This window comes from Chryseobacterium foetidum (genome assembly GCF_025457425.1).
GTDB lineage: Bacteria > Bacteroidota > Bacteroidia > Flavobacteriales > Weeksellaceae > Chryseobacterium > Chryseobacterium foetidum.
The window spans coordinates 863,601-921,271 of sequence record NZ_JAMXIA010000001.1; the positions used below are offsets into that span (position 1 = coordinate 863,601).

Here is a 57,671-nt window from a genome sequence, read left to right on the forward strand (position 1 = left end):
ACCCTGGCAGGGTTGTGCGGTTTTGCTGGATTTTGCAGATATTTATTTTAGAAACCTTCAAGATTTTTGAAAACCTTGAAGGTTTGAAGGAGATGAAGGGGTTGAAGGTTTCAAGGAGATGAAAAAGTTCTTTTAGCAAAAAAATTGTTTTATGCGTACCCGTCTTTGCGTGAGGGATGTGGCGGGCGGCGACGAAGGAGCCGGTGCGAAGTGAGGTACGAACGGAGTACGGGAGCGAAGCGGACCCCAGAGCAGCCCGACCCGAAGTTTTTGGCGGTGGAATCAGCGGTGGAAAAACGCAGGGGCACGCCCAAATTTCCAGTTAAATCTTCTCTTTTTGTGCACCAATCATCCACGGAACGACGAAATAAAATGCGATCGCGATTGCTGTTGCTGCGATTCCTGTTCCGATCCACAAGATCGTAAAGCCCAGTTTTTCGGCAATTAAAGTTCCCAGATAAGGGGTTACGATGAATGCGATTGAAAACGAGATCCCGTTCAGTCCCATGTAAGCACCTTTGTTGTTTTTTCCTGAACGTAAGGCTGTGATCGTAGACATAAACGGCAACGCCCAAATCTCTCCTACCGACAGCAAAGTCATCGAAATGACAAGCGTGAAGATGCTGTAATCGAAACCGAGCATCGCATACGAGAGTCCGCAAATGAAGGTTCCGAGGAACATGGTTCGGGCCAAGCTTAGATATTTTTCGGCAATCTGAACCAATCCCATTTCGAGCATAACCACGATGAATCCGCTGTACCCTAAGAGATAACCGATATTTTGCTGACTCAAACGCGCTGTATCCTTATAAAATATCGTTAAGGTGCTGAACAACTGGAAGAAACAAATGGCAAAAAGCATACACAAACCACAGTAAATCAAAAATTTACCGTCACGATAAGGCGAGTTTTCTTTTTTAATCTCAACAGCTTCGGTGACTTTTCTGGCTTTTAATTTGGCTAATTTATTGCGTTTCCGGAAGAAAATAATGTATAAAATTCCGGCCGACAGAGCGGCAAGCGCGTTGGTATAAAACAAGAATTCATAGGAAATCGCAGACAAAATTCCGCCCAAAGCGGGACCGATGGAGAAGCCAAGATTGACTGCCATACGGTTGAGTGAAAAGGCTCTTGTAATGTTTTCAGGCTTGGCATATTTTGTAATCGCCACCGAGTTTGCAGGTCGGAAAGCATCACTTACAATGCTCTGCAGTAAAATTATTGCCGCTACGCCGACTTCTGTTTTGAAAAGTGGGATTAAACAAAACAGCGGAACACTTAGCAACAAACTGAAATACTGCACTTTATACTCTCCGATCCTGTCTGTGATAAATCCGCCCAACCAAGAGCCGATTACGGAACCGATTCCGAAAAAGCTCAGGACAATTCCTGTATTTTCTATGCTGAATTTGAGATGTGCCGTCATGTAAACGCCCAAAAACGGGAGCACCATCGAACCGGCACGGTTGATGAGCATAACCAGTGCAAGCATCCAGCTTTCCTGCGAGAGGCCTTTGAAGGAGTTGGTGTATAGGTGGATGAGTTTCATGATGATTGATGATTGATGATTGATGTTGGGTGTTGGGTGTTGGGTGTTGGGTGTTGGGTGTTGGGTGTTGGGTGTTGGGTGTTGGATAGGATTTCATCCTATCCTTTGTTAGATCGTCCTTTTGGGACTGGTTTTTATATTAGTGGATTCTTCTTTTTGTGATAAAGTCAATATTCTTGAATTAATGGCAGTTTAAAAAACAAAAAACAGGACTTAAAAAATTAAGCCCTGTTTCATTTATATGGTATAAATAAATTTTTACTCCGGCTTGTAAGAGTCTTTTAATGTCACGGTTCTGTTGAATACAAAATTTGTATCTGTAGAATCCTGATCTTTCGTAAAATAGCCAATTCTCTGGAACTGAAGTGGTTCGCCCACTGCAACATCCTTTAAACTTGGTTCTCCAAATCCCTGAACGATATTGACAGATTCCGGATTAATGAAATTTAAGAAATCTACATCTTTCTCAGCATCAGGCTGTTCTACTGTAAACAGTTTCTCGTAATTTCTTACTTCCACAGGAATGGCGTGCTTCGCAGACACCCAGTGAATGGTTCCTTTTACTTTTCTTAAACTTTCCTCCGTTCCGCTTCCAGACTTTGATTTCTCATCGTAGGTAGCGTAAATGGTTGTGATTTCTCCGTTTTCGTCCTTCTCTACTCTTTCACCTTTGATGATGTAAGCAGATTTCAAACGGACTTCTCCGCCCAGTTTCAGTCTAAAGAACTTGTTTCCGGCTTCTTCTTTGAAATCTTCACGCTCGATGTACAGTTCTCTGGAGAAAGGAATTTCTCTGGTTCCCGCATTTTCCTGCTCGTTATTGTTTTCTGTCTCAAGCATTTCTTCCTGTCCTTCAGGATAGTTTTCAATGACTAATTTGACAGGGTCAACAACCGCCATTACACGTTTTGCGACCTTGTTCAAATCTTCACGAACGCAGAAATCCAGTAACTGAATTTCAATTAAATTTTCTCTTTTGGCAACACCCACTTTATCAATAAAATTCCTGATGGCATTGGCTGTAAAGCCTTTTCTGCGCATTCCGGAAATGGTAGGCATTCTTGGATCATCCCAACCGTTCACTGCTTTTTCAGAAATCAATCTTTGTAGCTTTCTTTTGGAAGTGATCATATAGGAAACGTTCATTCTTGCAAATTCCCTTTGCTTGTTTTTTACTTTTCCTTCTTCATAAACCTGATCCAAATACCAGTTGTACAATGGTCTGTGGTTTTCAAACTCCAATGAGCACAGCGAGTGCGAAATCTGTTCTAAATAATCAGATTCACCGTGCGCCCAGTCGTACATTGGATAGATTTTCCATGTAGTTCCTGTTCTATGGTGTGGTCTTTTCAAAATTCTGTACATCACAGGATCACGCATGTTCATATTCGGCGAAACCATATCGATTTTTGCACGAAGAGACATGGCACCTTCCTCAAATTCACCGTTTTTCATCTTTTCGAATAAATCTAAAGATTCTTCAGTCGGACGGTTTCTGTATGGAGATTCCACTCCCGGTTCTGTAGGGTTTTTTCTTTGCTCGGTAATCAGTTCAGACGGTTGCTCATCAACGTAAGCTTTTCCTTCTTTAATCAGTTGAACTGCCCAATCGTAAAGCTGCTGGAAGTAATCGGAAGCATACAATTCTTTATCCCATTTGAAACCTAGCCATTCAACGTCTTTTTTGATAGAATCTACGTATTCCTGCTCTTCTTTTTCAGGATTCGTATCGTCGAAACGAAGGTTTACGGGAGCATTGTATTTTTCACCCAGACCAAAGTTGATGCAGATCGCTTTTGTATGACCTACATGCAGATAACCGTTTGGTTCAGGCGGAAAACGGAAACGGATCTCTTCTCTTTTGAGACCGTTTGCCAAATCATCTTCTATAATTTGCTCAATAAAATTGAGTGATTTTTTTTCTTCTTCCATTAAAATTCGCTTTAAAATGTCGTGTTCACCGACAATCTGCAAATTTAGGAAAATTTAAGGTGTAAAAAAAAGATAATTTCCTTCCAAATCATATTGAAATTAAAAATAAATGACGAACTTTAATCTGGAAAAAAAGCGCTCCGAAAACTTTTAAGCTAAATCTTATTTCAACAGATTTAAGTTGTGTACGGTTGATCTTTAGCTGATAACTCAAGATCAAACTGTTAAAATTCGAAACATTAAAACTTCAAAATGTTTTGGAAAATGCCAGAAATTAGAATATTTTAATATCCTGGTCTGATTTCAAATTGTGGCATATATTTTGTTAACTTTGTCATCCCTAATCACAACTATAAATGAAAACGATGAAGAGAAAGTTTACCACCTTTTTAGATTACATTAAAAAAGCAATTTTTGCAGAAGACGTAGTTTAAAATCCTGATTTACTTACCACTGAAATAAAGTTGATCTCCTACAAGTTTGAGATGGCTTTCGAAATTATTTATAAACAGTCCTCCCGTACCCAAACCCTGAGGCATACTATTATTTTTCGTAAAAGTATATTGTGCGATAGCATTTAAGCCAATATTACTTTCTAATGCGGAAGTGATCCACCAGTCAATATTCTGTGCTTCAGCAAGGGAAATCCACTCATCACAGCCAGAAAAACCTCCTACCAATGCGGGTTTAAGAATAATATATTGTGGTTTTATCTTATCCAAAAGTTTCTTCTTTATATTTAAATCAATAATTCCGATTAATTCTTCATCTAAAGCAATTGGCGTGGAAGTTTCAGCACATAATTCAGCCATATCTTCCCAGTTATCAGCTTTGATTGGTTGCTCGATGGAATGAATATTTAAATCTGAAAGTTGTTGTAAGACAATCTTTGCCTCATCTGTGGAAAAACCGCCGTTGGCATCCACACGAAGTTCCAGCTGGTCTTTTGAAAATTTCTTTCGTAATTTCTGAAGAATCTGATGTTCAGAATCCCAGTCGACCCCGATTTTTAATTTAATACAGTGAAAACCCTGATCAAGTTTGTCCTGGATCTGCTCTTCCATGAAGGAAATTTCTCCCATCCAAATCAGACCATTTATCGGAATTGGAATTTTACCTTGAGTAAATTCACTTGGAAAATAAAGATTTCCGCCATGATTTAAATTTAAAACAGCCTGTTCATAACCAAACCAAATCGAAGGAAATCCTTTTAGTTCTTCTTTTAAATAATCAAAATCTTGATTGATATTTTCGCATAGCCACTTTAGTTTTTCTTCATAATCGGGACGGTCATCAAAGCTTAAGCCTCTGAAAACAGCACACTCGCCTACTCCTTTTTTACCATCCTGAAAAACTTCGAGAATGAAGGTCTCTTTTACATGCAAAACGCCTCGGGAAGTTCCTCCCGGGCGTTTAAATTCCAATAGATATTTAAAATATTTTGCTGTCATTTACTTTACGCTGTCAATACGCATAAACTCTTCTGCTTTTTCAACCATATTGATGCTTCCTGCAAAAAAGGGAATTCTCTGGTGTAGTTCTGTTGGCTCCACTTCCAGAATTCTTCTGAACCCGTCGGTAGCCTTTCCACCAGCCTGTTCTGCCAGGAAAGCCATTGGATTACATTCGTATAATAATCTCAGTTTACCGTTTGGAGCCTGACCGTATGATGGATATATATAAATTCCACCTTTCAGCATATTTCTATGGAAATCGGCAACCAATGAACCAATATATCTGGAAGTGTATGGGCGATCGCCTTCTTCCATCTGACAGTATTTCAGGTAATTTTTGACACCCTGAGGAAATTTAATGTAGTTTCCTTCATTGATTGAGTAGATTTTCCCGGTTTCAGGGAATTTCATGTTGGGATGAGAAAGATAGTATGTTCCTAGAGAAGGATCCAGTGTAAATCCGTTCACACCGTTTCCTGTAGTGTATACAATCATCGTTGAAGATCCGTATATCACGTATCCTGCGGCGATCTGATTAACTCCTTTCTGTAGAAAATCTTCCAGCTGAACGGGAGTTCCGGGCTCTGAAACCCTTCTATAAATTGAAAAAATGGTTCCCACAGAAACATTTACATCAATATTTGAAGAACCGTCCAAAGGATCGATTAACACTACATATTTGCTTAAATGTCCGTTCTCACCACATTTGATGTCGATAAAATCGTCATTTTCCTCGGAAGCAATTCCGCAGACAACTTCTCTCTGAGAAAGGGCTGTGATAAAAATATCGTTGGCAATGACATCCAGCTTCTGTTGCTCTTCGCCCTGAATATTCTGATTTCCGGCCGCTCCCGTGATATCTACGATACCAGCTTTATTTACTTCCCTGTTTACGATCTTTGATGCCAGTCTTATAGCACTTAAAAGACGTGAAAACTCACCAGTGGAATACTGAAAATCTTCCTGCTTATCAATTAAAAATTCACCTAACGTCTGTAATGACTGTTCTGACATAATTTTATTTTAAAAACGGTTTTGACAAATATCGTGAAATTTAAACTATTTTTAAAGTAATTGTTAAAGTTTTAATTACAGACTGTAAATCAGAGGTTTAACAAGCGTGTAAAGGTTGTAAATAATAATTTTATTAAAATTTAATTAAATTAAATCACACAAAAACGCCTCTAAGGTATGATTTTGTGCGGTTTAAGGATGTAAAATGGAAATCACACCCCATAGATAAGCCTTTCATATTTCGCTGTAAATTTATAATTTTGGCCTTCGAAAAAAAACCGAATGATTTATATCTAACAATTTTATTCATAACAATTTAATGAAAATTTTCAAGTTTGGTGGTGCATCAGTAAAGGATGCCGAAGGTGTAAAAAATGTATCTGCAGTATTGGGAAGCCAGGGGTTTTCTAAATGTCTGCTGGTAATCTCAGCGATGGGAAAAACTACAAACGAGCTGGAGAAGGTTGTAGAACTTTACTTCAAAAAAGATAACTACCAAGCCGAAATTGAAAAGATAAAACGAAAACACATAGAAATTGCCAACGGGCTTTTTCCTGAAAGTCACGCAGTTTTTGCCGAAATTAATTTGTTTTTTGATGATATAGATTCATTTTTAAGAAGAAACAAATCTCCAAATTATAATTTTGTTTACGATCAGGTGGTGAGTTGTGGGGAAATGATTTCCACTAAGATTGTAAGCGAATACTTAAATGAAATTCAGTTTACCAATCAGTGGCTGGATGCACGTGATTACGTACAGACAGACAATTCTTACCGCGAGGGGATTGTAGACTGGGCAAAAACGGAGGAATTTATATCAAATTTAAATAAAGAAATCTGCTATGTTACCCAAGGTTTCATCGGTTCTGATGAAAACAATTTCACAGTTACTTTGGGAAGAGAAGGTTCAGATTACTCAGCAGCCATTTTCGCCTATTGCCTCAATGCTGATGCGATGACCATCTGGAAAGACGTTCCTGGCGTAATGACGGGAGATCCAAGGAAATTTTCAGACGTAACTCTTCTTTCCAATATTTCTTATGAAGAGGCAATCGAGCTGGCTTACTACGGAGCAAGTGTTATTCACCCTAAAACCCTGCAGCCACTTCAGCAGAAAAATATTCCCTTTTATGTAAAATCCTTCGTAGATCCTGCAAAACCTGGAACTAAAGTTGGGTTTTCAGAAAGCAATCAGAATGAAGAATCCTATATTTTAAAGGAAGATCAGACTCTGCTGAAAATCTCTACAAGAGACTTCTCTTTTATTGCAGAAGATCACATGAGCCAGGTTTTTGCCTTCCTTGCGAAATACAAAATTAAAGTTTCTTTGATGCAGAATTCAGCAATTTCATTAGCTTTATGCCTTGAAGACAAATTTCTGAATGCAGACGAACTGAACAGTGAACTGCAAAAAGAATTTAAAACCGAACTGATAAAAAATGTATCTTTATTTACCGTAAGACATGCCAAAAAAGAAAACATCGATCAGTTTTACCAGCAGAAAAACGTGCTTTTGGAGCAAATCTCTAAAAATACTTTGCAAATGGTAACACAATAAAACTAATTGCGACTAAAACAACATGAGTTTAATTTCGAAAAACGATCTTATTAAAGCTTCCGGACTTGGGCGGCTGGGTTTTCTCAAAAATCCCGTTGCGTCTGCCGTTATGAGTCTTACCAAAATAAATGAAGTCAACACTCTTTATAATAAGCTCAAAGATAAAAAAGATAAAGATTTTTTCGATTCTTTCGTTAAGGAGAGAAATTTAAGCTACATTGTTTTCGAAGAAGATCTCGCCAAAGTACCTAAAACAGGACCTTTCATATTGGTTTCCAATCATCCGCTGGGTGCAATTGACGGTATTTTAATGTGCAAAATTCTGTCGGAAATACGTCCGGATTTTAAAGTAATGGGAAATTTCCTTCTGGAAAAGATTCAGCCCATGGAGCCTTATGTAATTCCTGTAAATCCTTTTGAGAAAAGAAAAGATGCCTACAACAGCGCATCCGGAATGCGCGGAACACTGAAACATCTTGAAAACGGAGGCTGCGTGGGAATTTTTCCTGCAGGCGAAGTTTCAAACAAAAACAATCCTTACGGAGAAATTCTGGATAAAGAATGGGAGGTGCCGGCACTGAAGCTGATCAAAATGGCTAAAGTACCTGTGGTTCCGATGTATTTTCATGCTAAAAACAGCAGAATGTTTTACCAGGTTGCAAAAATGCATCCTAACCTTCAGACCATCATGCTTCCATCTGAAATGATGAAAGATCGGGAAGAACCCATCAGAATCAGAATTGGCAGACCTATCACGGTGAAGGTGATGGATGACAGCGAAAACATCGAGGAACTGGGGGAATTTCTGAGACGGAAAGTCTACATGATGAAGTCTTATTATGAAAAAAGAAAATCGCTTGCACAGGCCATTAATCTTAAAAATTTATCGTTAAAATTTCCTCTTTTAAGAGAAGAAAATATCGTACAGAATATCATTGATGAAACTCCGAAAGAAGATTTGCTGAAAGATATTTCCAAACTCAGGGGAACAGATAAGATGCTTTTCAGCAATGGAAATTATGAAATTTATTTCACGCCTTACGAAGAGATTCCGTCTGTGATGAGAGAGATCGGCAGACAGCGGGAACTCACTTTCCGTGCTGTTGGTGAAGGAAGCAACCTGCCTTTTGACCTTGATGAATATGATAAACATTATCATCATCTTTTTCTGTGGGACAGCGCCGCCGAAAAACTTGCAGGAGCTTACAGAATGGCTCTAGGCAAGGATGTGATGAAAAAATTCGGAATTAAAGGATTTTACACAAGTTCTTTATTTGAATTTGAACAGGACATACATCCCTTTTTCAAAAAAGTAATTGAAATGGGACGTGCTTACATTTGCGAAGAATATCAGCAGAAACCGCTTCCTCTTTTCCTTTTGTGGCGCGGAATTGTGCATGTCTGCCTGAGAAATCCTGATCATAAATTCCTCATGGGCGGCGTAAGTATTTCGAATAAATTTTCAGAATTCTCCAAGTCGTTAATGATTGAATTTATGCGTTCAAATTATTATGATTCCGCTGTAGCTCAATACATTACGCCAAGAAATGAATTTAAAGTAAAACTGAAAGACCGCGACAAACATCTGTTTCTGGATGAAATGGAATCTGATTTAAACAAACTCGACAAAATCATTGATGACCTTGAGCCTGAATTGAGAATGCCCGTTTTAATTAAAAAATACATCAAACAGAACGCAAAAGTGATTGCCTTCAATGTTGATCCTAATTTTAATGATGCGATTGACGGCCTAATGTACATCCGAATCAGCGACCTTCCGGAAAGCACGATAAAACCTGTATTGGAAGAGATGAGCGAGCAAATAAGACGCGAGCAGGAAAATAATCAAACTGAAAATCAATAGGTTTTTAAGATTTATAGAAAAAAGTAGAATTAATATTTGCATCATATACCAAAACTTCCTACTTTTGCATCACTTTAAAACAACGAAGTAAAAAGAATGGTTTCTTAGCTCAGTTGGTAGAGCAATGGATTGAAAATCCATGTGTCCCTGGTTCGATTCCTGGAGAAACCACAAAAAACCGCCTCACCAAAGGCGGTTTTTTCTTCCAGACTTTAAAGTACAAAAACTTCGGTTTCTTAGCTCAGTTGGTAGAGCAATGGATTGAAAATCCATGTGTCCCTGGTTCGATTCCTGGAGAAACCACTTAAACCACTCTTTTATGAAGAGTGGTTTTTTGTTTTTAAGACGTTTGGGATTTTTTAATTATCTTCGCTTGTTCAATTTTTTAAATTAAAAATGAAAAACTTAGTTACGACATTCTTCGTTCTCATATTCTCATTAACATTCGCTCAGGAAGAAGGAATTAAATTTGACCAAAGCTCGTTTAAGGATCTTCTTGCCAAAGCCAAAAAAGAAAAAAAGCTTCTATTTATCGATGCTTACGCTGTTTGGTGCGGTCCGTGCAAAATGATGGACAAAAATGTTTTCACCCAAAAATCGGTTGGAGATTATTTTAACAAAAGCTTCATCAGTTCCAGAATTGATATGGAAAAAGGTGAAGGCAGGGAGATTGCCCAAAAATTCTCTGTACGCTCCTATCCTACTTATCTCTTTCTGAATGGCGATGGCGAAATGGTTTCCCAAAACTATGGTTACATGGAACCAGGTCTTTTCCTGTCGATGGCTCAGGATGTAAATGCTGGAAACTCAAAAGGTGGTTCGCTGAAAGACCGTTTTGCAAAAGGCGAAAGCAGTCCCGAGTTTCTGATGAATATTATGAAACTGAATTCCACATCAGATTTTGATTTTGCAAAAAAAGCTTCTGAAAAGTATTTTGCCAAGAAGAAAGCCGATGAACCTTTAACAAAAGAGGAAGCAGGTTTTTTATTTTTCTTCATTAAATCTTCCAAAGATGCCAACTTTAAATATCTGGTGGATAAAAAATCAGAAATCATTCAGTTTTTGCCGGAAGAAAGTTATAATGAATATAAAAATCAGGTTCTGCTTGCTGACATCATGGAAACTGCAATCGATACTAAAAACAACAGAGTTGATGATGCGAAGTTCATGGCTGCCGCAGAGCCTTTGGTTGGAAAGGAAGTTGCTTCTAAAAAACTGAATCAGATCAAACTAAGCTATTACGAGCAAAATGCCAATTATGCAGAATACGAAAAGACAGCTTTGGAATATTATAAAAATCCAGATCTTTTTGATCAGGCTGAAACACTTAAAGCAGCGTGGATTTTTGCAGAGCAAGTAAAAGACAAAACTTCACTGAAAAAAGCTGCAGAATGGGCAGAGAAATCTGTAATGCGTGGCGAAACCGCTGAAAACACTTACATTTTAGCAAAAATATATTTCATGATGGGCAATAAAAATCTTGCTAAAAGTTTTGCTGAAATGTCTAACAATCTGGCAAAACAAACAGGAAAAGATGCTAATCTGTCTCAAGAATTATTAAATCAAATAAAAAATTAAAAACTTTGAAGAATATTTTACTTGCTATCGTTACATTAGCTTCTGTTACAGGATTAAAGGCTCAACAGAATGATGTAACCGCTACAGAAACTACGTCTCAGAATGAAAATTCAGAAAAAGGATTGAGACTGAAGGCCAATGCTCTTTTTTTACCTGTCGGCATCGTTAATGTTGCAGGAGAATTTCAGTTAAATAAAAAAATAACGTTACAGGGCGATGTTTTAGTTTCTCCATGGAAATCTTTTGCCGGACACGAACTGCAGTATTACTCTGCGTCGGTAGAAGGACGATATTATTTTAAACAGGCTTTTGACGGTTTTTATCTGGGGGCAAATGTAGCTGCATCAAAATTTACTTTTCAAAAATGGAGTTACTGGAATGACAGAATTTATGACAATACTTACAGCAATCCAAATAATACGAGCACAGACGTATTTGTGATGTCTGATCTTTATCAAAAAGGTTATTCAATATTAGTTGGGGTTACGGCTGGGTATCAATTCAGACTTTCAGAAAAATGGTTTATGGATATTTACGGAACTGTTGGAAATTCACAGGATTTCTACAAGGGCTACGAAAGAGGCACCGGTAAAAGATATGACGGAGAAACAGGCTTCAACAGAAGTGCTGAAATTATGCCTTACAGAGGAGGAATTATGATTGCATACAAATTCAAATAATTATGAAACTTTTCGGAAGAAACCACATTATAATCATGGCCATTACTTTTGCCATTCTTTTCGCCATGAATTACATCGGAAACAGCGAGCCCGACAAACTTGAAAGAGCATTGTTAACAGCAGCCTGTGGTATTATTGGCTTGACCATCGGACTGATTATTTACAACAGAGGGAAGAATGACAACAGTCCGCCACAGAATTTTGATTAGCTTAAATGAAATTTATTTCATAAAATATAAAAAAAATCGTCGGAGCCATTGACTCCGACGATTTTTTGTTTTAAATATTAAAAGCTAAATTTAACTGATCATCTAATCTTCATAAAGAACATATTTTGATCTGATTTTCTTAAATTTTTCAAGGTCAGTCTGCCACGAAGCTTTGATTTCTTTTTCAGATTTTCCTGCAATGATTTGCTTTCTCAATGCGTCACTACCAGCTAATTTATCAAAAAATAAATTTTTCAGGAAAAAGTCCTGCTGCGGATTTTTATAGTTTTTATAAGCTTTTAAATGCCATTCAAGATTCAGTTCTCTTAAATCATTTTTGTAGTTTGAAAGATCTTCTCCGTAACATAATTGTCCGTTTAGGAAAGGATCTTTTGCCCCGCTCGTAGGTTTGGGAGTAAACTGATAAGGCAGATTTTTTGTCCACGGAGAACCATAGATTTGGAAAGGCAATGCCGTTCCGCGTCCCACAGAAACCTGAGTTCCTTCAAAAAAACAAAGACTTGGATACAGGTTGATCGATTTATCGTTGGGTAAATTTGGAGATGGTTTATCTGAAATCGAATATCTCTTTTTCTTGTGATAATTCTGCATTTTTACTAAAGAATATTTTGCCTGAACCCCATTTTTAAGCCACTTCTCACCGTTTACCATTTGACCGTATTCGCCAATCGTTAAACCATATACTACAGGAACTTCGTGCATTCCTACAAAACTTTCCCATTTCTTTTTCAAAACCGGACCGTCCACGTAGCCATCGTGCGGATTGGGTCTGTCGAGAACGATTACTTCAACGTTATTTTCAGCGCAGGCTTCCATTACATAAGTTAAAGATGAGATATAGGTATAAAATCTCACTCCAACATCCTGAATATCAAAAAGAACAATATCAACACCTCTCAATTGTTCTGGTTTGGGCTTTTTGTTTGGTCCGTAAAGTGAGGTGATGGCAATTCCTGTTTTCACATCCACACCGTTTTTCACCTTTTCTCCGGCATCGGCCTCGCCTCTGAAACCATGTTCAGGAGCAAAGATTGATTTAATTTTAATATTATTTTTAACCAGAAAATCAACCAGATGGGTTTTATCTTTCAGTAAACCGGTTTGATTGGTCACTATCACAATGTTTTTGTCTTTTAACATCGGCAGATACAGTTCCGGCTGGTCTGCACCTGTTTTGAATGAGTTCTGATCTTTGCTTTGTGCAAAACTGTGACTGAATGTTCCTAAAAAAATTAGGCACATAAGAAGTAAATCTTTAATTTTGAAATCTAAATTCATAAGCTTGAAGTTTCCTTTATATTTCTCAAGAAAAATAGCGTTTTCCAAAGATAATAAAAATAACCTGTCACGGGTGATTATCGTTATCGGAAGACTCTCAGTAGCGATTGGAATTATCGTATCGCTGATCACCATTTCTACGGGATATGGTTCCAAGAAAGCAATTAAAGAGAGACTTGCCGATTTCAACGGGCATCTTAATGTAAAATCTACCCGTTCAAACTCTTCTTACAATACCTCTATACTGGATAATAATGGTTTAAATACTACAAAAATTACAGAAATTCCTTCGGTGGCCGGTGTGCAGAAATATGCGACTGTAACGGGAATTATGCGTACAGAAAAAGATTTTGCAGGTATTATTTTTAAAGGTGTCGGTAAGGATTTCGACAGCCTGAGATTTAAAAAATTTCTGTTGGAAGGTACTGCTCCAAAAGTAACAGAAAAAGGTTATTACAACGGAGTTACTATTTCACAAAAACTTGCCGCCGACCTTCATCTGAAACTTCATGACAGCATTGTCACTATCTTTTCAAAAGCTGATCAGCAGCCCATCTACAGAAACTTCGAAGTGGTTGGGATCTATAAAACCGACATCAAGATGATTGATGATCAAATGGTTTTGGGCGGAATCAATCACGTGAGAAAAATTCAGGATATGAAGCCTGATGAGATCGGTGGACTTGATATTTTCTTTAAAAATGTAAACGACATCGATAAACCTCATCCTGACATCGAAAAATTTATCGGTTATAAAAATTTCATAGAAACAGCAACGGAAAAATATCCGCAAATCACCGACTGGATCAGTATTTTTGATGTCAACATTGCTCTGATTATCGTTATCATGCTCATTGTGGTCATCATCAATATCATTATGGTTCTTTTAATTTTGATTATTGAAAGAACAAATTCCATAGGTTTGCTTAAGACTTTGGGTGCAACCAATTCACAGATCAGAGCTACTTTTATCAATTATACATTAATCATTATGGTTCCCGGATTGGTTTTGGGAAATGCCATCGGACTTACGTTGCTTTTAATTCAACGTTTTTTCGGAATTATTAAACTGAATCCTGCAAACTATTACGTAAGCACAGTTCCGGTGGATCTTGATCCTTTGGCAATTATTTCGATTTCGGTTGGGATTTTAATTATTTCCGGTTTAGCTTTGATAATTCCAAGTTATCTGATCAGTAAAATTTCTCCGGTAAAAGCAATTAAATATAATTAAAACAAGACTTTTTACCATTCAAAAAATTCCGAAAATTTCAGATTTTTAAACTGAAATTTAAAACTGTTATTTATTTTTTCTGATTTTATTGATTTTATTTTTAAATTTCCAACGTAATTTAAAATTTGTATCATTTAAGATTTTATCACATTTAAAACCTTAAAATTGAAAGGTTTATATTTGTGACTTTAGAAAAAATAAGTATGAAATACGCAGAAAATATACTGGAAACCATTGGAAATACGCCTTTGGTAAAGCTAAACAGAGTTTTAGGAGAAGACTTCCCGGCACTTGTTCTGGCAAAAGTGGAAACATTTAATCCCGGAAATTCTGTAAAAGACAGGATGGCTGTAAAAATGATTGAAGACGCAGAGAAAGACGGAAGACTGAAACCGGGCGGAACCATCATCGAAGGAACATCAGGAAATACAGGAATGGGACTGGCGCTGGCGGCAATCGTGAAAGGTTACAAATGTATTTTTGTTACCAATTCAAAGCAGTCTAAGGAGAAATGTGATATTCTTCGTGCCGTGGGTGCTGAAGTGATCGTTTGCCCTACCGATGTGAAGCCTACGGATCCGCGTTCTTATTATTCAGTTTCAAAAAGACTGGCTAAAGAAACGGAAAATGGGTGGTATGTAAACCAGTACGACAATTTATCAAACCGTACAGCACATTACGAATCTACAGCACCGGAAATCTGGGAACAGACCGACGGAAAACTGACTCACTTTTTGGTGGGAGCAGGAACGGGCGGAACCATCACAGGTTGCGGTAAATTTTTCAAGGAGAAAAACGAAAACATCAAAATCATTGGTGTTGATACTTATGGTTCTATTCTGAAAGAAATTCATGAGACGGGCGAAATTCACCTTGAAAACGCCTACACCTACATCACAGAAGGGATTGGTGAAGATATTCTTCCTGAAAATTACGATATGTCTGTGATTGATCATTTCGAAAAAGTAACCGATAAAGACGGTGCGGTCTATGCGAGAAAACTGGCAAAAGAGGAAGGAATTTTCTGTGGATATTCTGCGGGAAGCGCGATGGCTGCTTTGGTTCAGATGAAAGATCAGTTTACAAAAGATGACGTGATTGTTGTCTTGCTTCACGATCACGGTTCAAGATATGTTGCGAAAATCTACAACGATGACTGGATGCGTGAAATGGGTTGGCTGGACTAACAAGTTTCCGTTTACAAATACAAAACTCAGAGTGTTGGCTCTGAGTTTTTTTTGTTTTAATTTTCTGGAAAATCTACAAAGCTGTTGCTCACACTGAGCTTAGTATCTTATCTTAATCTCTTCTACAAAGGTTTGACTTCTACGGGGGCTTAACAAACTTTCCTTTCTATCTTGTATTTATACCAAACGCTCAAACCACTAACTTAGTTGAGATTCTACCATCTTTTTTAAAACTGAAAAATCACTTCCGCTCATCGATTTTTTTGGAAACATGTAGCTGTATTTCCCTTCCAAAGCAATATATTCTTCGTTGATTTCGAATGCCTGAAAATCTTTCCATTCGCTGGTTTCCTTTTCGCCATCTATGTTTACTGTGAAAAATTGCTGATCAAAAATCACTTCATAAATCTTACAGTTTTCGAGTTTGAAAAGGTAAGAATTCACCTGTTTTTTCCATCTTGAAACTTTGTTGACGCTTACAGAAAGAAAAACCGCCGTCAGCAAAAAAAGAAAACTCACGAAATAAAGAATTCCAAATTTTTCTTTGCTTAAATCATCTTTAAAAAAGAAAAGAATTCCCAAAATCAAAGCAATAATGATAAGCGTGAAAGTTTTGCCACGGGTATCACGGGAGAGAAATAAGCTCCCCTTATTTCCGCTGAAATAAATTTCTTCGAAGTCCTGTCTTTTAGGTTTTATAATGATTTTCTTCCCGTCGCTCATAGTTTAGATCTGTATTGAGCTTGCAAAGATAGGTTTTTAAGTCATTTTTAAAGATGAAGTTCGGTTCATTATCATTTTAAACTTAAAACTACTCTGTCACAATCTCTGCATTTTCTCCTGCGTACTTTACCAAGATATGTTCTGTAGCTGGTCTTAATTCCTTGTGATTGTCCGGATTTTTTCCATCCATCGTAAAAAACTCAACTTTATTTTGGTGTTTAGAATACCATGTTTTTCCAATTCCATTATTCGGGTTTAATGTATCGGGGCGTTTGATTTTCTGAAAATAATTAACCATGACATCATCCGCAGGAACAACATTATGAGAAGGATTTTTATCATTAATAAATGTTAAAACATACCGGTAACCATTCCAGTACATGTGATTTTTAGATTCCAAAGCCATCATTTTAGGTATAACTTTCTCTGCATTATTTTGCTGACTGATTGCTTGATAACGAACGATTTCTTCCCCGTTTTCAGGTTGAGTACTGTCTGAATATTTCCTTTCCTGAGGTCTATCTGTATTTTGTGAAATCAATGTTTCAGGAGTGCTGATTTTTTCAGATTGATTAAATTTCGAAAACCCTGCACCTGCTAAAATTATCCCTAAAAACCCAAAACTCATTCCTTTATGTTTCGTCAGAAATTCCGGAATTTTAATGATATTCTGAATGGTGATGTGGATGATATTTTCCTGAGAATCAGAATCATTTTTTGCTTTTACAAATGATTTCACAAAAGTTTCTTCGCTGTAAACATCTGAAACAGCATCTCTCTGGTTTGCAAAGTTTTCAAAATTTTTAAAACCTACATATTCAGAGAACTTATTTAGGGTAAAGAGATCAATCCGTCCGTCATTGCTTGTTTTCTGTTCTACATACGCATCGTAATAACGGATCAGCGTTCGTTCAGAAATATTCAAATTAAACCGTTCTTCAAAAACTAGTGACAGATAAGTTGACAAAGCATTTTTGCTAATCCTTCCGGAGTCTTTTTGAGCTTTCTTAAAAACTTCGTTGATGAGTTTCTTTTTATCAGACATACATGGTTATTAAGCAATTACAAAAAAAGCAATTTTTCACGAAATATTTTTGCGTGATGCCGTAAAATTCCATTTCTAAAGACAATTTTTGTCAAAGTTTTGTCAGACGCAGTCAAAGGTTTGTCAGTATTTAAAGGCCTTTCCTGCCGTTACTTTGCTTTAGAAATCAGAAAAGAGAAAATAAAAATAATGATGATTTCTACCACTCTGAAAAACAGAAAATCATTCTCGTGACCGGGAAGCATCAGAATTTTCTTCTGTTCGCAAGGGTAATCACTTCCCAAAATTTTAGAAGCGCTTCTTTTTTCAAACGTGTACACTGCCTGCAATCGGTTTTGCGGGGAAGAACACCAATGCTTAATCATTAAATTTTACAATCGTGATACAATTATTATTGCTCCTTCTTGGCCTTGTAAGCTCAGGAAACAACGGAAATACATCAGGAAATTCTGATACAGCAACAGTACAGACAACACAAAACGGCGATGGTTCAAATATAAACCCAGGCGACGGACCGGGAGGAAGTACTGGCGGTAACACGGGACACCTTCCGCCACCCCCATTTACACAACCATAAATTATTAAAGGACAGATTGCACAAATCTGTCCTTTTTTATTAATTTGCAGGCTAAACCGCCATCTCTTGAAAAAATTAATGATCCTACTCTTTTTAGTAACTATAGCTGTGGGCTGTAGCAAGAAAAAGAAAATCACTCAAAACTCTGGAAAAGACAATCAAAGCTATGCAAAAGCCCGTGAATGCAGAGATTCAGGACACAAGGATTCTGCTTTTATCTATTACAATTCAGCAAAAAGAGAATATAAAAAAGATAACGACTCATTGGGAGTAGCACAGTCGCTTATAAACATGGCTCTAATTCAGACCGACAACGGTGATTATTATGGAGGAATTGAATCTTCCGTAGAAGCAAAAAAATATTTAGCAGACGTTAAAAAAAATGTGGTAAGAGAAAATATGTCAAGGAATTATAACACTTTAGCAGTAGCTTCCGCAAGATTAGGAAACTATGATGACGCTTTAAAATATTATAAAAGAACACTGCTTTATGTTGCTAGAGATCATTACTCTATAATTTACAATAATATAGGAGATTCTTACAGCGAGAAAGGAGAATATAAGAAAGCTATTGATATGTTCCTTCGCTCTCTGAATAAGCCAGACAGCATAACCTTGGCCAAGTCTATCAATAATCTTGCAACTGCAGAATATAAATTAAATCCAAAATATAATCCCATTACTGAATATCACAAAGCTTTAAAAATAAGAATAAAGCTGGACGACGATCAGGGATTAAATTCCAGCTACTCGGCTATTTCAAATTATTATGCAGGGAAAAACAAAGATTCAGCATTATTTTATGCCCGAAAAATGCTCACCTCTGCTGTGAGAATTAATAACCCGGACGATCAGCTACAGGCTCTCAGAAAGATAATTAATATTGATGAAGATAATTCATCCTTATACTTTAAAAAATTTGTTTCTATTAATGACAGTGTAAATGACACAAGATTTAAAGCAAAAAATCAATTCGCACTTATTAAAGCTAATATGGCGGAAGCTGAAGCCGAAAATGCAGAACTGGAGTTGAAGTTTAGCGAAAACAAAAATCAAAAGATCTATGCTCAGTTTGGAATTTTAATACTGATCATTCTACTTATTATAGGCATTGTTTATTATTTTAAAAGAAAAAAACTTCAGCAGCAGGAAAAAGAACTCGAAGTCAAAAAAACCGAAATCAAGTATTCAAAAAAAGTACACGACGTCGTAGCCAATGGGATTTACCAAATTATGACAAAGATTGAAAATCATCAGGATATCAGCAGAAACGAAACTCTGGATGATCTTGAAGATGTCTATAAAAAATCAAGAAATATTTCTTACGATTCGAGTGATGATAATGCCGACGAAAATTTTTATGAAAAAATCAGAAAATTGGTTTCCTATTTTAAAAATGAACACACTCAAACTTACCTGGCAGGAAATGATGCAAGCTTATGGCAAAATGTAGCCCCACTCACCCGATCAGAAATCTACCAAATCCTGCGCGAACTGCTGGTTAACATGAAAAAACACAGCCACGCAGACCGTGTAATTTTACAATTTAAAAAAGAAGAAAACAGTATAGAAATTTCGTACAGTGACAACGGAATCGGCATCAAAAATAAAAGTTTTTTTTTAAATGGTCTCCAAAATGCGGTTTCACGTATTGAAAATCTAAATGGAGATATTATTTTTGACACCGAAACAGAAAAAGGACTGAAAATAAATTTCTCAGTTCCGATTTCCTAAAACCGATTTGATGTTTAAAAAAATTTTAATTGCCGAAGATCACGAAGTTATCAATTTATCCGTACAGCGTACTGTGAAAGAACTTGAAATCCCAACTGTTGATCAGGTTTTTTACTGTGACGATGCGCTGGAAAAAGTAAAAAAGAGTCTGCGTGAAGATGATCCGTACGACTTGATAATCACCGACCTTTATTACGACGAAGACCATCATCCTCAAAATCTGAAAAATGGTAAAGAAATGATTGCCGCAATCAAGGAGATTCAGCCGGATGTGAAAGTTATTTTCTTTTCCGCGGAGCATAAATCGGGAGTGATAGATTCGCTTTTCACAAATTTAAAAATTGACGGTTTTGTACGAAAAGGCAGAAATGACGCTAAAGAACTCAAAAAAGCTATAGCAATGGTTTTTGACGGTCAAAAATATCTTTCATTATATATGAAACACGATTTGAAAGAACTTAACAGCTACGAATTTACTTCTTACGATATTACTTTAGTTTCGCTGCTTTCACAAGGGGTTTTCCTGAAAAATATTCCAACCTATCTGCAGAACAACAACATAAAACCTCATAGTCTCAGCAGTGTGGAAAAAAAACTCACAGGTTTACGCGAAGGTCTTAAAATCAATAATAATGAACAGTTGGTGGCTTTCTGTAAAGATTTAGGACTGATTTAAAAGAGGAATATTTAGAATTTAAATGTTTATTTTTATCGGAATTCAAAATTCATCTCATCCAAAATGAAAATTTCTAATTCTACAGGTAAATATTCTAAAACCGTTTCATCCTTTTCTGAATTAATTGATACCGATTTTCAGGGATCTGTAAATTCATTTTGCTGGAAACGGGAATTGAATGGTGATTTTAAAGAAATTATTTCAAAACTTCAGCTGGAAGAAAATATTACCGTCGTTACGTCTGAAGATCTTTTAAAACTAAAACTTTCAGAGCATGGTGAAACAGCGAGAGAAATTATTTTAAATGATTTACAGGTGTTAACAGATTTCGGTGCCTTACCGACACTGAATTTACTCAAAAACTATGAGCGTGATGATGAATTTGATTTTATTCAAACCGACGTTTATTCCTTTCATGTAGACCGTTCGCCAGTTTTAGCCGATACTTTTTTATGCACTTATTATGGCGCTTCAAGCGACATTCTGCCAAATGATCAGGCGGTTCAGAAAATTTTAATTCCTGAAATCCGTGAGAAACTGAAAGCATTGCATCAAGGTTCTGATGATGATTTTGAAACTTTTTTAGAAGAGAATTTCTTTGATCTGCATTATGAACCTAAAGAAGATTCCCAACTTATTAATTTAGGACAGGGATATCTTTGGAGACTGGCGGTAGATCATCCGGAACAAAAGGTTTTACCATGCATTCATCGGGCTCCGGTAGAAAATGATGGAGAATACAGGCTTTTACTGATTTGCTGAATTTAATTTTTAACAAAGTAATCTACCTTAAATTATTTATTTCCATCATTAAAGATTAATTTTGAGAGTATAAACAAAATGAGGAGAGTTATGTTTTTGTCTACACAAAATATCTTTTTAATAAAATTATTATCATTTATTTTAAATCTGAATGATTCATTTCGCAATGAAGACGATTTTTTGGTAAATCTTCTTTTGATGGGTGCTGCGTTTGCTTTGTTTGCGGTTATTATCGCAGTATTTGTGGTCGTGGTTGTTTCTGTACTTCTGTTTTTACTAATCAGTGCCGGTATAATTTCTACATCTCTGCTGGTTGGTTTTCAGCAGAAATCTGTAAGCAAAGGCTTTAAGACATTTTTTATTGTGTCCTGCATTGCCGGCAGTTCAGTTGTCTCCGTACTGTTCTTTTGGTTTTTAAATCTGGTTTATGATTGGTGGATTACCGAAGTGGCGGTACTTTCCGGGTTGCTTTTCGGAGCTGCTACCGGATGGATTTTGGGACTGATACTTTTTTCTGCAAGTAAAAAAATTGTGATTTTTATAAAAAGTCAGATCGACAATAAGGTTCTCAAAAAAAATAAAGCTATTGAAAGCCATGAAAAATAAAATCACAAAAACCATCACCAATGCACTTTTGATGAGCTTCCTGACCGGAACAATCGTGTCCATAATTGTTCTTATTATCATTCAGTCTCCGAATCAGAATCACTACGACACTGGAGAACCACGTATGAATTGTTTTGCAGGTTTAGGTTACGGAATTATTGTGGGAGTTCATATTTTATTTGTAATTCTCAGTTTACCGGCGTTTTTAATCTCTTTAAAACTGTGCGGGAAAACAGATTCTACTCTTTTATGTCATTTTTTCTAGGTTCATTTTTATATTTAAGTCTGATTTCATTAAGTCTTTCTGAGTTTTCGAATGAGGATTATTTATTTATAATCCCGTGGATTTTCTTAGTGATTTGGATATTATATTATTTTAAATTCAGAAAAATAATTAAACTTAAAAATGAATAATTTGTTTTATTTTTAAATTTAATTAAATCTAAAGCACAACAGCAATGATGAAATTATTTAACTGTATCACCTTTATTTTCTGCCTGTTATTAATTGCTTGCAGCAACGATACACCAAAGAAAAATATAAAAATCTCTGATGTACATCTTAAAGAGAAAAAATCGGTTCCATTCACATCCGATGTCAAAACCATTCACGTTTTTGTGGCTTTGTGTGACAATAAATATCAGGGAATTGTACCCGTTCCCGAAAAAATTGGAAACGGACAGGATCCCGAAAACAATCTGTATTGGGGTTGCGGATTCGGCGTGCGAACCTATTTCAAAAAAAGTAAGGAATGGAAATTTATCGAAAGACGAAAACTAAAATCTGAAAAGCTTGAAAGAATAATTTTTAAACACATATCCAAAAACTACTATTTAGTTGCAGACGCTTACGATGGTCAGTTTATCAAAAATACGACAGTCGATTTCCTCAACAGCAGTTCGGGAAAAACAAAAGATACTTTAAAAACAGGAAAAACAGTCATCGGAATTAATGGAAATGCAAAATTGCTGGCATACGTTGGACACGATGGTCTGATGGATTTCCAATTAAGTGAAACCTTTGAAAACACTGATCAACAGAAGCGTGACGTAATTATGCTGGCTTGCTACAGCAAAAAATATTTCTCACCTCATCTTCAGAAAGCCAATGTCAATCCCCTGGTTTGGACTACAGGATTAATGAGTCCAGAAGCATATACTTTGCACGACGCCATTTCCGGGTATCTGAATTCGGAGAGCAATGAGCAAATCCGTGCCCGGGCAGCGAAAGCCTACTCAAAATACCAGAAATGCAGTGAAAAAGCCGCAGGAAATCTATTGGTTACAGGTTGGTAATTTTTTTTAAAAAAATTTAAATAATTTTAAGCCTTTCCTCTTCCAGATCAATCTGATACAGCTGATGTCTGATGATTTCTTCATTGATTGCAGGATCCTGATTGAGCTCCGTAAGATATTCGCGTTGGCTTTCAAGGATTTCTACGAAGATCTGTTTGGTTTCGTTGTTCATCCAGCTGTCGTCGGTAGCTTTGGCGCGTTCTTCCCACTGTTTCAGGAGTTTCTCAATCATCAGATTTCCCTGATATTTATTTTCGTATTTATCTTTCAGCACTTCGTAAACGTGCTTTTTTAAACCCTGCTTCATTTGAAGTTTGGTGGATTCTTCGTTTTCATCGATAATTAATTCATCAAAAAATTTCATTCTTTTAATGAAAACCGGAAGCGTTAATCCCTGAACCAAAAGCGTTAATAAAATCACGACAAAAGTGATAAATAAAATTAAATTCCGGTGTGGAAATGGCTCTCCATTACTCAAAGTCACAGGAATTGCCAAAGCTGCGGCCAGAGAAACTACGCCTCTCATTCCCGTCCAGCCGAGAAGTAAAGGCATTAAGAAACGCATTTTGTTTGATCTTGCTCTTGGTGCAACGCCTGGTCGGAAAATCAGAGTAGCAACCAAAGCGGCATAAGAACTCACCACTCTCGAAGCTATTAAAATTCCTGTCACTACAATTCCATATCCAATTGCCGTTCTGAGTGGAATTCCTTCAGCACGGATACCATCTACAATTTCCGGAAGTTCCAGACCGATAATAAGAAAAACGATTCCATTTAAAATAAATACAAAACTTTCCCAAACGCTGTATCCACGTATTCGGCTTGCGCTGTTGAGGAAAATCAAACGTTTTGAAGACATATATAATCCACCACAAACGACTGCCATCACTCCCGAACTGTGCACCTGCTCGGCAATCCAGTACATTAGATACGGTTCAATTAAAGTTAAGGCGATATCTGAAGGCGCGTCTGTCGGCAAAAGTTTGTGTGCCTGAACGAACAACCATGCAATGACCAAACCTATTGCAGCGCCACCGATCACCATCCACAAAAAACTCAAAGATGCTTCCTGCCAGATGAATTGTCCGGTACCTACAGCGACTAATGCAAATCTGAAAATGATCAATGATGATGCATCATTCAACAAACTTTCGCCTTCCAGAATTGCAGAAGTTGATTTTGGAATTTTCACAAATTTCATAATTGCTCCGGTGCTCACCGCATCGGGAGGAGAAACGATTCCGCCCAGAAGAAAGCCTAATGCAATCGTAAATCCCGGAATGAAATAATTGGTAGCCAAAGCGACTGCAAAAGCAGTAAAAAATACGACGAGAAATGCAAAACTTCCAATGATTCGCCACCATTTTTTCATTTCTTTAAACGAAATCGTCCATGCTGCTTCAAAAAGTAATGGGGGAAGAAAAATAAAGAAAATCAGATCCGGATCAATCTTTACGACCGGTAAGCCGGGAATAAAACTGATGGCTAAACCACCAACTACGAGCAAAATAGGATATGCAATCCTGAGTTTTGTTGCCCACATATTGAGCAGTACGATGATGGCGATCATGGCCAGAAAAAATGGAAGAAGGGTGTGCATTGAATTTATTTGTGTTTAAAAAAATGAAATACGTTTACATCAAAACATCGTTCACAGGTTCAATCGGTTTTGGCAAATCAGTTTCGCCCAAAATCTGAAGCAGATCGATCTCAATAGTTCTGCAGATGGAGAGCATAGGAATATCTGTACCCAATCCCTCAAAAGGATTTTCGGAATAGTCGCCAATCAGCTCCATTACGACATAAATCCATCCGACGATCGTTCCGAAAGGAATCATCAGCCAAACTCCGGCCTCACCTAATTTTGCAAACTCGGCAACAATTCCCAGAGGTAGAAGAAAAATAAAAATACAGTTGAAAATAAAACTTAAATTGGCATACTGACGTGGCAGAGGAAACTTCTTGATGCGTTCTGCCCTGCCCTGATGGTCGTAAAAATCGTTCAGAATGGTTTGCAGATCCAGCTGACGTCTCATGTGTAAAATTTCCCGTTCTTCAAGCAACGCCAAATCCTGAGACTGCAGATTGATGATTTGCGTAGCTTTGTTGGCAGCAGTTTCCCAGTCTTTTTCGTTTGCAAAATAGTTTTGTTGCTGTTTTTCATTCAGATAATCCTGAAACTGACCGACACCAAAATTATCTCTCCGTCTTGTGGCAATTCTCGCAAAATGATGATTCAGGCTCACATGTTCCCATTGCGTAGGAACAAGCAACTGCTCCCGAAATGTGTAGAGCCATGCGATATGCCGGTAAATGAGATTGGTTTTTATTCTCTTGATTTCCTCATCAGAATACTGTCCGTTTTTCACATAAGAATTAACCATCACGCCCCAGCTCCGGCTGCTGTTGACGATGGCTCCCCAGATTTTTCTGGCTTCCCATACCCGGTCATAACTTTGATTGTTTTTGAATCCCACATAAAACGCCACGGCCGTTCCCACCAGCGAAACCGGCAACCAGGGAATTGAAATCCAGTGCCAGCCGACCAACTGATACAAAATCGCCACAATCAGCATATATGCAACGAGCCACCAGAGATGATGGCCTGCAAATTCAAAAATCCCTTTTACAGTGAAACTCTTTCTGACTAACATTTGCGTAAAATTTTATTTTAACTTCCGAATATAATGAAAGTTTTTTCATCGGGCAAAAAGAGAGTTTGAAAGGATAATTTTGAGATATAAACTGTGATTTGAAATTGAAGATATATTTATTTTCCGATACAAAACTTAGAAAAAATATTCCCCAACACCTCATCATTGGTAAACTCACCAGAAATTTCACCCAAATATTCCAAAGCATAGCGAAGTTCATACGCCAAAAGTTCTGTTGAAATTCTTCCTGAGATGGCATCTTCAACTTTCTTCACAGATTCCAGAGATCTCTGCAAAGCTTCATAGTGACGCTGGTTTGTGATGATGGTACTTTCCTGCGTTTCAAGATTTTGGATATAGTCGGCAAGTTCAGATTTCAACTCATCAATTCCTGTTTTGTTTTTTGCCGAAATCCCGATGATTTGGGAAGTATAATTCGGAAATAACTGTTCTTTTAATTTTGCGTCAAACTCATTTACAGAAGCAGTTTCCTGCAAATCAATTTTATTATGAAGAAGAATCACCTTCAAATCATCACGGTAAAATTCTTTGATAAAATCAAACACTTCTTCAGGTTGAGAGTCGAATTCATCATATAAGTACAGAAGAATTTTTGCCGTTTCAATTTTCTCCTTCGCTTTTTTTACGCCGATTTCCTCAATAACATCTGTCGTTTCACGAATTCCCGCAGTATCGATAAATCGAAAAGCCGTTCCTTTGATATGCAAAACTTCCTCAATCGTATCACGGGTCGTGCCCGCAATTTCCGAAACAATCGCACGTTCTTCTTTCAGCAAAGCGTTCAGCAACGTCGATTTTCCGGCATTTGGCTTTCCGATAATGGCGACATCCACACCATTTTTAATTGCATTTCCATATTGAAAACTGTCAATCAGCGACCGCAGTTTTACTTCCGTTCTGTTCAATGAGGCTGTCAAAGCTGCTCTGTCGGCGAATTCCACATCTTCTTCTGCAAAATCAAGTTCCAACTCTATCAACGAGGTGAAATTCAGCAAATCTGTTCTCAGAATAGAAATTTCATTGGTAATTCCACCTTTCAATTGGTTCAAAGCTACTTTTCTTGATGCCTCATTTTCAGAAGCAATCAAATCAGCAATCGATTCAGCCTGACTCAAATCAATTCTTCCGTTCATAAAGGCACGCATCGTAAACTCCCCTGCTTTTGCCATTCTTGCCCCGTTTTTAATCAGAACTTCAAGAATTTTCTTCGCAATATGCGGCGAACCGTGAAAAGAAATTTCCACAGAATCTTCCGCCGTAAAAGTTTTCGGACCTTTAAAAACAGAAACCATAACTTCATCAATCGTTTCCGGCTGGAAGCTGGAAGTTGGAAGCTGGATGTTATTCTCCGCTAAATCCGAAACTTGGTTTCCATTCTCAATACTTTGACCCGGAGAATCTGAACTTTCAAATGAAAACGCAGATCCCGAAACTTTTTCGCTTACTACCTTCCGTCTTCCATCTTCCATCTCCCCACTTCCATCTTCCCTCTTCCCATCCACAATAAACCCATAATGCACCGTATGCGAATTGGCTTTTTCAAGATTTTTCCCCTGAAAAACCCTGTTTACAATTTCAAAAGACTGTTCGCCCGAAATTCTGATAATTCCGATGGCTCCGATTCCGTTGGCTGTGGCAAGAGCGCAGATTGTGTCGTGATTCATGCTGCAAAATTACGGAATAAACATTTAAAATTTAAGTTTCAAAATTCAAGTTTTAAACACCTTTTTCAATCAAACTCAACTGCTCAAACTCCCTGTAACTCTCAACTCTCTCCCTCTCAAACTCTCAAACACAAATACCCTCCAACTCTCCCACCTTTTCAGAAGCCGGGAACCTGCTTTCCGCTGTATCTTTTTTGCGTCAGACTTTTTCCGAAATTTCACGTTTCTTCCCACGCAAAAAAGGATGCCGCTGCAATCAGGGCTATTTACACTCAGTATTTATTTTTTAAATATCCCCATAAAATGAAAAAACCATTCTCTTTTTTCGTAATTTAGAACAGAAAAATACAGATTCAAAAATCCGATAACAGCCGAAATAATTAAATTTAAAATCTACAATCTAAAACGGAAATCTGATATTATTCTCAATTTTTGTACTGATTTTGATGAGTTGTAAGGAAACTGAGTACAGACAAAAAACAAGTCAGAAAGAGCCAGAAAAGAAGTTTATAATAATAATTTTGGAAAATAATATCCTTATTGAGACGGTAAAAACCTTTGGAAATTGCGGAATTGTAAAAAGAATCAGTTTATAAAAGCTGGAAGTGGAATTTTACCCGTCATTTACATTAATAATACGTTATGGAATTCAAAAATTAAAAAATCCTGAACATATTTATCCCATAAGACTTAAACAGATTGAAATGAAAGTACAAACACAAATTATCATCTTCTTTTTCGCAACTTTAATTCTAATTTTACAGTCATGCGAAAAGAAATCTGAAAAAGCAGGTGAAAAAACTACTTCCACCATTAGGCCTAAAGAATCAGTAATTTCGACTAATTTCAAAAGTAAATTAAGACCCAACGAAAATATTGAACTCGGAAAGATATATACCGATACCGTGAAATTCATTCAGTTTATAGATTATACAGACGATTGGCAATTTCTGGTAGAAAAAAACAAGGATACAATTCATTTGATTTACAATCATAAAGACTCGGAATTTTCACGAGGAAGTGAACTGGAAATCAAATGGAAAATGGATAGCATGAGAGCTGCAGGAGACTCGGATTACTTAGATTATCGTGGGTTTTTGGTTTCTGCAAAACAAATTAAGCCTTTTAAAAATATCAATAAAAAAGTAAAATTTCTATGGCGCAAAATTCAATATGACAAAGATTTAAAAACCAATATTAATACTATTTATCTCAACGAAAATTACATAAAAACAATCTCCGAACCCGAAAAAGTTGCCTTGGCTTATGTTGCAACATTCATTGGAAACGAGTGTAGTTGGGATGGAAAAGCTGATGAAAACAGAAGCAATCTGAAATGTAAAATCCTCGATGCCTTAGATTTGGGTTATCAATGTTCTTCCAAACATTTAGATTTTCTTCGGTTTTGGTTTAGAAATGACAAAGAAATTTTAAAAGAACTTGAAAATTGCCCAACAACACCCGATGGTGCAACGATTCAGGATACCTTTGATGAAATAAATTTAGAAGTTAATGGAAATAAAATCATTATTTCTTTTAAAGCAAACGGAATTAATATGCGTGAAGAAAATTCCTGGAATTGGTCTGAAAAACATTTCTTTGAATCGAAGAAAAACGAATTAATACTTTTGAAAAAAGAAATTTCACCAGTTAAGCACATTTATATTAAAGTGAGAGAAAATTGAGGCCATAAAAACAAACATCGATTCAAAACGATCACACAAATGAAAGCAGTAATTACCATATCAGTCTTTTTACTTTTCCTTTTTTCCTGCAGAAAAGAGACACGTGACTTAGCTGAAAACACTATTGTTTCTGATAAAAATTTAAATAAAAACATAGTGGACTCAATCAGAAATCAGAGCATCTTTATTCATGAAAATGAAAATACTTTAACAAGAATCTGGGTGAAAAGCAATGAAAAACGAGGCAATTATTTCTACTCAGATACTGTAAATGTGTTGAAGATTTCAAAATATCAGTTTGCGGGGCAGAAATTAAATCTGATAAATGATATTGACTTAGAAAAAACAGAATGGGCTTATTTGGAAATTGACAGCACAAACATCAAAACCAGAAAAATAGGTAAAATGAAGTATCTTTTTCTTACCTATCAAGTGTCGAACATGGGAAAAGCAATGAACGAGCATAGTGTAAATTTTTCAATGATTAATGTAGACAGCATTGCAGACAATTTCAGTTTACAATACTTTGGTTATCCTTCAGATTACTGCAATGAGTGCATCCGGGGAAATTTTGAGGAAAACTCTAAACGGAAATCGTCTAAAATGGCAAAAACTGCGCTTCATCATTATGCTGAAACTTCTAAATTAATTTATTACCCTTCAGCTGAAGAAAAAAACATTTCGCATTATAAAAATTATGCAGAAAAATGGCAAAAAGACAATCAAGCAGATAACAATTTCGGGGCTGGGTATGCAATAATTCCTAACGTACTTTACTCAACCTACTATGACGAAGATCTATTTAAACTTAATTCAGCAAGCGAGGAAACTATAGAAAATAAAAATTATACAATACAATCTTTTTTCAGAGGAAATCTTTTAGGATTTGACAAAAATAAAAAAAAATACTTCCCAATCATCGTTGAAAGCTGCTCACACTTCTGCAACAAAAGTGTTGAATTTATTGATGGTCAAACATTGAAAATCACCTATGAAGATGATCAGTCTTTCGAAATTAACTTAAGCAAAATTGTATTTAAGTAACTAAAAAAATCATCCCATTTCTGAGATGATTCAATTATTAAAAAACGTATATGAAGTGAATGTGTTTGGTTTCGCTTACAAAACTATGTCACTTTAACAGCAATTACTTCAGTGATTTCACTAGTTCTTTACCGTAAAAACACGGTAAAAATTCAATATTTAAGATTTAAGATTTAAAATTACTTATCTGTGATTTTAAATTTAAAATTCACTATTAACTATTGACAATTCACTTCTAAAGCGGGCTTACCAATTCCAAAAACCAATCCTTCACTTCACCTTCCAAAAACGGAGCAATTTTTTCCTCGCATGTTTTGTGATAAGCGTTCAGCCACTTAATTTCTTCTTCCGAAAGAATTTCTTTTACAATATCACTTTTGAAGAATGGACAGAAGGTCAATGTCTCAAACTCGTAAAAAGTCCCGTGAATTGTAGTTTCCGATTCTTTTACCGTGATTAAATTTTCATGACGGATTCCGTAATCGCCTTCCAGATAATATCCAGGCTCATTGGAAACAACCATTCCCACCAACAATTCCTGAGGATTTAAATCTTTTCTGATGTTTTGAGGGCCTTCATGTACATTCATAAAACTTCCTACACCGTGACCGGTTCCGTGGTTATAATCTTTTCCGTTCATCCACAATGGAAGTCTTGCAATCGCATCCAGCTGAACGCCTCTCGTTCCCTTCGGGAATTTCACCATCGACAGACGAATCATTCCCTGTAAAACCAAGGTTGAATTGATTTTAAACTCTTCCGAAACCGCTCCCAAAGCTAAAGTTCTTGTAATATCAGTTGTTCCTTCCAGATACTGACCTCCGGAATCTACCAAAATACTCGCATCATTTGTCACCTCTTTACTTCCCTCACTTTTTGCGGAATAATGCATCATTGCACCATTTTCCTTAAACCCAACAATGCTTCCGAAACTTTCACCCACAAAATTTTCTCCCGCAGCACGGAAATCTCTTAGTTTTTGTCCGATAGAATATTCATTCATCGCTTCTTTTCCTGCGCTATGTGTCAGCCAGTAAAGGAATTTCACCATGGCAACACCGTCTCTTACCATCACTTTTCTGAAACCTTCGAGTTCCGTTTCGTTTTTCTGAGCCTTCATCAGATTTCCCGGAACAGCTGCTTTTACAAATTCATTATCTATTTTTAAAGCCTCAAAAATAGACTGATTGCTGTTAGGCGAAACCAGAACTTTCTGACCTTGTACCGTTTTCAGATGATTGTAAAATTCTTCGTAAGGCATCATTTTTACCCATGCCTCGTCCATTTGTTTTCTGCTTTCAACGTCCATTTTTTCGAGGTCGGTGAACAGATGTGCGTCGTTTTTGGTGATGATAATATAACCTAAAAACACAGGGTTGCTTTCCACATCACTTCCTCTCAGATTTAATGTCCATGCTACATCATCAAGGCTTGAGATGATATGAACCGATACTTCCTGCTCCTCCATTTTCTGACGGATTGCAGCAATTTTATCGGTTGCAGATTTCCCTGCTCTTTCGATGGGATGCGTGTAAATTGGATTTTTTGAAGGCGTTCCTCTTTCTATCCAAACCTGTTTTAATAAAGGAAGATCAATTAAATTTAAATTTTTTGCATTCAGTTTTTGATATAAAAGTTCCCAGTTGGAATGCGATGTTGCCAAAGCATTGACAGCTACCTTTCCATTTTCCGGAATTTCAGAAATGATCCAGTCGATATAATTTGGTGTTCCTTCCATTCCATCCTTGAAAAGGTCGATTCCGGAACCTGCCAGTTCAATTGGTGCCTGTGTGAAATACCTTCCGTCTGTCCAGAGTCCTGCTTTATCTTTTGTAACTACCACAAAACCCGCGGAACCCAGAAAACCTGAGAGCCACGCTCTTTCCTGCCATTCTTCAGGCAAATATTCACTCATGTGAGGATCTGCAGAATATACTATAAATGCATCAACATTATTTTTCTGCATCTCTTCACGAAGCGCAGCCACTTTTTCCTTTGAAGTCATTTTTTATCAATTTTAAAAACGTGAAGTTACGGATTTTTGGGATTAAAATGTGGAAGTTTGGTGCGGGATCCGAGTTTCGGGATGCGGGTATACACTTTGAGGTTCGGGATTCGGTATTTAGAAATGATGTAAATTTTATTTTACATGTATTCAATTATTACTTTTAAAAAAAACATCTAACACAAATCTTCACAAAAATAAAAGTACTTCGTTAAAAACTCCAATCCTCCCTCTCCCTTCTTCCCTCTTCCATCACCCATCACCCATCACCCAACGCCCAACACATACCACACGAAAACATTTTGGAAAGATTATTGTAATGTTAAATTTATGAAAACGCAGAATTACCAGAATCACCGAAAATTTTATGCTCCTCATCATTTTATTTATCTCCCTTTAGTAATCTTTTTACAGGGATTGGGGGTGTATAAAATTTTCACTGATTCGGTAGATCAGCTTTTGTGGATTCTGTTTTCAATTGTTATTTTTCTGATTTTATTTCTGGCCATCATGGTTCGCCAACATTATGCTTTGGGTCTTCAAAACAGACTGGTAAGACTGGAATTTAAGCAGAGGTATTTTGAAATATTTAACCTGAGGTCAGATAAAGTGGAAGAAAAATTAGATTTCAGTCAGATTGCAGCTTTAAGATTTGCTTACGATGACGAATTTAAAATTCTTTTGGAAAAGGCTTTAGAAGAAAACATTTCCGGCGACGAAATCAAAAAATCAATAAAAAAATGGAGAGCTGATGAGAACAGGATTTGATCCTTCGACAAGCTCAGGATGACGTTTGAAATTAGAGATTTAAAAAAAACGTTAAAATTTCACATCAGACATCAATCATCCATCACCCAAAAATACTATAAACATCAAAAATAAATTATTATGAAAAAGCTAAGTTTCTTATGTCTGTCCTTATTTGGTTTAATGCTTTTAACAAGCTGTGAAGCCATCGAAACAATTTTCAAAGCAGGAATGTGGTGGGGAATCATCGTTGCTGTGGGAATCATAGGAGTAATTTTATGGTTATTCTCAAGGGGTAAAAACTCATAATCTGCTGATATGGAAAATTCAGATCTTGAAATTATTTCACATCTAAAACCTTCCAGGATCATCAAAATCATGAAAGATCCGGTGGCTTCTGCAAAGGCTGTAAACTTAATTTACACTTCCGATGCAGAAGCTTCCGGTATTATTCGCCGTAAGAGAGGAAAAAAATTTCAGTATTTTAAGGGCGATGAAAGAGTAAAAGATAAGGAAGAAATCAAGCGCATCAACAGTCTGGTAATTCCGCCAGCCTGGGAAAATGTATGGATTTGTGCTTTAGACAACGGTCATCTTCAGGCGACAGGCTTTGACATTAAAAACCGAAAACAATATCGCTACCATCCACTTTGGAGTGCGTTGAGAAATCATACTAAATTTTACAGAATGCTTCAGTTCGGTTATGCCTTACCGGAAATCCGTCTGAAGCTCGAAAAAGATTTGGCCTTAAGAAATTTTGACAAGAGAAAAGTTTTGGCTTTGATTGTCAGCTTAATGCAACGCACCAACATCCGTATTGGTAATAATATTTATGAAAAACTGTATGGCTCATTTGGCTTGACGACTTTAAAGGAAAAACACGTAAAAGTTGACGGTCAAAAAATAAATTTCTCATTTAAAGGGAAAAAAGGTGTCATGCATAATGTCAATCTCAAAAGTAAAAGACTGGCAAAACTCATTATGAAATGCAAGGAAATCCCGGGGAAAGAACTTTTCCAATATCTTGACGATGAAGGAAATAGACATTCAATCGATTCCGGAATGGTCAATGATTATATTAAAGAATTAAGTGGAGAAGATTTTACGGCTAAAGATTTCAGAACCTGGTCGGGAACTGTAAATGCTTTGATTGCTTTCAAAGAAATCGGCTATGCTGAAAACAATACTCAGTACAAAAAGAAAGTGAAAGCCGCTTTGGATATTGTTGCCGAACACTTAGGCAATACGAGTACGGTTTGCAGAAAATATTATGTTCATCCATTAGTCATCAATCTTTACGAGAATAATACGATTAAAAAATACCTCGACGAACTCGAAATTATCGAAGAAAATGATGGAAAAGCAGGTTTGACGCACGAGGAAAAATTAGTTTTAAAAATTCTGGAAACAGAGAAGATGTGAGCAGGTGAATTGTGAATGGTTAATTCGCTTCGTTTGTCAATTTTTTTAATTTTAAACATTTAAGAAAAATTGAACCATTAAGATTTTTTAGTTTATAAGATTTCTTAAGATTCAGATAAATCTGAATTAAGCGATCCACTCAATCATTTATGTGGATATTTTCCTAAACCAATATAAAATTTCAGTATCTCAATGATTAAATTTCGCAGAGATGCTTTCAGCATGACAAAACGACGTGAAAATCAGAATTGCAATATCATCAACTCTATTTAGAACAAATGGTGTAGATAGCTTAATAATATCTTCAGATATTTCTTAAACCAACTTAAAAACTTCAAGACCTTAATGGTTTAAAATTCACTATTCACTTGCAAAGCAAAATTCACTATTCACATTTTTTCATCATAAATTTTAAAAGTTGTAAATTTGTAAAACAGCAAAATAAAACAATACAACTTATATGTCAAAAGCAATTTCGCAAGTACCATTTGCAGTAAATGAGCCGGTAACTTCGTACGAACCGGGATCAGCAGAAGTAAAATCTCTTCTTGCAACTTACAAAAAAATGTGGGCAGAAAAGACAGAAATCCCAATGGTCATCAACGGTAAAGAAGTGAAAACAGGTGATACTGTTCAGCTTCAGTCACCTCAGGATCATGCGCATGATTTCGGTTTTTATCATAAAGGAACGATGCAGCATGTAGATGATGCCATCAACTCTGCTCTGGCAGCAAAAAAACAGTGGAATGAGCTTGGTTGGGAACACCGCGCAGCAATTTTCTTAAAAGCAGCAGATCTTTTGGCGGGACCTTACAGAGATGTTATCAATGCAGCAACTATGATCGGACAGTCTAAAAATGTTCATCAGACTGAAATTGATGCCGCTTGTGAATTCATCGACTTCCTAAGATTCAACGTTGAATTTATGACAGAAATGTATTCTGAGCAGCCGGTTTCTGATGCAGGAATCTGGAACAGAGTGGAATACAGACCTTTGGAAGGATTCTGTTTTGCAGTTACACCTTTCAACTTTACAGCAATTTCCGGAAACTTACCAACCTGTATGGCAATGCTTGGAAACGTAGTGGTTTGGAAACCTTCAGACAAACAGATCTATTCTGCAAAGGTAATTATGGATGTTTTAATCGAGGCTGGACTACCTGCCGGAGTGATCAACATGATTTTTACAGACGGAAAAGAAACTGCTGAAAAAGTAATGGCACACAGAGATTTTGCCGGACTTCACTTTACAGGTTCTACCAAAGTTTTTCAGGGAATGTGGAAAATGATTGGCGACAATATTCACAACTACAGAACGTACCCGAGAATCGTTGGAGAAACCGGTGGAAAAGATTTCGTTATTGCGCACCCTTCTGCCAACGTAGAAGCTGTTGCAACTGGTTTGGTAAGAGGTTCTTTTGAGTATCAGGGACAAAAATGTTCTGCGGCTTCAAGAGCTTATATTCCCAAATCGCTTTGGGCTGATGTGAAAAAAGTAATGGAAACTCAGATTTCATCAATCAAAGTGGGTTCTCCGGAAGACCCTTCCAACTTTGTAAATGCAGTAATCGATAAAAATTCTTTCGAAAAATGTAAAGGTTATATCGACAGAGCGAATGCTTCAGATGTTGCCAATGTTGTTATTGGCGGTAAAACTGATGATTCCAAAGGTTGGTTTGTTCATCCAACTGTTATCGAAACTACAGATTCTCAATACGAAAGTATGGTTGAGGAAATTTTCGGTCCTATCTTATCTGTTTTCGTTTATGAAGATGCAGATTGGTCAGAAACTTTAAAAGTTGTAGATTCTTCTTCTCCATATTCATTGACAGGTTCTGTTTTTGCACAAGACAGATACGCTGTAAATGAAGCTTTCAAAGCATTGGAAAACGCTTCTGGAAACTTCTACATCAACGACAAGCCGACAGGTGCTGTTGTTGGTCAGCAGCCTTTCGGTGGAGGAAGAGCTTCAGGAACAAATGACAAAGCAGGTTCTAAAATGAACTTACTGAGATGGACTTCCGTAAGATCAATCAAAGAAACTTTTGTTTCTCCTAAAGATTATAAATACCCGTATTTGGGATAATAAATAAGCAATTGGTAATAAGTAATTGTTGCCTGTTACACTTTCATACAGCCCCGAAATTTTTGTCGGGGCTTTTTTTGTTGGAAAGATTCAGTGAAAGGCTTTTAGCTACATTACATTTTTAATAAATTAACATTCAGCAGGTTATTTTATCATTCATTTAATATTTAAAATTCCCTTTCGGAATAATTCTTGAAGAGTTGAATTCAGACCAAAACAAAAATAATATGAAAAAGTTAGTTTTAGCCGCACTTTTTGGCATCACAATCACGGCTTGCGGTACGAAGGAATCTTCGGCAAGCACCAACAGTACAGATTCTACAGCAGCCGATAACGCTGCAAGAATGTCACCTTCAACAATGGACTCCACTGTTCCCGCAGTACCAAACGACACTGCCGTAATGAAGATGGACCCCGCAACAACGGGACGTTAAAATTTATTTGCATAGAAATCAGAATATTCAGAGGATTTCTTTTTTTCAGAACATTCAAATTGTCTTAAACTTTCCTCCGGACAAAACAGAAATTATTCTTACAGGTTGTTTATTCAGTTTTACTTTTTACTTTTTACTTGAATTAAAATGTTTATATTTGATTAAATAACATCACAACTATTCATTATGAAAAATACCATCATCAGTGCATCACTGCTATTATTATGTACAGTAAGCTGTGCCGATAAAAAGGAAAACAGAGAAGAGTTCAAGGCCGAACACAACAAGGATTCCATGAGGAATAAATTGGGTGACAGCGCCGTTGCCAATTCTGAACCTGTAAACGCAGCAGATTCTTCTACATCCAAAACAGATACCGCTGAAACACATACCAACTACAAGACAATGCCACCAAACAAACAGGGTGGTGGAAACCGTTAATTTCATTTAGGCAAATTGAAATTAATTCTCAAAAATTAGATATTCATAATTTTAAATCATGATTTCAGAAAAAACAGGTCTGGTACTTTCCGGTGGAGGCACCAAAGGAATTGCCCATGCAGGAGTTTTGAAATTTTTGAACGAAAAAAATATTCAGATTGACGTTTTATCCTGCTGCAGTGCAGGATCAATTGTTGGATGTCTTTATGCAATTGGCAAAACTCCTGATGAAATTCTTGAGTTTTTTAAATCTGTTTATTTTTTCAACTGGAAACATTTTACTTTTAATCAGCCAGGACTGGTATCTTCTGTGATATTCAGAAACTATCTAAAGTCGATTTTTGGAGATTTAAAACTGAAAGATCTGGATAAAGATGTGAAAATTGTAGCTACAGAGCTCGTTTCGGGAACTCAGAAAATTTTTGATCCGGAATTTGAAATCGTTGATGCCATCATCGCTTCCTGCTCTATTCCAGGTATAACAACACCTTATATTATTAATGAAGAAATGTTCTGTGACGGCGGAGTTTTAAACAATTTCCCTGCAGATATTATCAGGGATGACTGCGATAAGCTTATTGGCGTTTTTGTTTCACCACCTCACAACATCAACATTAATGATCTGAAAACTATAAAAGCAATTGTTTCACGTTCCTATGATCTTTTATCGTACCGTGTGGAAAAAATCAAATTTGATCATTGCGACTGGCTTATTACATCACAGCAATTCTCAAGTTACGGAACTTTTGAAAGAAAGAAAAACAGACTGGAAGAGTTGTTTGACATCGGCTATCAGGCGGCAAAAGAAAGTTATCGGGAAAATATATCTGTTGGTAAATATTCAGTCAAATAGTCGTTTTCAATAATTATCCCCCGAAAAAATCAGAAATACAAATAAAAATTACAAGTTAAATTTTGTATGTTCAGGTTTTTTCATAAATTTAAACAATGGATTGGCAATTAATTTGCTGACCAGAATCAAAACCAAAAATCTCAAAATAATAAAAATATGGCAATGTTTAATTATGGCGTTGGAGGAAACGAAGTGAAAGTGGATGCCAACGAAGCTATCGCCCAGATCCAGGAAAACAAATCTCTGATCGTGAGCCAGCTTACCACAGACGAATCTTACACTCCGGAAATCGTTACCGGTTTGAAAACTGTAGAAGATGTTTTCAGACACTTCCAACCCTCAGTAGAAGTACAGCACGAGGATGTTGACGGAAACGCAATCGATGAAGAGTTCAGATTCAGAAATCTCGCAGATTTTACACCAAAAAATCTCGTAAACAATTCAGATTATTTACAGAAACTGAGCATGGAGCAGGATCAGTACAACAAAATTGTACGTCAGCTGAAAACCAACAAAATCCTGAGAAACATGCTCGAAAACGAACAGTCGAGGGCAGCTTTTGTGGAAGTGCTTAAAAATGTAGCTCAGGAACTCGAAAAATAATAAAAACACCCCCAAAATATCATGGAAAATAAACTTCAGGCATCTGAAAATACGCAGCAGCAACAGCAGCAGTTTCAGGATAAAAGACCGTCTGCAAATCCTCTGGAAGAGCTCAACAGAATCGGTGGCTTCGGCTTCGTGGAATCTGTTGTGGACGGCATCGCCAATATGAACCCTACGCGAAAGGCAAGAAAAGAAATATTTTTAAATGACTCCAATAAATCTGACGAAAGAAAAGAACTTCTTCAAAAAATAAATCTTTGGGTTGAACTGCTGGAAGGCGGTGATAATGCAGAAAAACTGGCAGACACCTGTAAAAACAAAGCCCAGAATGCAGAAGAGAATTTAAAATCAAATCTCAAAAATGCTTTGGATTCTGTGCGTCAGCTTGAAACATCTTACCGTACTGTCGCTCAGTTTTACAAAAATACCGAACTTGATAAGGTAGACAACGTAAGCATCGTCAACGCAAGTCTTGATCAGGTTTCAGACCTTGACAATCCTGTTTTCATTGAGGCGATTGCTGAAGAGTTCAGACAGTATTATGACCGTCTTGATTTGAGAGACAACTACTCTATCCTTGCTATTCCAGGTTATTTAGGTTCAAATAAAGTCATTGAAAAATGGGCTAAAATCTGTAACGAAAATAAAGTAATGATGGTTACCGATTTTGCCAATCTTGATAAACCGGATGATGTAGTAGATCTATTCCATTCCGCAAATCTTACTGGTGGCGAACTTCACAGAAGTAATGTGATCATGACATGCAACTGGCTTGTGGGAAGAGGAAAAGCAGAAGAAGTAGGCGAAGAGGAAAACGTAGAACTTCCGCCATCGACTTCACTGGCAGGGAAAATCCATAAAACTTTGATGTCTCAGGTGGCTGCGGGTAAAAAACACGGTAACATCAACGAAGTAGACGCAGTAAAATTTGATTTAAAGAAAAGTGAAATTTCTCAGCTTGAAAAAATGGGTCTTGTGCCTATGGTTAATGAGTACGGAAAAATCATGGCATTCTCGGCAAAAACACTGTTTACAGGTGATAACATCGGTCTTCAGACATATTCTGTAGTGCGTGTTTTCGATTACGTAACTAAAGTTTTACTCGATTTCCTAAACAGAAGAGCTTTTGAAAACTGGAATGCGAGAAACGAAGATGATCTGAGAAGACAGATTGTGAGTTTCCTTGATGGAATCAAAGGTGCAGATAAACTGATCGAAAAATTCAAAATTGTAAGATTCGAGCAGGATAAAGTGAATAAAGACAGAGTTTGGTTAGACATCAGACTGACTCCATATTTCCCTACAAAAAGTTTTGTAATCAAACTTGACGGTCACAAAGGTGATGACGGTAACGAGTGGGATGCAGAATATATTCAGGATTAATTTATTAAAAATAAATCATAAAACAGACTGTCATTTTTTGGCGGTCTGTTTTGGTTTAATCTAAATACAAAGTGTGAATTTTTTTTTGCTAGCCAAAGTAAGAAAAGCTTTCAATTTTTTGTACATTTTGCAAGCTTTTGAATTTCTTATTGTAATTAATTCTTTTGTCACTTTTGCGGTTTTAAAACATGTCATATTTAAGTATCTTTGCACTTTACCATTGAGATTCTTTACTTGAAACCAACAAAAAAATCCACAGACTTTCTTCACATCGGACAAAAAATCCAAAATTGGTACATTCAAAATGCCAGAGATTTACCTTTCCGAAATACAAAAAATCCTTATAAAATCTGGATTTGCGAAATTGTGTTTCAACAAACCAGAATTGCTCAGGGTTTGGGACATTACAACAGGTTTATTGAAAGATTTCCGGATGTAAAAACCTTGGCGGAAGCCGATGAAAACGAAGTCATTCTTCACTGGAAAGGTTTGGGATATTACTCCAGAGCAATTAATATTCATAAAGCTTCAAAGCAGATTATGACGGAATTTTCAGGAAAATTCCCCTCAGATTATGACGATATTTTAACTTTAAAAGGGGTCGGAAAATACACAGCCGCAGCTGTTTCGAGTATCTGCTTCGGGGAAAAAAGACCAGCCGTGGATGGAAATTTCTACAGAGTTTTAAGCAGAATATTTGCTGATGACTTTGATGTTTCTCAAACCAATGCATTTTCCTATTTTTCGGATCTGGCTTTTTTAATTATGCCCGAAAACGCTGGAGATTTCAATCAGGCAATGATGGATTTAGGTTCGGAAATCTGCAAACCAAAAAATCCAAATTGTGGTGATTGTCCTGTAAATGATGATTGTCTGGCTTTCGCACTTGGGAAGGTTTCTGAATTTCCGGTGAAGACTAAAAAAGTGAAAGTTGAAAATCTTTCACTTAAATATTATTTTGTTCACAGAAACAATCAGTTTATCATTCAGCAGCGTGGCGATGATTATATCTGGAAAAAACTGTATGAATTTTTACCTGAGATTTCTGCAGAACTCGTTCCGTTTATTAAAAATGTAAAAACCGTAAATCACAAACTGACTCACAGAAATTTAAGTATTGAAATACTTGATGTAGAAATTACTTCTGAATCTCTCTGGAATGATTTAATAAAAGATAAAAAACTCATCATTTCCGACTTTGAAGATTCTCAAAAGCATTCATTTCCCAAACCTTTGGAAAATTATATTCAAAACACATTGAAAGACTGAAATTTGTCTCCTAAAATCTAAAATCTAATTTGTATTTTTGCAAAATGATTAAAAAAGTCAGTTTTGTTTTTGCGTCTGCGCTTCTTATTTCCTGTGGAAAAGAGGCTACACCAAAACCTTTCGGTGAATTAAGACTGGAATATCCGGCACCGAAATATCAGAAGATGGATAAAAACTGTAATTACAGCTTTGAATATTCAAATTTCGCCAATCTCAGTGATGCGAAAAGACCTTGCTGGTACTATCTTAATTATCCGAAGATGAAAGCGAAGGTTTTCATTTCATATTATCCTATCAATAATAATTTTGCCGATCAGGTAGCTGAAGCCGAGAAAATGGTATACAGACATACCGTGAAGGCGAGTTCTATCGATACAAAATCATTCGAATATCCTGAAAGAAAAGTCTACGGAAACTTTTATGAACTGAAAGGACAGACGGCTGCCAACATTCAGTTTTACGCTACTGACAGCACAAAACACTTTGTGACAGCTTATCTTTATTTCAATTCAAGACCAAAACCGGATTCTCTGGCTCCGGCTGTGGATTACGTGAAAAAAGATCTGATGCATCTTTTGGATACATTTGAATGGAAAAATTAAAAATTTAAATTAAAAAAATAAGACATAATATATGAAACTTTTAGTTGTAGGAAGTGTAGCATTTGATGCGATTGAGACACCATTTGGTAAAACAGATAAAATTTTGGGCGGTGCGGCTACATACATAGCAATTACTTCGTCTATTTTAGGCGTAAAATCAGGAATTGTTTCTGTTGTGGGCGGCGATTTTCCTCAGGAATATCTTGACATGTTCAGCAAAAGAGATGTAAATCTTGAAGGACTGGAAATCGTGAAAGAAGGAAAAACGTTCTTCTGGTCAGGTAAATACCATAACGACTTAAATACGAGAGACACTTTGGCTACCGAAGTGAATGTTCTGGAAAATTTCGATCCAAAAATTCCAGATTCTATGCAGGATGCGGAAGTTTTGCTATTAGGAAACCTTCACCCTGGCGTTCAGCTTTCAGTTTTAGAAAAAATGAATAACCGTCCGAAGCTGACAATCCTTGACACGATGAACTTTTGGATGGATACGGCAATGGACACATTGAAACTAATGATTGCAAAAACTGATGTGATCAGCATTAATGACGAAGAGGCGAGACAACTTTCAGGAGAATATTCTTTGGTGAAAGCTGCTAAAAAGATCCACGAAATGGGACCTGCTTACGTAATCATTAAAAAAGGTGAGCACGGAGCAATTTTATTTGGAGAAGGAAAAATATTCGCAATTCCGGCTCTTCCATTAGAAGAAGTTTTCGATCCAACAGGAGCTGGTGATACTTTCGCAGGTGGTTTTGCGGCTTACATTGCTAAAAAAGGAACATTTGATTTCGATACTATGAAGGCTGCTTTGATCGTAGGATCTGCAATGGCATCTTTCACGGTAGAAAAGTTCGGAACAGAAAGAATCGAAGAAGTAGAGGAAACTGATGTTTATTTAAGAATAAAACAATTCAAAGAACTGACGACTTTCGAGATAGACCTTGATTAATCATTTGTTTTAAGAAATATTTATAATAAAAAATTTAGTCTGATTCATTAAGAATTCTAAATTTGCAACTCGTTTAATATAAAAAAATGATAGATAAATTAAAAATCGCTTTTCTTTTTGGTATTTTCATGATGTTTTTCTCTGTAAATACATCTGCGCAGCTGAAGAAAGGACAATTGGTTGATGGGATTGCTGCTGTGATTGGCGATGAAATTGTTTTAGAATCTGATGTGGAGGAACAGCTGAACTATGCAAAACAGCAGGGTGCAGGAGAGACCAACAGATGCGAATTTCTTGAAAGTCTTCTCAACAATAAGCTTCTTGTGGTTCAGGCTAAAAAAGATACGCTGATTGAAAACCGCTCTGCTATGATTAAAGAGCAGGCAAACGCTAAATACAATCAGCTTGTTTCTCAGTTTCCGGATGAAAAAACAATGCTTGCGGCTTACAAATTCCGTAATCAGTACGAGATGAAAAATGCCATCGAAAAAATTGATACCGATCAGTATTACGGGCAGGCAAAATACCAGAGAATTACAGAAAAAGCAGACGTTACGCCAAACGAAGTAACCGACTTTTACAATCAGTTTAAAACGCAGCTTCCGCAAATTAAGGACGAGGTTTCACTTTCTCAGATTTTTATGTATCCAAAGCTTACAGAGAAGCATAAGGAAGAGTTAATTGCAAGATTAAAGAAGATAAAAGCAGACATTCAGGGTGGTGAATCTTTTGACAGCCAGGCGAGAATTTATTCTGAAGACAAAGGTTCTGCAGCTACAGGAGGTTTGATGAAAAATGTTTTCAAAGGTCAGATGGTAAAGCCTTTCGAGGCAGCAGCACTGAATCTTCAGGAAGGTGAAATTTCTGATCCTGTGGAATCTGAATTTGGATATCACATCATTCAGTTGGTGAAAAAATCAGGGAAAGCATACGACGCGCGTCACATTCTTTTGATGGCAACACCTACAGAAGAGGAAATTACTATGGCAAAAACCAAATTAGACAGCATCAGAGGTTTGATTCAATCAGGTAAAATCACTTTCAAGGAAGCTTCATTCAAATTTTCTGATGATAAAAGAACAAAATTCAACGCCGGTGTAATTCCGGGAGCTGACGGTTCCAATAAAATTGAGAGAGAAAGTATTCCGGGAACAATCACTTATGAATTGGCAGGTCTTAAAAAAGGTGATATTACCACAGCATTTGACGATAAGGATGAGAGAGACAGAGTTGTTGTAAAAATTGTAAAGATTGAAGATGACATCGCTGCTCACCAGATTACTTTGGAAACAGATTATGACAGAATCAAGCAACTGGCACTCAACAGACGCCGAAACGAAATGGTGGAAAAATATGTAAATGAAAAAATTCCAACCACATTTGTATCGATTGACGGAAGATACAACTGCGAATTCAAAAGCAACTGGAAGAAAGCTTCCATTTCAAAATAAACTTTAAAACCTTCAGAAATGAAGGTTTTTTTATGCATAAAAATATTAGTTTTATTATTTTAGAGGATTAGTATTTTCATACTTATCATTTCATTTAAAAATAAAATATGCAGGACAATCAAAACAGAATTTCAGAACTTTTCAATATTAAATATCCAATTATCCAGGCTGGAATGATTTGGCATTCGGGATGGCGTTTAGCTTCGGCAGTTTCCAATTGTGGCGGACTTGGGCTAATCGGTTCAGCGAGTATGTATCCTGATATTTTGCGGGAGAATATTCAGAAATGTAAAAAAGCTACAAATAAACCATTTGGAGTAAATGTTGCATTGCTTTATCCTAATTTAGATGAAATTATTCAGATTATTTTAGAAGAAAAAGTAGAAATCGTTTTCACATCTGCCGGAAATCCCAAACTTTATACAGAAGTTCTTCAAAAAGAAGGCATAAAAGTCGCACACGTTGTTTCATCAACCAAATTTGCGGTAAAATGTGAGGATGCAGGTGTTGATGCCATCGTAGCAGAAGGCTTTGAAGCAGGCGGTCACAACGGGCGGGACGAGACCACTACCCTTTGTCTGATCCCCAACGTGAAAAAACATATTTCCAAACCACTAATTGCTGCCGGAGGAATTGCTTTAGGTTCTCAAATGAAAGCAGCAATGATTTTGGGAGCTGATGGTGTACAGATTGGTTCTAGATTCGCAGCAACAACTGAAGCAAGCTCCCATGAGAACTGGAAAAATAAAATAACTGAACTGAATGAAGGCGACACGCATCTGACTTTAAAAGAACTGGCTCCAGTACGTTTGGTTAAAAACAAATTCTTCAACGAGCTTGAAGAAATCTATAATCAGGGGCGCGATAAAGAAGCTCTGAATGCCACTTTAGGCAGAGCCAGAGCCAAACTCGGAATGTTCGAAGGCAATATGGAAGATGGTGAACTGGAAATCGGGCAGGTTTCTGCATTAATCGACGAAATTCTTCCTGTGGAAAAAGTTTTTAATAATTTACTTGAAGAATTTAATGACGCTAAAATCCCTTCTATCTAACTATTTTGTGGTATTATTATTTTTAAAAAAAAATTTCGATATTAGCAAAAAATAATTTATCCCATATTTCCCCCAACTAAATGGACTCTAAGCAACAAATACAAAAATTATCAGATGAAGGTAAAAAAATTTACCTGTCGCATATTTCTGCAGATCCCGTGATTTTCGGATTTGAAAGCAATGAACTGAAAGTGCTCCTCGTAAAGATGAATTATCGAGAAAAATGGATGCTTCCAGGTGGATATGTGAAGAAAGATGAGGATCTGGACGACGCTGTACAGAGGATTATAAAAGACAGAACAGGACTTACAGACGTCTACCTTCATGAGTTCGGAGTTTTTGGAAAAAAAGCCCGCAGTGAAGAATATTTTGAAGAATTTGATGAGTCTCATTTCAGCAAACAACGGTTTATTTCTATCGGATATCTCGCATTGTACAACCCTTCTCAGCAGGATCTTGTAAAAGATGAGCTCAGCCAGTCCTGCGAATGGACGAACATTAACAAACTCGACGAACTGGATTTCGCCATGGATCACAGGGAAATTATTGAAAAAGCTCTTTTGGCTTTAAGAGAAAAAATTGCGATTAGACCCATTGGCTACAATCTTCTCCCTGAGAAATTTACGCTTTCTGAAATTCAGAAATTGTATGAAACTATTTTAGGTAAAGAATTGAACAGGGGAAATTTTTACCGCAAAATAAAAAATCTGGGAATTTTAAAAAAACTGGATGAACAGAGACGCGGAGGTGCTCACAAATCTCCGGATCTGTATACGTTTGATGCAGAAAATTATCAAAAAGCTCTTGAAAATGGGCTTACCAACTGGTAATTTTGATAAAAAAATCGGGTTCAGTCAAATGAATCCGATTTTTTCTTGAAATTATCTTCCAAACTTAAAATATTCCGATAGCGGATGTTTTTTATTTTGCATAAATGCTGAAGCCATTTCCATTCCGGTTACTGAAAAAGTAATTCCGTTTCCTCCAAAACCACAGACGAAGTAGGAGTTTTTATAATTCTGATGTTCTCCGATGTACGGCAGTCCATCTTTTGTTTCGCCGAATGTTCCGGCCCAGACAAAATCGGTGTAGAAATGTTCTTCAGGCTTTATTCTTTTCAAATTTCTGAGTATTTCCTTTTCTTTTTTGCCCAATAACGCATCACGTTTTTCAGCATTGTGAAACTCTTCATCGCCACCGCCTATCAAAAGTCTGCCATCGTCTGTACTTCTCATGTACAGGTATGGTTCATCGGTATTCCAGATCAAAGTATGTTCAATATTTTTAAATTTTTCTGAATTGATTTCTGAAACAATGGCAAATGTACATTTTAAGTCTACAAAATCTTCTTTAATTAATTCTTTAGTCTCATAACCAACACAGTAGATGATTTTTTTAGCTTTAATGGTAAAACCACTTGTTGTGAGAGCCAGGTTATGATCTTTGAGATATTTTACTGATTTTAATTCTGTTTTGTCGAAAATTTCCAGCCCTTTTTTTTCATTAAATCTTAATAACTCGTGTGAAAATTTAAAAGCATCGATACTTCCTCCTGATTTAGATAAAATGCCACCATAAGAATTTACAATTTCAAACTGTCTTTCAATTTCTTTAGCCGAAAGCCACTCTACATCAAAACCTGCCAGTCTTCTTGCCTCATATTCCCTTTCCAACCAATCCACATCTTTTTTTCTCGCAGCAAAATAAAGAGATTGCTTTTTTCTGAATCCTGATCTTGATTTTATTTCTTTTACAAGATTGGCAATATCAGTAATTGATTTTTCGCATGCTTTGTAAGCCTGTATGGCTGGTTTTTCGCCAATCATTTCCGAAAGTTCGTACAAAGGAACATCGATTTCATATTGCAGCATTGAAGTTGTTGCTGAAGTGCTTCCGTTGCAGATTTCTCTTTTATCAATTAAAATAGTTTTGTAACCGTCTTTTATCATTTGATGAGCAACCAGATTGCCGGTAATTCCTCCACCAATGATCAGTACATCACATTCTTTATCATCTTTCAGTGATGGATAGGATGAAATAAGCCCGTTTTTAACCAACCAGAAAGGCTCATTAGATTTAAGATCCATTGTTTAATTTTTTTGATAAGGTTTTATCAACAATCAAGCCTTTTTTCCCTTAAAATAAATTGGTTTAATTATTGTTTAAACTTACTCACCAAAACATTAAAAATTAATATATGATCACAATTATTCCAGATGCTCCGGAGAATGTAGCAGCATTTAAAGCTTCGGGTGAAATTACCAAAACAGATTTTGAAAATATAGTAAATCCTGAAGTCAAAAGAAAGGTTGAAAAATATGAGGAACTGAATTATCTGATGCTTATTGATACCGACTTGGATCAGTTTACAGCAGGTGCATGGTTTGAAGATGTAATGCTGGGCGTTAAAAATCTTGCAAAATGGAACCGCGCAGCCATCGTAACAGACAGCAAGGGAATTCAGAATTTTACAGACGCATTCAGTGTTTTGATGCCTGGAGAATTTAAAGGATTTCCAAAAGACAATCTTTACAACGCTCTTTACTGGTGTCAAAACGGAAATGAGGTTGAAAGTGTATAAAAAGTTAGTTTAATATAAAGCCCGGTTTTGAAATTACAAAACCGGGCTTTTCTTTGTGCTCAATATTATTAAGTTATTCTGCTATAAGTTCTTTAGGTTGCGCATTTCTGTATAAAATTAGATAGCGGATGCTGATTAATAAGCCGATTCCCGTCATACCTACTCCCACGAGTGAAGGATAGTTGTATGGAAGTTTATATTCTAAAGGAATTCCACCCAAAAACGCTCCCATTGCGTTGGCAATATTAAAGGCTGCCTGCATAAAAGCCGCTGCCATCATTTCACTTTTCGGCGCCGCCTTCATCATCATAATGTTAATCGGAGCTGAAACAGACATTGATAAAGCACCGCAAATGAAGGTCAAAACAAGAGAAATTATTCTGTGCTCGGACAGAAAAAATACAGAAAGTAGAGCAATCATCATTAAAGATAGAAACAAAATACATGTTTTTTCCGGACTCATTTTATCTGAAATATATCCTCCAATAAGATTTCCCACCACCATTCCGGCTCCGGCAAGAATCATGACGTAAGCCATTTGATCTGTTTTAATTCCGGAAACTACGGTCATCAAGGGTGTAATGTAACTGAACCATGTGAAAAGTCCTCCAAAACCAATTGCAGTAATCATTAAGACAAGCCATGCCTGTTTGGTTTTCAGAAATTTAATTTCATCTCTGAAATGTGCATCTTCATTGCTTTTCATTTCAGGAAGCCAAAGTTTGATGAACAACAAAGCGAAAATTCCGATCAGAGCAACGATGGCAAAATAATATCGCCAGTGAAAAACATGTCCGATGTAAGTTACAAGCGGCACCATCGCCAAATTGGCAACCGTAAGGCCCGTAAACATTAGTGAAATATAAAATGCTTCTCTGCCTTTGCCGCCCATTCTTGATGCTACGACTGTTCCCACTCCGAAAAATGCGCCGTGAGGAAGTCCTGATAAAAACCTCATCACCATCATCGAACTGTAATCAGGCATTAAAGCAGATAAACCATTGAAAACCGTAAACAAAACCATCAAAGCCAGTAAAACTTTTTTTGGCGGAAACTTTACGGAATATCCGATCAGAATTGGTGCGCCAATAACGACTCCGAATGCATAAGCTGAAATTAAATGTCCGGCTTCGGGAATGCTGATCGCTAAAGACTTTGCGAGATCCGGCAGAAGCCCCATGATGGTAAATTCTGTTGTCCCAATTCCCAATCCGCCGATTGCCAGAGGTAAAATTCTTTTATCTAATGTCATGATTTATTTTAAAATAATTGTAATTGCCTACTTATGAAGCAATGGAGGTTTTGAAACCGCAAAAGTCTGTAAAATTTATCAGAATTTTGGTTCAGGATGATTTAAATTTTGAGTAGAAGTAATAATTTTTATTAATGATTGATTTAGATTTAATTCTAAACCTTAGCTATTTTTAAATGACTTTTGATCATCTTAAATAAAGTGTTTCAATAAATTTAAAAATGTCATTTACTTAAATGGATGTACTTTGTAATCATAACAATAAAACCACCAGTCACTTTGTCATTCTGTGAGAATCTCTATTGCTTTATTTTCAGTGTGTTTAGATTCCTACGGAATGACAATGACACCGTTAAAATTAAATTATTACTAATTAAGGACAATCCTTTTTACTTTAAAGCATATATTAAAAAACACTTCAACTGAATACTTTTCCTTTTAAAAAATATCTTTCTGAATTAAATTTAAATCAAAAGAAAACTGCCTCAAAAAATGAAGCAGTCTGTATTTTTAATGAATATGTTTTTCCGCGTGGTAAGAACTCCTTACGAGTGGCGAACTTTCAACATGTCTGAAGCCTAAACTTCTTGCAAAATCCCCAAACTCGTCAAATTCCTCAGGAGTGATGAATTTTTTTACAGGTAAATGCTTTTTTGTCGGCTGAAGATATTGACCCATTGTAATTACATCCACATTGGCATTTCTGATGTCTTCAATAGTTTGAAAAACTTCATCTCTTGTTTCACCTAAACCAAGCATTACACCTGTTTTTGTGCGGTTTTGTCCGGCTTCTTTCAAATATCTCAAAACCTCAAGGCTTCTCTCATATTTCGCCTGAATTCTCACCTCTCTGGTCAGACGTTTCACGGTTTCCATGTTGTGGGAAATTACTTCGGGAGCTACAGCCACCAAACGGTCCAGATGTTTCGTCATTCCCTGAAAATCAGGAATCAAAGTTTCCATCGTGGTTCCGGGAGAGATTCTTCTTACTGCATTTACAGTTTCACCCCAAAGGATAGAACCCATATCTTTCAAATCATCGCGGTCTACAGAAGTAAGAACAGCGTGTTTGATTTTCATTAATTTAATTGATCTTGCAACTTTCTCCGGCTCGTCCCAGTTGACATCCATAGGTTTTCCGGTTTTTACACCGCAAAATCCGCAGCTTCTGGTACAGATATTTCCGAGAATCATGAAGGTTGCTGTACCTTCGCCCCAGCATTCACCCATATTCGGGCAGCTTCCGCTTTGGCAAATGGTGTTGAGTTTATATTTATCAACCAAGGTACGGAGTTCGCGGTAGTTTTTTCCTGTAGGAAGTTTTACCCTGATCCATTTTGGCTTCTGAACGGTTGTATCCTGAACTAAATTCTCCATCTACTTCTTAAATTGGCTTCAAAGTTACGTAATTTTTAAATGAATCCATCTACGGTAAACATTGACAAAATGCATAAAAAAAGGTCTGCAGAAATATGCAGACCCTGTATTGTAATTTTCAGGTTTAGTCTAAAGGTTTTCGACCTGAAATAATGTTATATAAAATAACAATGATTGCGATTACCAGTAAAACGTGAATCAGATTTCCTAATCCCATTCCACCTCCTACACCTGCTAAACCAAGTACCCAGACAATGATGCAGATTACTGCTACTAACCATAATAAGCTTCTCATAATAAAAAATTTTTAGTGTTTGTTATGAAAACGTATATACACATTCTGTGCCTTTTGGAAAAAAGTGGTATATAATCTTAAAAAAAGTTAAAGATCGCCTCCATGATTATCCAGCTGACCTTCCCATTTGGAAACTGCTGAAGTGGCTAAAGCATTACCTAAAACATTCGTCATACTTCTTGCCATATCGCAGAAATGATCAATCGGAAGAATCAGCGCAATTCCCGCTGCCGGAATATCAAACATGGTACAGGTCGCAACGATGATTACCAATGAAGCTCTCGGTACTCCGGCAATTCCTTTTGAAGTGAGCATTAATACCAAAAGCATCGTAATTTGCTGTCCTAAAGTCATATCAACTCCATAAAACTGAGCTATGAATATTGATGCGAAAGTCATGTACATCATGCTTCCGTCAAGGTTGAATGAATACCCTAAAGGTAAAATGAATGACACTACCCTGTTGTTGCAACCAAATCTTTCAAGCTCTTCGACTAGTTTTGGGAAAACCGCCTCTGAACTTGTAGTAGAAAACGCGATCAGTAAAGGAGATTTTATTCTTCTCAATAATTCGAAAAGTCTTTTTCCTAAAATTAAATAACCTACTAATAATAAAACAACCCACAAAACAGCAATTGCAAAGAAGAAATCTCTTAAATAAACTGCATAAACTTTAAAAATTTCAAACCCATTGGTTGCCACAACGGCAGCAATCGCACCGAAAACGCCTAGCGGTGCAAACCACATGATGTAACCTACCATTTTTAAAATTGCATGGGCAATGACATCAAAAAGTTTAATGACAGGCTGCGAATAGTCGTCACCCATATTCGCCAAAGCCACTCCAAACATAATTGAAAAGACTACAATCTGCAGAACTTCATTGGTTGCAAAAGCTTCAAATAAACTTTTAGGAATAATGTGTTTCACAAAATCTTCCAAAGAAAAGCCTTTGCTGGTTTTCACAAGCTCGTCTGCCGCGGCAAGTTCCTGATTCGGGAATTTGATAGCGTGCCCCGGCTCGAGCCAATTCACCAAAACCAATCCTATAAATAATGAAACCAATGAGGCAGAGATAAACCACAGCATGGCTTTTGTCCCTACTCTTCCAATCATTTTAATATCGCTCATTTTAGCAATACCCACCACCAAAGTTGTGAAAACCAACGGAGCAATAATCATCTGAACCAGTCTGATGAAAACCGTTCCGAGGAGTTTTATATTTTTTGAGAAAGCCAATGCGCTGTCTGGATACTGCAAATGCACGATTCCGCCGAGAAGCACACCGAGAATCAACGCAATGATAATGGCGAAAAAAAGTTTATTTTGTCCTTTCATATATAAATATCAATAGGCACAAATATAATATTTTTAATCTACAGACCTATTTAAAGTTTAGACCTTATCTTCGATCTGAAAACCAGCATGGTTCAGAAATTTTATATATTTTTTTAAAAAAATTTCCGCAAATTCAATTTTCAAAACAGAAATAATTATTACATTTACAATTAACAATTTAAAAAAATAAAATTCACTTATGAAAAAAACAATCACAATGGCTGCTCTTGCAATAGCAGTTTCTTTTGCGTCTGTTTCTTGTAAAAAGAAAGTTTCTGATGCAGATTTACAGACTCAGGCAACTACAGTGGTAACTTCAACTCCTACAGCTACAGTTGAAATAAAAGAAGGTGTAGCACATTTGAGCGGAACTTTCCCAGATCAGGCTTCGAAAGACGCTGCAATTACACAGCTGAAAGCTATAAAAGGTGTGAAAGACGTGCACGATATGGCTAAAGTAGAAGCTCCTCTTGCCAGCACTCCGATTGAAAATGCTTCAATGGTAGATCCTGCTGTACAGCAAAAAGTAAAAGACGCTGTGAAAGATTTCCCTACAGTAAATGTAGAGGTTGTAAACAATGAACTTACATTGACAGGTAATGTTTCAAGTACTCAGGCAAGAAAAATTAAAGAGTCTGTTGACGCTTTGAAAGTAGGAAAAGTAAACTTCAATTACACAGTAAAATAATTATAGATGAGCACATTAGAAGAAAAATATTCAAGCGTAGTATCTGCAGCACAGTCTGCAGGAATCTCAAATCTAAAAGTACAAGAGCAGGACGGAATTCTTTATGTATCCGGAGACGCAGCCAACACAGCTGCTAAAGATACAGTTTGGAATGCCTTGGGAGCAATTGATGCTTCTTACTCTGCATCAGACATTAATATCGATGTACAGGTTTCCGGTTTGGCAGCAGGTGCAGCTTTAAGTGTTGCAACTGAAGAATCTAACCTGAACATCAGACAAGACCCTTCTACTGAAGCTGCCGTTGTAGGTAAAGCTGCAAAAGGATCTTCTGTAACCCTTGTAGAGCAGACTTCTGACGACTGGTGGAAAGTGAAAACTTCTGAAGGCGTTGAAGGATATGCTTATGCAAGATATCTGAAAGCATAGTATTTCAATTTTTATAGAAATATTAACACATAGGAACATCCCAGCAATGGGATGTTTTTCTATTTTTGCAGCATTAAACAACTATTAAAAAAATGAAGAAAACACTATTTATTTTCTTCCTTTTAAGCACATTTTTTGCTGTCACCGCACAAAAACTCAGTTTAGATGGAAAAATAAAAACCAATGACCAAAAACCACTACCCAACGCAACCGTTTACTTATTAAAATCAAAAGATTCTACAATCATCAATTACACTTCGAGTAACAGCGAAGGAAAGTTTTCTCTGAAAACCAATGAAGTAAGTGAAAGCAGCATCCTGAAAATCGAAGCCGATAAATACAATACCTACTCCAAACTTTTCGATAAAATTGAAAGTTCCATCAATATTGGTGAAATTGAACTTGATGACAGCAAAATTCAGGATATAGCCGAAGTAAAGATTACCGCTTCGCCTGTAAAAATTAAAAAAGATACCATTGAGTTTAATGCTTCTGCTATTAAAGTAAGACCCGACAGTAAAATTGAGGAACTTCTGAAGAATATTCCCGGTGTGGAAATAAGCAACGAAGGAAAAATTACGGTTAACGGAAAAGAAACCGATCAAATCCTAATTAATGGTAAACCTTTTTTCGATAAAGACGGTAAAATAGCTTTGCAAAATCTACCTGCAGATCTCATTAAAAGCATTCAGTTTACAACCACAAAAACGAAAGAAGAAGAACTGAACGGTACTGCTGCAAAATCCAATAACGCCACCATTAATTTTACAATTGATGAGAAAAAAAATAAAGGATTACTTTCCAGACTTACCGTGGGATATGGTTCAGATGAAAGATATGAGGGTAGCGGACTTTTAAGTTATTTTAAAAATGATACTAAAATTAGTCTATTAGCCTCATCAAACAATATCAACTCTCAGGGATTTTCCAACGATGAAGTTTTTGACAGTATGGGACACGGAAGAAACTCGTGGTTAATGCGCGGCGGAAGCGTTACTACCAATGGCGGCAGCACGTATTATTCTCAAGGCGGAAACACCAACAAAGGAATCCAGAGATCTACAACTATCGGTATCAGTTACAGCGATAAATTCGGGAAAGAGGTTGATCTGGAAACTTTAAGTTTAATACATACAGACAACGATCTTACAACGAGATCTAAAGCTTCAAGGACGACACTTTTGCCAGATTTCACTCTGAAAACAAATTCAGAAAGCAACGGTAAAAACGAAAGCAGACAATACGGAATTGATCTTACAGCAAGAATTACAATAGATTCTTTATCCAGTATTTATTTTTCACCAAACTTCAACAGGACTGAATCTAAATCTTTCAGTAATTCAAGTTCAAATACTTTAAGAGACAATCTTTTATTAAACGAGAATACAAGCTATATCAACAACGAAACAGAGAACAACAGTTTTGCTCCCAATATTTACTATTCAAGAAAATTCAAAAAGAAAGGGCGTGTAGCGTATGCCAATATGAGCTCTACCATCTCTGAAAGCAGTAACAACAATCTGAATAATTCACAAACGGTTTTCTATAACTCTCCGGATCCGGACGACATCAGAAATCAACTTGCCAAAACGAAAAATCAAACCAACAGATATGATTTCAGGACAGGATATACCGAGCCAGTTTCAGATTCTGCTACCGTAAGCCTGAATTTAAACTATAACACAACTGCCTTCAATAACAGAAGAAATGTGAATGATTTCAATAACGCTGATAACAGTTATTCATACTTAAACGATGCCCTTTCATACAACATGAATCAGGATATCGACAGACTGGAGCCGGAGATTGGTTTTCAGATGAACAAGAAAAAGTTCAATATCTGGTCTTCGGCGGGAGTTCAGTTTACAAAAATGGGCGTAAACTCGCTTTATCAGGGAGAAAACTTCCGTTTAGACAGAGATTTTGTACTTCCTACCTTCGATTTCAGTGCGACGTACAATTTTTCAGATAATAAAAGATTAAGCATTTACAATTACTCTTATTTCGACATTCCTTCGGCAGAAAGACTTACACCTTTTGAAGACCGAATTAATCCTTTGATCTCCTACATCGGTAATTCGAACCTGAAAAATACATGGACCAACAGTATGTTTATTAACATGAACAATTTTAATATGGTGAAAAATATCAATTACTATTTTAATGTTGGTTTTACGTACAGAAACAATGATGTCGTAAATTATGCGTACTTCGACGAAACCGGAAGACAGTTTGTCACGTATGCTAACCTCAGCGGAAACAAAAACATCAACGCCGGAGCAGGTTTCACCAAAACTTTTAAATGGAAAGATAATAAGCTGAGCATTAACCCGAGAATGAATGTCAACTACTCTTACAATCAGGGATTTATTAACACACAGCAGTTTGTGAGTAACGTGTATTCATTAAATCCGGGAATGAATGTAACCTACGAAATCAAGGACAGAATTACCATAAAACCATCTTACAGCCTGAGCTACAATTTCAGTAATTACGAAAACTACAGTATTGATGAAGTAAAAACCAGCAATCAGATTCTGAAGCTGGAACTCACCAATTACATTCTGAAAAGCAAACTGATCATCGGAAATGATTTTGAATACAACACCACTTCCAACATCGCCCCGGGCTTCAAGAGAGATTTCTATTTCTGGAATACCAGCGTTGGATATTCTTTCTTCAACAAACAGCTGACGGCAAAAGTGAAGGTTTATGATATATTAAACCAAAACCAAAGCGTAAGAAGAACCATTACCAATGCGTACTTCGAAGACCGTGAAGATCTGATTTTAAAGCGTTATGTGATGTTCTCACTCACCATGAAACTCAATAAATTTGCAGGTAAAAAAGTGCCGGAAAATAAATGATTTAACGAGATAAAATGAATTAACCGGGGAATGTTCTCCGGTTATTTTTTTTTATATACTTATTAAGTTATAGGTTTAAAGCTCGGGTAATTGTTACCGAAAAGTCTTCGACAGGCTCAGACTGACAACTCTAATACTAACCGAATGAGGCAGAAATGTCAGGTTGAGCGTGTCGAAACCTTACGCATTCAAGTCAGATCCTGTCATTGCGAGGAACGGCCTGTTCTGATTTTTCGGGAAGGCAATCCATTAAAGAAAACGTGACAAGCCAACAGATTGCTTCGTTCATCGCAATGACGTTTACTGATTATTTGCATTGCTAAAACCACGAAGTGGTTTAATTTTAATAGCCGTGGATGCAACCCATGGAAACATACGCATCTCGAATCAGAACCATGAAATGGTTCAACATCAATAGCCGTGGGTGCAACCCATGGGAAAAAGAATGCAACGCAAACAGAACCACGAAGTGGTTCAACTACATTCAACATACACATTAAAAAAAGCAGCCTTCAAAGACTGCCTTAATTATTATTGTTGTTGCTCATCATCCCTTCGCGGCAATGTCGAATTTTTTGCCGCTTTCACCAATTCATACACCTCCGCATAAACCTCCTTCCAATCCGTCACATTCTTCATTGCGGTAAGAAGATTCAGGAAAGCCTTTAGGGTTTGCTCCAGATCCCTGCGGATGGACGATGCACTTGCCATCTGTCGCAGACCAGCATTGGCGTTTGCCTGTTCACCAAAAATCACTTCAAAATTTTGATGTTTTGTTTTCATGTCTGCAAAAGCCGTGGAAACTGAGAGTGCCGCCAATTTTTGCGAATTTTCAGGAAGTTCCAGAGCCTCGATCAGTTTTTTCATCTGAGCTGTCTGCGAAGAATAGCTCATGCGGTCGAGGTCAAGGCCATACTCCACAAAAACCTGATACAGATCTTCCGCCAGCTGAAAATTAGGCACTGAAATGAGCTGTCTGTAACCGTCAAGAAAAGCTTTAAGATTACCGAAAGCCCCCGCTGGTGCGAGCGTCTCGCTCGTACCCATTGCAAAAGCGGACAAAAGCGAGACGCTTGCGCGAGCAGATAAAAATCAAACTGCATTTGTCATGCTGTAAGCATCGCAACACTATTATTTAGATTCTTTCAGAATGACAAAGCTACTTTGATGCAAGCAAAACCTTATTAAGGTTAATATTTAGAGTGAAAATAGCCTTGACAAGATTGGTTTGTTGAACACGATAACAACAAAAGACCAGAAGAAATTCCGGTCTTTTTCTTTTCCCAAAACTTCATTTTCAAAACCTCATCCCAAAACTTTTTAATTGTTAAATTAGCATCAAATTTCAACTATGAACATCCGATATTCATTTTTTCTGATTTTGCTTTTTATTCTTGGGAATGCGCAGACTCAGCAGGCAGACAGTTTTGTGAAAGACAATTTTACCAAGCAGGAATTTTATATTCCGATGCGGGACGGGACAAAGCTTTTTACTTC

Annotated in this window: 54 protein-coding genes and 2 tRNA genes (1 of these 56 only partly in view); 38 read left to right on the top strand and 18 right to left on the bottom strand. The window is 36.7% G+C overall.

Features of this window, described 5'->3' with window-relative positions; all coding sequences use genetic code 11:
• Positions 1–322: 322 nt before the first annotated feature.
• The 4 genes from NG809_RS04135 to fbp form a co-directional block, all read right to left on the bottom strand.
• Positions 323–1,549, bottom strand: coding sequence for an MFS transporter (locus NG809_RS04135; RefSeq protein ID WP_262148324.1), 1,227 nt, complete (start codon positions 1,547–1,549; stop codon positions 323–325).
• 258 nt (positions 1,550–1,807) lie between these two features.
• The gene (locus NG809_RS04140) at positions 1,808–3,481 is read right to left on the bottom strand and encodes a glutamine--tRNA ligase/YqeY domain fusion protein (RefSeq protein ID WP_262148326.1); all 1,674 of its coding nucleotides are present in this window, start codon (positions 3,479–3,481) and stop codon (positions 1,808–1,810) included.
• A gap of 443 nt (positions 3,482–3,924) precedes the next feature.
• Positions 3,925–4,932, bottom strand: coding sequence for an o-succinylbenzoate synthase (locus NG809_RS04145; RefSeq protein WP_262148328.1), 1,008 nt, complete (start codon positions 4,930–4,932; stop codon positions 3,925–3,927).
• Complete coding sequence (gene fbp, locus NG809_RS04150) at positions 4,933–5,949, bottom strand: class 1 fructose-bisphosphatase (RefSeq protein WP_262148330.1); 1,017 nt, start codon at positions 5,947–5,949, stop codon at positions 4,933–4,935.
• A gap of 319 nt (positions 5,950–6,268) precedes the next feature.
• Between fbp and NG809_RS04155 the strand changes: the two genes are divergently transcribed.
• From NG809_RS04155 to NG809_RS04185, 7 genes are all read left to right on the top strand, one after another.
• Positions 6,269–7,507 (top strand): aspartate kinase, encoded by a 1,239-nt coding sequence (locus NG809_RS04155; RefSeq protein WP_262148331.1) that lies wholly within the window; start codon positions 6,269–6,271, stop codon positions 7,505–7,507.
• Positions 7,508–7,529: 22 nt separating this feature from the next.
• On the top strand, positions 7,530–9,371 hold the full coding sequence (locus NG809_RS04160) for a lysophospholipid acyltransferase family protein (RefSeq protein ID WP_262148333.1): 1,842 nt from the start codon (positions 7,530–7,532) through the stop codon (positions 9,369–9,371).
• 98 nt (positions 9,372–9,469) lie between these two features.
• A tRNA-Phe gene (locus tag NG809_RS04165) sits at positions 9,470–9,542 on the top strand.
• A 59-nt stretch (positions 9,543–9,601) separates the two neighbouring features.
• Positions 9,602–9,674: transfer RNA gene (locus NG809_RS04170), tRNA-Phe, on the top strand.
• 93 nt (positions 9,675–9,767) lie between these two features.
• Positions 9,768–10,949 (top strand): thioredoxin family protein, encoded by a 1,182-nt coding sequence (locus NG809_RS04175; RefSeq protein WP_262148335.1) that lies wholly within the window; start codon positions 9,768–9,770, stop codon positions 10,947–10,949.
• 5 nt (positions 10,950–10,954) lie between these two features.
• Entirely contained in the window at positions 10,955–11,629 is a 675-nt protein-coding gene (locus NG809_RS04180; RefSeq protein ID WP_262148336.1) for a DUF3575 domain-containing protein, read from the top strand.
• Between the two features lie 2 nt (positions 11,630–11,631).
• Positions 11,632–11,838, top strand: a complete 207-nt coding sequence (locus NG809_RS04185) for a hypothetical protein (protein ID WP_262148337.1) — start codon at positions 11,632–11,634, stop codon at positions 11,836–11,838.
• Between the two features lie 102 nt (positions 11,839–11,940).
• Here NG809_RS04185 and NG809_RS04190 read toward each other — a convergent pair whose 3' ends face one another.
• Entirely contained in the window at positions 11,941–13,137 is a 1,197-nt protein-coding gene (locus NG809_RS04190; protein ID WP_262148338.1) for an exo-beta-N-acetylmuramidase NamZ family protein, read from the bottom strand.
• Positions 13,138–13,141: 4 nt separating this feature from the next.
• On the opposite strand from NG809_RS04190, the gene NG809_RS04195 reads away from it, so the two are divergent.
• Both NG809_RS04195 and NG809_RS04200 read left to right on the top strand, forming a co-directional pair.
• Positions 13,142–14,371 (top strand): ABC transporter permease, encoded by a 1,230-nt coding sequence (locus NG809_RS04195; RefSeq protein ID WP_262148340.1) that lies wholly within the window; start codon positions 13,142–13,144, stop codon positions 14,369–14,371.
• Between the two features lie 203 nt (positions 14,372–14,574).
• Positions 14,575–15,558 (top strand): PLP-dependent cysteine synthase family protein, encoded by a 984-nt coding sequence (locus NG809_RS04200; RefSeq protein WP_262148342.1) that lies wholly within the window; start codon positions 14,575–14,577, stop codon positions 15,556–15,558.
• 198 nt (positions 15,559–15,756) lie between these two features.
• On the opposite strand, the gene NG809_RS04205 is transcribed toward NG809_RS04200, so the two are convergent.
• The 3 genes from NG809_RS04205 to NG809_RS04215 form a co-directional block, all read right to left on the bottom strand.
• Positions 15,757–16,281 (bottom strand): YcxB family protein, encoded by a 525-nt coding sequence (locus NG809_RS04205; RefSeq protein ID WP_262148343.1) that lies wholly within the window; start codon positions 16,279–16,281, stop codon positions 15,757–15,759.
• A gap of 88 nt (positions 16,282–16,369) precedes the next feature.
• A complete protein-coding gene (locus NG809_RS04210; protein ID WP_262148345.1) occupies positions 16,370–17,326 on the bottom strand; it encodes a hypothetical protein in 957 nt (318 codons plus the stop codon).
• Positions 17,327–17,475: 149 nt separating this feature from the next.
• Positions 17,476–17,691 (bottom strand): hypothetical protein, encoded by a 216-nt coding sequence (locus NG809_RS04215; RefSeq protein WP_262148347.1) that lies wholly within the window; start codon positions 17,689–17,691, stop codon positions 17,476–17,478.
• 14 nt (positions 17,692–17,705) lie between these two features.
• Between NG809_RS04215 and NG809_RS04220 the strand changes: the two genes are divergently transcribed.
• The 7 genes from NG809_RS04220 to NG809_RS04250 all read left to right on the top strand — a co-directional run bounded on the left by NG809_RS04220 (position 17,706) and on the right by NG809_RS04250 (position 22,976).
• Complete coding sequence (locus tag NG809_RS04220) at positions 17,706–17,903, top strand: hypothetical protein (RefSeq protein WP_262148348.1); 198 nt, start codon at positions 17,706–17,708, stop codon at positions 17,901–17,903.
• 78 nt (positions 17,904–17,981) lie between these two features.
• The gene (locus tag NG809_RS04225) at positions 17,982–19,637 is read left to right on the top strand and encodes a tetratricopeptide repeat-containing sensor histidine kinase (RefSeq protein ID WP_262148350.1); all 1,656 of its coding nucleotides are present in this window, start codon (positions 17,982–17,984) and stop codon (positions 19,635–19,637) included.
• A gap of 10 nt (positions 19,638–19,647) precedes the next feature.
• Positions 19,648–20,313: a response regulator gene (locus tag NG809_RS04230; protein WP_262148351.1), complete on the top strand. Its 666-nt coding sequence runs from the start codon at positions 19,648–19,650 to the stop codon at positions 20,311–20,313.
• A 63-nt stretch (positions 20,314–20,376) separates the two neighbouring features.
• Complete coding sequence (locus NG809_RS04235; protein WP_262148352.1) at positions 20,377–21,075, top strand: DUF1826 domain-containing protein; 699 nt, start codon at positions 20,377–20,379, stop codon at positions 21,073–21,075.
• A gap of 90 nt (positions 21,076–21,165) precedes the next feature.
• On the top strand, positions 21,166–21,681 hold the full coding sequence (locus tag NG809_RS04240; RefSeq protein WP_262148353.1) for a hypothetical protein: 516 nt from the start codon (positions 21,166–21,168) through the stop codon (positions 21,679–21,681).
• A complete protein-coding gene (locus tag NG809_RS04245; RefSeq protein ID WP_262148354.1) occupies positions 21,671–21,946 on the top strand; it encodes a hypothetical protein in 276 nt (91 codons plus the stop codon). The genes NG809_RS04240 and NG809_RS04245 overlap by 11 nt, the downstream gene beginning before the upstream one ends.
• A 193-nt stretch (positions 21,947–22,139) precedes the next feature.
• Complete coding sequence (locus NG809_RS04250; RefSeq protein WP_262148356.1) at positions 22,140–22,976, top strand: hypothetical protein; 837 nt, start codon at positions 22,140–22,142, stop codon at positions 22,974–22,976.
• Between the two features lie 16 nt (positions 22,977–22,992).
• Here the strand turns inward: NG809_RS04250 and NG809_RS04255 are convergent, their stop codons facing one another.
• The 3 genes from NG809_RS04255 to mnmE all read right to left on the bottom strand — a co-directional run bounded on the left by NG809_RS04255 (position 22,993) and on the right by mnmE (position 27,315).
• A complete protein-coding gene (locus tag NG809_RS04255; RefSeq protein WP_262148358.1) occupies positions 22,993–24,576 on the bottom strand; it encodes a Na+/H+ antiporter in 1,584 nt (527 codons plus the stop codon).
• Between the two features lie 34 nt (positions 24,577–24,610).
• Entirely contained in the window at positions 24,611–25,630 is a 1,020-nt protein-coding gene (locus NG809_RS04260; RefSeq protein WP_262148360.1) for a bestrophin family protein, read from the bottom strand.
• 116 nt (positions 25,631–25,746) lie between these two features.
• Positions 25,747–27,315, bottom strand: a complete 1,569-nt coding sequence (gene mnmE / locus NG809_RS04265) for a tRNA uridine-5-carboxymethylaminomethyl(34) synthesis GTPase MnmE (RefSeq protein WP_262148361.1) — start codon at positions 27,313–27,315, stop codon at positions 25,747–25,749.
• Positions 27,316–28,019: 704 nt separating this feature from the next.
• On the opposite strand from mnmE, the gene NG809_RS04270 reads away from it, so the two are divergent.
• Complete coding sequence (locus tag NG809_RS04270) at positions 28,020–29,000, top strand: hypothetical protein (RefSeq protein WP_262148363.1); 981 nt, start codon at positions 28,020–28,022, stop codon at positions 28,998–29,000.
• Positions 29,001–29,039: 39 nt separating this feature from the next.
• Positions 29,040–30,044, top strand: a complete 1,005-nt coding sequence (locus NG809_RS04275) for a hypothetical protein (RefSeq protein WP_262148365.1) — start codon at positions 29,040–29,042, stop codon at positions 30,042–30,044.
• A gap of 235 nt (positions 30,045–30,279) precedes the next feature.
• On the opposite strand, the gene NG809_RS04280 is transcribed toward NG809_RS04275, so the two are convergent.
• Positions 30,280–32,049 (bottom strand): aminopeptidase P family protein, encoded by a 1,770-nt coding sequence (locus NG809_RS04280; RefSeq protein ID WP_262148366.1) that lies wholly within the window; start codon positions 32,047–32,049, stop codon positions 30,280–30,282.
• A 330-nt stretch (positions 32,050–32,379) separates the two neighbouring features.
• Between NG809_RS04280 and NG809_RS04285 the strand changes: the two genes are divergently transcribed.
• The 15 genes from NG809_RS04285 to NG809_RS04355 all read left to right on the top strand — a co-directional run bounded on the left by NG809_RS04285 (position 32,380) and on the right by NG809_RS04355 (position 46,180).
• On the top strand, positions 32,380–32,817 hold the full coding sequence (locus NG809_RS04285) for a DUF6526 family protein (RefSeq protein WP_262148368.1): 438 nt from the start codon (positions 32,380–32,382) through the stop codon (positions 32,815–32,817).
• A gap of 120 nt (positions 32,818–32,937) precedes the next feature.
• Positions 32,938–33,105 (top strand): phosphatidate cytidylyltransferase, encoded by a 168-nt coding sequence (locus NG809_RS04290; RefSeq protein WP_262148370.1) that lies wholly within the window; start codon positions 32,938–32,940, stop codon positions 33,103–33,105.
• A 9-nt stretch (positions 33,106–33,114) separates the two neighbouring features.
• A complete protein-coding gene (locus tag NG809_RS04295) occupies positions 33,115–34,218 on the top strand; it encodes a DNA topoisomerase IB (RefSeq protein WP_262148372.1) in 1,104 nt (367 codons plus the stop codon).
• Positions 34,219–34,678: 460 nt separating this feature from the next.
• A complete protein-coding gene (pruA, locus tag NG809_RS04300) occupies positions 34,679–36,304 on the top strand; it encodes an L-glutamate gamma-semialdehyde dehydrogenase (protein WP_262148373.1) in 1,626 nt (541 codons plus the stop codon).
• A 227-nt stretch (positions 36,305–36,531) separates the two neighbouring features.
• Complete coding sequence (locus NG809_RS04305) at positions 36,532–36,738, top strand: cytochrome C551 (protein WP_262148374.1); 207 nt, start codon at positions 36,532–36,534, stop codon at positions 36,736–36,738.
• A gap of 186 nt (positions 36,739–36,924) precedes the next feature.
• A complete protein-coding gene (locus NG809_RS04310; protein ID WP_262148375.1) occupies positions 36,925–37,179 on the top strand; it encodes a hypothetical protein in 255 nt (84 codons plus the stop codon).
• Positions 37,180–37,237: 58 nt separating this feature from the next.
• On the top strand, positions 37,238–38,032 hold the full coding sequence (locus NG809_RS04315) for a patatin-like phospholipase family protein (RefSeq protein WP_262148376.1): 795 nt from the start codon (positions 37,238–37,240) through the stop codon (positions 38,030–38,032).
• Between the two features lie 156 nt (positions 38,033–38,188).
• The gene (locus NG809_RS04320) at positions 38,189–38,635 is read left to right on the top strand and encodes a type VI secretion system contractile sheath small subunit (protein WP_262148378.1); all 447 of its coding nucleotides are present in this window, start codon (positions 38,189–38,191) and stop codon (positions 38,633–38,635) included.
• Between the two features lie 21 nt (positions 38,636–38,656).
• Positions 38,657–40,021 (top strand): DUF5458 family protein, encoded by a 1,365-nt coding sequence (locus NG809_RS04325; RefSeq protein ID WP_262148380.1) that lies wholly within the window; start codon positions 38,657–38,659, stop codon positions 40,019–40,021.
• 234 nt (positions 40,022–40,255) lie between these two features.
• Positions 40,256–41,290, top strand: a complete 1,035-nt coding sequence (gene mutY / locus NG809_RS04330; RefSeq protein WP_262148382.1) for an A/G-specific adenine glycosylase — start codon at positions 40,256–40,258, stop codon at positions 41,288–41,290.
• Between the two features lie 44 nt (positions 41,291–41,334).
• The gene (gene gldD / locus NG809_RS04335) at positions 41,335–41,892 is read left to right on the top strand and encodes a gliding motility lipoprotein GldD (RefSeq protein ID WP_262148384.1); all 558 of its coding nucleotides are present in this window, start codon (positions 41,335–41,337) and stop codon (positions 41,890–41,892) included.
• Between the two features lie 31 nt (positions 41,893–41,923).
• Positions 41,924–42,847 (top strand): PfkB family carbohydrate kinase, encoded by a 924-nt coding sequence (locus NG809_RS04340; protein WP_262148386.1) that lies wholly within the window; start codon positions 41,924–41,926, stop codon positions 42,845–42,847.
• 86 nt (positions 42,848–42,933) lie between these two features.
• On the top strand, positions 42,934–44,298 hold the full coding sequence (locus tag NG809_RS04345) for a peptidylprolyl isomerase (protein WP_262148388.1): 1,365 nt from the start codon (positions 42,934–42,936) through the stop codon (positions 44,296–44,298).
• Positions 44,299–44,405: 107 nt separating this feature from the next.
• Positions 44,406–45,350 carry an NAD(P)H-dependent flavin oxidoreductase gene (locus NG809_RS04350; RefSeq protein WP_262148391.1) on the top strand — a complete coding sequence of 315 codons (945 nt, stop codon included), beginning with the start codon at positions 44,406–44,408 and terminating at the stop codon, positions 45,348–45,350.
• A gap of 80 nt (positions 45,351–45,430) precedes the next feature.
• Positions 45,431–46,180: an NUDIX hydrolase gene (locus NG809_RS04355; RefSeq protein ID WP_262148393.1), complete on the top strand. Its 750-nt coding sequence runs from the start codon at positions 45,431–45,433 to the stop codon at positions 46,178–46,180.
• 51 nt (positions 46,181–46,231) lie between these two features.
• Here NG809_RS04355 and NG809_RS04360 read toward each other — a convergent pair whose 3' ends face one another.
• Positions 46,232–47,437, bottom strand: coding sequence for an NAD(P)/FAD-dependent oxidoreductase (locus NG809_RS04360; protein WP_262148394.1), 1,206 nt, complete (start codon positions 47,435–47,437; stop codon positions 46,232–46,234).
• Positions 47,438–47,547: 110 nt separating this feature from the next.
• Between NG809_RS04360 and NG809_RS04365 the strand changes: the two genes are divergently transcribed.
• Entirely contained in the window at positions 47,548–47,931 is a 384-nt protein-coding gene (locus tag NG809_RS04365; protein ID WP_262148396.1) for a SpoIIAA family protein, read from the top strand.
• 73 nt (positions 47,932–48,004) lie between these two features.
• Here NG809_RS04365 and NG809_RS04370 read toward each other — a convergent pair whose 3' ends face one another.
• The 4 genes from NG809_RS04370 to NG809_RS04385 form a co-directional block, all read right to left on the bottom strand.
• Positions 48,005–49,183, bottom strand: a complete 1,179-nt coding sequence (locus NG809_RS04370; RefSeq protein ID WP_262148397.1) for an MFS transporter — start codon at positions 49,181–49,183, stop codon at positions 48,005–48,007.
• Between the two features lie 510 nt (positions 49,184–49,693).
• Positions 49,694–50,560, bottom strand: a complete 867-nt coding sequence (gene lipA, locus NG809_RS04375) for a lipoyl synthase (protein ID WP_262148399.1) — start codon at positions 50,558–50,560, stop codon at positions 49,694–49,696.
• 124 nt (positions 50,561–50,684) lie between these two features.
• Entirely contained in the window at positions 50,685–50,855 is a 171-nt protein-coding gene (locus NG809_RS04380; protein ID WP_056032445.1) for a lmo0937 family membrane protein, read from the bottom strand.
• Positions 50,856–50,942: 87 nt separating this feature from the next.
• A complete protein-coding gene (locus NG809_RS04385) occupies positions 50,943–52,193 on the bottom strand; it encodes a dicarboxylate/amino acid:cation symporter (protein ID WP_262148400.1) in 1,251 nt (416 codons plus the stop codon).
• Positions 52,194–52,392: 199 nt separating this feature from the next.
• Here NG809_RS04385 and NG809_RS04390 point away from each other — a divergent pair, with 199 nt between their 5' ends.
• From NG809_RS04390 to NG809_RS04400, 3 genes are all read left to right on the top strand, one after another.
• Positions 52,393–52,881, top strand: coding sequence for a BON domain-containing protein (locus NG809_RS04390; RefSeq protein ID WP_262148401.1), 489 nt, complete (start codon positions 52,393–52,395; stop codon positions 52,879–52,881).
• 6 nt (positions 52,882–52,887) lie between these two features.
• A complete protein-coding gene (locus tag NG809_RS04395; protein ID WP_262148403.1) occupies positions 52,888–53,307 on the top strand; it encodes an SH3 domain-containing protein in 420 nt (139 codons plus the stop codon).
• A 92-nt stretch (positions 53,308–53,399) separates the two neighbouring features.
• On the top strand, positions 53,400–56,174 hold the full coding sequence (locus NG809_RS04400; RefSeq protein WP_262148405.1) for a TonB-dependent receptor: 2,775 nt from the start codon (positions 53,400–53,402) through the stop codon (positions 56,172–56,174).
• A gap of 531 nt (positions 56,175–56,705) precedes the next feature.
• Here the strand turns inward: NG809_RS04400 and NG809_RS04405 are convergent.
• Positions 56,706–57,221 (bottom strand): DUF6261 family protein, encoded by a 516-nt coding sequence (locus tag NG809_RS04405; RefSeq protein ID WP_262148407.1) that lies wholly within the window; start codon positions 57,219–57,221, stop codon positions 56,706–56,708.
• Positions 57,222–57,525: 304 nt separating this feature from the next.
• On the opposite strand from NG809_RS04405, the gene NG809_RS04410 reads away from it, so the two are divergent.
• Positions 57,526–57,671: the 5' portion of a CocE/NonD family hydrolase gene (locus NG809_RS04410; protein WP_262148409.1), read on the top strand. 1,711 nt of this gene lie beyond the right edge of the window; the window shows 146 of its 1,857 coding nt (coding positions 1–146); the start codon lies at positions 57,526–57,528; the stop codon falls past the right edge of the window.

Excerpts from the sequence above, each read along its gene's own strand:
- NG809_RS04135 (WP_262148324.1), bottom strand. The coding sequence starts at position 1,549 with ATGAAACTCATCCACCTATACACCAACTCCTTCAAAGGCCTCTCGCAG.
- NG809_RS04140 (WP_262148326.1), bottom strand. The coding sequence starts at position 3,481 with ATGGAAGAAGAAAAAAAATCACTCAATTTTATTGAGCAAATTATAGAA.
- NG809_RS04145 (WP_262148328.1), bottom strand. The coding sequence starts at position 4,932 with ATGACAGCAAAATATTTTAAATATCTATTGGAATTTAAACGCCCGGGA.
- fbp (WP_262148330.1), bottom strand. The coding sequence starts at position 5,949 with ATGTCAGAACAGTCATTACAGACGTTAGGTGAATTTTTAATTGATAAG.
- NG809_RS04155 (WP_262148331.1), top strand. The coding sequence starts at position 6,269 with ATGAAAATTTTCAAGTTTGGTGGTGCATCAGTAAAGGATGCCGAAGGT.
- NG809_RS04160 (WP_262148333.1), top strand. The coding sequence starts at position 7,530 with ATGAGTTTAATTTCGAAAAACGATCTTATTAAAGCTTCCGGACTTGGG.
- NG809_RS04175 (WP_262148335.1), top strand. The coding sequence starts at position 9,768 with ATGAAAAACTTAGTTACGACATTCTTCGTTCTCATATTCTCATTAACA.
- NG809_RS04185 (WP_262148337.1), top strand. The coding sequence starts at position 11,632 with ATGAAACTTTTCGGAAGAAACCACATTATAATCATGGCCATTACTTTT.
- NG809_RS04190 (WP_262148338.1), bottom strand. The coding sequence starts at position 13,137 with ATGAATTTAGATTTCAAAATTAAAGATTTACTTCTTATGTGCCTAATT.
- NG809_RS04200 (WP_262148342.1), top strand. The coding sequence starts at position 14,575 with ATGAAATACGCAGAAAATATACTGGAAACCATTGGAAATACGCCTTTG.
- NG809_RS04205 (WP_262148343.1), bottom strand. The coding sequence starts at position 16,281 with ATGAGCGACGGGAAGAAAATCATTATAAAACCTAAAAGACAGGACTTC.
- NG809_RS04210 (WP_262148345.1), bottom strand. The coding sequence starts at position 17,326 with ATGTCTGATAAAAAGAAACTCATCAACGAAGTTTTTAAGAAAGCTCAA.
- NG809_RS04215 (WP_262148347.1), bottom strand. The coding sequence starts at position 17,691 with ATGATTAAGCATTGGTGTTCTTCCCCGCAAAACCGATTGCAGGCAGTG.
- NG809_RS04225 (WP_262148350.1), top strand. The coding sequence starts at position 17,982 with ATGATCCTACTCTTTTTAGTAACTATAGCTGTGGGCTGTAGCAAGAAA.
- NG809_RS04230 (WP_262148351.1), top strand. The coding sequence starts at position 19,648 with ATGTTTAAAAAAATTTTAATTGCCGAAGATCACGAAGTTATCAATTTA.
- NG809_RS04235 (WP_262148352.1), top strand. The coding sequence starts at position 20,377 with ATGAAAATTTCTAATTCTACAGGTAAATATTCTAAAACCGTTTCATCC.
- NG809_RS04240 (WP_262148353.1), top strand. The coding sequence starts at position 21,166 with ATGTTTTTGTCTACACAAAATATCTTTTTAATAAAATTATTATCATTT.
- NG809_RS04245 (WP_262148354.1), top strand. The coding sequence starts at position 21,671 with ATGAAAAATAAAATCACAAAAACCATCACCAATGCACTTTTGATGAGC.
- NG809_RS04250 (WP_262148356.1), top strand. The coding sequence starts at position 22,140 with ATGATGAAATTATTTAACTGTATCACCTTTATTTTCTGCCTGTTATTA.
- NG809_RS04255 (WP_262148358.1), bottom strand. The coding sequence starts at position 24,576 with ATGCACACCCTTCTTCCATTTTTTCTGGCCATGATCGCCATCATCGTA.
- NG809_RS04260 (WP_262148360.1), bottom strand. The coding sequence starts at position 25,630 with ATGTTAGTCAGAAAGAGTTTCACTGTAAAAGGGATTTTTGAATTTGCA.
- mnmE (WP_262148361.1), bottom strand. The coding sequence starts at position 27,315 with ATGAATCACGACACAATCTGCGCTCTTGCCACAGCCAACGGAATCGGA.
- NG809_RS04270 (WP_262148363.1), top strand. The coding sequence starts at position 28,020 with ATGAAAGTACAAACACAAATTATCATCTTCTTTTTCGCAACTTTAATT.
- NG809_RS04275 (WP_262148365.1), top strand. The coding sequence starts at position 29,040 with ATGAAAGCAGTAATTACCATATCAGTCTTTTTACTTTTCCTTTTTTCC.
- NG809_RS04280 (WP_262148366.1), bottom strand. The coding sequence starts at position 32,049 with ATGACTTCAAAGGAAAAAGTGGCTGCGCTTCGTGAAGAGATGCAGAAA.
- NG809_RS04285 (WP_262148368.1), top strand. The coding sequence starts at position 32,380 with ATGAAAACGCAGAATTACCAGAATCACCGAAAATTTTATGCTCCTCAT.
- NG809_RS04290 (WP_262148370.1), top strand. The coding sequence starts at position 32,938 with ATGAAAAAGCTAAGTTTCTTATGTCTGTCCTTATTTGGTTTAATGCTT.
- NG809_RS04295 (WP_262148372.1), top strand. The coding sequence starts at position 33,115 with ATGGAAAATTCAGATCTTGAAATTATTTCACATCTAAAACCTTCCAGG.
- pruA (WP_262148373.1), top strand. The coding sequence starts at position 34,679 with ATGTCAAAAGCAATTTCGCAAGTACCATTTGCAGTAAATGAGCCGGTA.
- NG809_RS04305 (WP_262148374.1), top strand. The coding sequence starts at position 36,532 with ATGAAAAAGTTAGTTTTAGCCGCACTTTTTGGCATCACAATCACGGCT.
- NG809_RS04310 (WP_262148375.1), top strand. The coding sequence starts at position 36,925 with ATGAAAAATACCATCATCAGTGCATCACTGCTATTATTATGTACAGTA.
- NG809_RS04315 (WP_262148376.1), top strand. The coding sequence starts at position 37,238 with ATGATTTCAGAAAAAACAGGTCTGGTACTTTCCGGTGGAGGCACCAAA.
- NG809_RS04320 (WP_262148378.1), top strand. The coding sequence starts at position 38,189 with ATGGCAATGTTTAATTATGGCGTTGGAGGAAACGAAGTGAAAGTGGAT.
- NG809_RS04325 (WP_262148380.1), top strand. The coding sequence starts at position 38,657 with ATGGAAAATAAACTTCAGGCATCTGAAAATACGCAGCAGCAACAGCAG.
- gldD (WP_262148384.1), top strand. The coding sequence starts at position 41,335 with ATGATTAAAAAAGTCAGTTTTGTTTTTGCGTCTGCGCTTCTTATTTCC.
- NG809_RS04340 (WP_262148386.1), top strand. The coding sequence starts at position 41,924 with ATGAAACTTTTAGTTGTAGGAAGTGTAGCATTTGATGCGATTGAGACA.
- NG809_RS04345 (WP_262148388.1), top strand. The coding sequence starts at position 42,934 with ATGATAGATAAATTAAAAATCGCTTTTCTTTTTGGTATTTTCATGATG.
- NG809_RS04350 (WP_262148391.1), top strand. The coding sequence starts at position 44,406 with ATGCAGGACAATCAAAACAGAATTTCAGAACTTTTCAATATTAAATAT.
- NG809_RS04355 (WP_262148393.1), top strand. The coding sequence starts at position 45,431 with ATGGACTCTAAGCAACAAATACAAAAATTATCAGATGAAGGTAAAAAA.
- NG809_RS04360 (WP_262148394.1), bottom strand. The coding sequence starts at position 47,437 with ATGGATCTTAAATCTAATGAGCCTTTCTGGTTGGTTAAAAACGGGCTT.
- NG809_RS04365 (WP_262148396.1), top strand. The coding sequence starts at position 47,548 with ATGATCACAATTATTCCAGATGCTCCGGAGAATGTAGCAGCATTTAAA.
- NG809_RS04370 (WP_262148397.1), bottom strand. The coding sequence starts at position 49,183 with ATGACATTAGATAAAAGAATTTTACCTCTGGCAATCGGCGGATTGGGA.
- lipA (WP_262148399.1), bottom strand. The coding sequence starts at position 50,560 with ATGGAGAATTTAGTTCAGGATACAACCGTTCAGAAGCCAAAATGGATC.
- NG809_RS04380 (WP_056032445.1), bottom strand. The coding sequence starts at position 50,855 with ATGAGAAGCTTATTATGGTTAGTAGCAGTAATCTGCATCATTGTCTGG.
- NG809_RS04385 (WP_262148400.1), bottom strand. The coding sequence starts at position 52,193 with ATGAAAGGACAAAATAAACTTTTTTTCGCCATTATCATTGCGTTGATT.
- NG809_RS04390 (WP_262148401.1), top strand. The coding sequence starts at position 52,393 with ATGAAAAAAACAATCACAATGGCTGCTCTTGCAATAGCAGTTTCTTTT.
- NG809_RS04395 (WP_262148403.1), top strand. The coding sequence starts at position 52,888 with ATGAGCACATTAGAAGAAAAATATTCAAGCGTAGTATCTGCAGCACAG.
- NG809_RS04400 (WP_262148405.1), top strand. The coding sequence starts at position 53,400 with ATGAAGAAAACACTATTTATTTTCTTCCTTTTAAGCACATTTTTTGCT.
- NG809_RS04405 (WP_262148407.1), bottom strand. The coding sequence starts at position 57,221 with ATGGGTACGAGCGAGACGCTCGCACCAGCGGGGGCTTTCGGTAATCTT.